This window comes from Leptospira kirschneri serovar Cynopteri str. 3522 CT (genome assembly GCF_000243695.2).
GTDB lineage: Bacteria > Spirochaetota > Leptospiria > Leptospirales > Leptospiraceae > Leptospira > Leptospira kirschneri.
Genome location: NZ_AHMN02000007.1, coordinates 325,001 through 380,622 on the forward strand (window position 1 = coordinate 325,001; position 55,622 = coordinate 380,622).

At 36.5% G+C, this 55,622-nt stretch carries 45 protein-coding genes and 1 tRNA gene (1 of these 46 cut by a window edge); 28 read left to right on the forward strand and 18 right to left on the reverse strand.

Going from position 1 to position 55,622, the window contains the following annotated elements; all coding sequences use genetic code 11:
- From speE to LEP1GSC049_RS215940, 3 genes are all read left to right on the forward strand, one after another.
- Positions 1 to 519 carry the 3' portion of a polyamine aminopropyltransferase gene (speE, locus tag LEP1GSC049_RS215950; RefSeq protein ID WP_016560695.1) on the forward strand. It extends 324 nt beyond the left edge of the window, so the window shows 519 of its 843 coding nt (coding positions 325-843); the start codon falls outside the window, past its left edge; the stop codon is at positions 517 to 519.
- 26 nt (positions 520 to 545) lie between these two features.
- Entirely contained in the window at positions 546 to 1,364 is an 819-nt protein-coding gene (gene pyrF, locus LEP1GSC049_RS215945; protein WP_004750084.1) for an orotidine-5'-phosphate decarboxylase, read from the forward strand.
- 124 nt (positions 1,365 to 1,488) lie between these two features.
- Positions 1,489 to 1,941, forward strand: a complete 453-nt coding sequence (locus LEP1GSC049_RS215940; RefSeq protein ID WP_004750094.1) for a hypothetical protein — start codon at positions 1,489 to 1,491, stop codon at positions 1,939 to 1,941.
- A gap of 442 nt (positions 1,942 to 2,383) precedes the next feature.
- Here LEP1GSC049_RS215940 and LEP1GSC049_RS215935 read toward each other — a convergent pair whose 3' ends face one another.
- A complete protein-coding gene (locus tag LEP1GSC049_RS215935; protein ID WP_004759912.1) occupies positions 2,384 to 3,583 on the reverse strand; it encodes an Lcl C-terminal domain-containing protein in 1,200 nt (399 codons plus the stop codon).
- 577 nt (positions 3,584 to 4,160) lie between these two features.
- On the opposite strand from LEP1GSC049_RS215935, the gene LEP1GSC049_RS215930 reads away from it, so the two are divergent.
- Positions 4,161 to 4,625, forward strand: a complete 465-nt coding sequence (locus LEP1GSC049_RS215930) for a YqaA family protein (protein WP_004750184.1) — start codon at positions 4,161 to 4,163, stop codon at positions 4,623 to 4,625.
- 338 nt (positions 4,626 to 4,963) lie between these two features.
- The gene (locus LEP1GSC049_RS215925) at positions 4,964 to 5,485 is read left to right on the forward strand and encodes a DUF2062 domain-containing protein (RefSeq protein WP_004762779.1); all 522 of its coding nucleotides are present in this window, start codon (positions 4,964 to 4,966) and stop codon (positions 5,483 to 5,485) included.
- 291 nt (positions 5,486 to 5,776) lie between these two features.
- Here LEP1GSC049_RS215925 and LEP1GSC049_RS215920 read toward each other — a convergent pair whose 3' ends face one another.
- The 9 genes from LEP1GSC049_RS215920 to LEP1GSC049_RS215880 all read right to left on the reverse strand — a co-directional run bounded on the left by LEP1GSC049_RS215920 (position 5,777) and on the right by LEP1GSC049_RS215880 (position 15,990).
- Positions 5,777 to 6,121, reverse strand: a complete 345-nt coding sequence (locus LEP1GSC049_RS215920) for a nucleotide pyrophosphohydrolase (RefSeq protein WP_004762704.1) — start codon at positions 6,119 to 6,121, stop codon at positions 5,777 to 5,779.
- 2 nt (positions 6,122 to 6,123) lie between these two features.
- Entirely contained in the window at positions 6,124 to 7,185 is a 1,062-nt protein-coding gene (locus LEP1GSC049_RS215915) for a DUF1574 domain-containing protein (protein WP_004762733.1), read from the reverse strand.
- 9 nt (positions 7,186 to 7,194) lie between these two features.
- The gene (locus tag LEP1GSC049_RS215910; RefSeq protein ID WP_004759832.1) at positions 7,195 to 8,592 is read right to left on the reverse strand and encodes an MBOAT family O-acyltransferase; all 1,398 of its coding nucleotides are present in this window, start codon (positions 8,590 to 8,592) and stop codon (positions 7,195 to 7,197) included.
- Complete coding sequence (locus LEP1GSC049_RS215905; RefSeq protein ID WP_004750144.1) at positions 8,589 to 9,749, reverse strand: SGNH/GDSL hydrolase family protein; 1,161 nt, start codon at positions 9,747 to 9,749, stop codon at positions 8,589 to 8,591. The genes LEP1GSC049_RS215910 and LEP1GSC049_RS215905 overlap by 4 nt, the downstream gene beginning before the upstream one ends.
- A 14-nt stretch (positions 9,750 to 9,763) precedes the next feature.
- Entirely contained in the window at positions 9,764 to 11,176 is a 1,413-nt protein-coding gene (locus LEP1GSC049_RS215900) for an MBOAT family O-acyltransferase (protein ID WP_004750220.1), read from the reverse strand.
- Positions 11,177 to 11,247: 71 nt separating this feature from the next.
- Complete coding sequence (locus LEP1GSC049_RS215895) at positions 11,248 to 12,633, reverse strand: hypothetical protein (protein WP_004750226.1); 1,386 nt, start codon at positions 12,631 to 12,633, stop codon at positions 11,248 to 11,250.
- Positions 12,634 to 12,823: 190 nt separating this feature from the next.
- Positions 12,824 to 13,414, reverse strand: a complete 591-nt coding sequence (locus LEP1GSC049_RS215890; RefSeq protein WP_004750108.1) for an LIC20162 family protein — start codon at positions 13,412 to 13,414, stop codon at positions 12,824 to 12,826.
- Positions 13,415 to 13,418: 4 nt separating this feature from the next.
- On the reverse strand, positions 13,419 to 14,561 hold the full coding sequence (locus tag LEP1GSC049_RS215885; RefSeq protein ID WP_004762709.1) for a glycosyltransferase family 4 protein: 1,143 nt from the start codon (positions 14,559 to 14,561) through the stop codon (positions 13,419 to 13,421).
- A gap of 19 nt (positions 14,562 to 14,580) precedes the next feature.
- Complete coding sequence (locus LEP1GSC049_RS215880) at positions 14,581 to 15,990, reverse strand: glycosyltransferase family 87 protein (protein WP_016560728.1); 1,410 nt, start codon at positions 15,988 to 15,990, stop codon at positions 14,581 to 14,583.
- Between the two features lie 228 nt (positions 15,991 to 16,218).
- Here LEP1GSC049_RS215880 and queA point away from each other — a divergent pair, with 228 nt between their 5' ends.
- The 5 genes from queA (at position 16,219) to LEP1GSC049_RS215855 (ending at position 21,846) form a co-directional block, all read left to right on the forward strand.
- On the forward strand, positions 16,219 to 17,271 hold the full coding sequence (queA, locus tag LEP1GSC049_RS215875) for a tRNA preQ1(34) S-adenosylmethionine ribosyltransferase-isomerase QueA (protein WP_004750237.1): 1,053 nt from the start codon (positions 16,219 to 16,221) through the stop codon (positions 17,269 to 17,271).
- A gap of 25 nt (positions 17,272 to 17,296) precedes the next feature.
- Positions 17,297 to 18,919 (forward strand): AAA family ATPase, encoded by a 1,623-nt coding sequence (locus LEP1GSC049_RS215870; RefSeq protein WP_004757476.1) that lies wholly within the window; start codon positions 17,297 to 17,299, stop codon positions 18,917 to 18,919.
- A gap of 253 nt (positions 18,920 to 19,172) precedes the next feature.
- Positions 19,173 to 20,528, forward strand: a complete 1,356-nt coding sequence (locus LEP1GSC049_RS215865) for a hypothetical protein (RefSeq protein ID WP_004750130.1) — start codon at positions 19,173 to 19,175, stop codon at positions 20,526 to 20,528.
- A 116-nt stretch (positions 20,529 to 20,644) separates the two neighbouring features.
- Positions 20,645 to 20,950, forward strand: coding sequence for a YbaB/EbfC family nucleoid-associated protein (locus LEP1GSC049_RS215860; protein WP_004750098.1), 306 nt, complete (start codon positions 20,645 to 20,647; stop codon positions 20,948 to 20,950).
- 152 nt (positions 20,951 to 21,102) lie between these two features.
- Positions 21,103 to 21,846, forward strand: a complete 744-nt coding sequence (locus tag LEP1GSC049_RS215855; RefSeq protein WP_004759974.1) for a hypothetical protein — start codon at positions 21,103 to 21,105, stop codon at positions 21,844 to 21,846.
- Between the two features lie 12 nt (positions 21,847 to 21,858).
- Here the strand turns inward: LEP1GSC049_RS215855 and LEP1GSC049_RS215850 are convergent, their stop codons facing one another.
- The gene (locus LEP1GSC049_RS215850; protein WP_004750104.1) at positions 21,859 to 22,584 is read right to left on the reverse strand and encodes a leucine-rich repeat domain-containing protein; all 726 of its coding nucleotides are present in this window, start codon (positions 22,582 to 22,584) and stop codon (positions 21,859 to 21,861) included.
- Between the two features lie 397 nt (positions 22,585 to 22,981).
- On the opposite strand from LEP1GSC049_RS215850, the gene LEP1GSC049_RS215845 reads away from it, so the two are divergent.
- The 5 genes from LEP1GSC049_RS215845 (at position 22,982) to ispH (ending at position 28,671) form a co-directional block, all read left to right on the forward strand.
- On the forward strand, positions 22,982 to 23,560 hold the full coding sequence (locus LEP1GSC049_RS215845; protein WP_004750153.1) for an LIC20153 family lipoprotein: 579 nt from the start codon (positions 22,982 to 22,984) through the stop codon (positions 23,558 to 23,560).
- A 22-nt stretch (positions 23,561 to 23,582) separates the two neighbouring features.
- A complete protein-coding gene (locus LEP1GSC049_RS215840; protein WP_004750124.1) occupies positions 23,583 to 24,284 on the forward strand; it encodes an HmuY family protein in 702 nt (233 codons plus the stop codon).
- Positions 24,263 to 26,407: a TonB-dependent receptor plug domain-containing protein gene (locus tag LEP1GSC049_RS215835; RefSeq protein ID WP_004750139.1), complete on the forward strand. Its 2,145-nt coding sequence runs from the start codon at positions 24,263 to 24,265 to the stop codon at positions 26,405 to 26,407. The genes LEP1GSC049_RS215840 and LEP1GSC049_RS215835 overlap by 22 nt, the downstream gene beginning before the upstream one ends.
- 615 nt (positions 26,408 to 27,022) lie before the next feature.
- The gene (locus tag LEP1GSC049_RS215830; RefSeq protein WP_004762519.1) at positions 27,023 to 27,553 is read left to right on the forward strand and encodes a DUF1564 domain-containing protein; all 531 of its coding nucleotides are present in this window, start codon (positions 27,023 to 27,025) and stop codon (positions 27,551 to 27,553) included.
- Between the two features lie 179 nt (positions 27,554 to 27,732).
- Positions 27,733 to 28,671: a 4-hydroxy-3-methylbut-2-enyl diphosphate reductase gene (gene ispH / locus LEP1GSC049_RS215825; RefSeq protein WP_020779398.1), complete on the forward strand. Its 939-nt coding sequence runs from the start codon at positions 27,733 to 27,735 to the stop codon at positions 28,669 to 28,671.
- A gap of 266 nt (positions 28,672 to 28,937) precedes the next feature.
- Here the strand turns inward: ispH and LEP1GSC049_RS2000000229060 are convergent, their stop codons facing one another.
- Positions 28,938 to 29,165 (reverse strand): hypothetical protein, encoded by a 228-nt coding sequence (locus tag LEP1GSC049_RS2000000229060; protein ID WP_004758850.1) that lies wholly within the window; start codon positions 29,163 to 29,165, stop codon positions 28,938 to 28,940.
- Here LEP1GSC049_RS2000000229060 and LEP1GSC049_RS215815 point away from each other — a divergent pair.
- From LEP1GSC049_RS215815 to LEP1GSC049_RS215775, 9 genes are read left to right on the forward strand one after another with little or no spacing between them, the layout of a single operon-like run.
- Positions 29,136 to 31,331, forward strand: a complete 2,196-nt coding sequence (locus tag LEP1GSC049_RS215815) for a PAS domain-containing sensor histidine kinase (protein WP_004758933.1) — start codon at positions 29,136 to 29,138, stop codon at positions 31,329 to 31,331. The two genes, LEP1GSC049_RS2000000229060 and LEP1GSC049_RS215815, sit on opposite strands and share 30 nt — an antisense overlap.
- On the forward strand, positions 31,294 to 32,556 hold the full coding sequence (locus LEP1GSC049_RS215810) for a response regulator (protein WP_004762524.1): 1,263 nt from the start codon (positions 31,294 to 31,296) through the stop codon (positions 32,554 to 32,556). Before LEP1GSC049_RS215815 ends, LEP1GSC049_RS215810 begins: the two co-directional genes overlap by 38 nt.
- 12 nt (positions 32,557 to 32,568) lie before the next feature.
- Positions 32,569 to 32,931 carry a response regulator gene (locus LEP1GSC049_RS215805; protein ID WP_000821665.1) on the forward strand — a complete coding sequence of 121 codons (363 nt, stop codon included), beginning with the start codon at positions 32,569 to 32,571 and terminating at the stop codon, positions 32,929 to 32,931.
- Positions 32,932 to 32,938: 7 nt separating this feature from the next.
- Entirely contained in the window at positions 32,939 to 33,295 is a 357-nt protein-coding gene (locus LEP1GSC049_RS215800; RefSeq protein ID WP_004752535.1) for an STAS domain-containing protein, read from the forward strand.
- A 10-nt stretch (positions 33,296 to 33,305) separates the two neighbouring features.
- The gene (locus LEP1GSC049_RS215795) at positions 33,306 to 35,444 is read left to right on the forward strand and encodes a chemotaxis protein CheA (RefSeq protein ID WP_004762523.1); all 2,139 of its coding nucleotides are present in this window, start codon (positions 33,306 to 33,308) and stop codon (positions 35,442 to 35,444) included.
- A 44-nt stretch (positions 35,445 to 35,488) separates the two neighbouring features.
- Positions 35,489 to 38,419, forward strand: a complete 2,931-nt coding sequence (locus LEP1GSC049_RS215790; protein ID WP_004758689.1) for a methyl-accepting chemotaxis protein — start codon at positions 35,489 to 35,491, stop codon at positions 38,417 to 38,419.
- A 12-nt stretch (positions 38,420 to 38,431) separates the two neighbouring features.
- Entirely contained in the window at positions 38,432 to 38,947 is a 516-nt protein-coding gene (locus LEP1GSC049_RS215785) for a chemotaxis protein CheW (RefSeq protein ID WP_016560692.1), read from the forward strand.
- A complete protein-coding gene (locus LEP1GSC049_RS215780) occupies positions 38,944 to 39,444 on the forward strand; it encodes a chemotaxis protein CheD (RefSeq protein ID WP_004752451.1) in 501 nt (166 codons plus the stop codon). The genes LEP1GSC049_RS215785 and LEP1GSC049_RS215780 overlap by 4 nt, the downstream gene beginning before the upstream one ends.
- Positions 39,441 to 40,484: a protein-glutamate methylesterase/protein-glutamine glutaminase gene (locus LEP1GSC049_RS215775; RefSeq protein WP_016560758.1), complete on the forward strand. Its 1,044-nt coding sequence runs from the start codon at positions 39,441 to 39,443 to the stop codon at positions 40,482 to 40,484. The genes LEP1GSC049_RS215780 and LEP1GSC049_RS215775 overlap by 4 nt, the downstream gene beginning before the upstream one ends.
- A 207-nt stretch (positions 40,485 to 40,691) precedes the next feature.
- On the opposite strand, the gene LEP1GSC049_RS215770 is transcribed toward LEP1GSC049_RS215775, so the two are convergent.
- From LEP1GSC049_RS215770 to LEP1GSC049_RS215750, 5 genes are all read right to left on the reverse strand, one after another.
- Positions 40,692 to 43,439, reverse strand: coding sequence for an ATP-binding protein (locus tag LEP1GSC049_RS215770; protein ID WP_016560710.1), 2,748 nt, complete (start codon positions 43,437 to 43,439; stop codon positions 40,692 to 40,694).
- A 6-nt stretch (positions 43,440 to 43,445) separates the two neighbouring features.
- The gene (locus LEP1GSC049_RS215765) at positions 43,446 to 45,098 is read right to left on the reverse strand and encodes an acyl-CoA carboxylase subunit beta (RefSeq protein ID WP_004766178.1); all 1,653 of its coding nucleotides are present in this window, start codon (positions 45,096 to 45,098) and stop codon (positions 43,446 to 43,448) included.
- 91 nt (positions 45,099 to 45,189) lie between these two features.
- Positions 45,190 to 45,519: an STAS domain-containing protein gene (locus LEP1GSC049_RS215760; RefSeq protein ID WP_004751963.1), complete on the reverse strand. Its 330-nt coding sequence runs from the start codon at positions 45,517 to 45,519 to the stop codon at positions 45,190 to 45,192.
- The gene (locus LEP1GSC049_RS215755) at positions 45,503 to 48,319 is read right to left on the reverse strand and encodes a SpoIIE family protein phosphatase (protein WP_004758817.1); all 2,817 of its coding nucleotides are present in this window, start codon (positions 48,317 to 48,319) and stop codon (positions 45,503 to 45,505) included. Before LEP1GSC049_RS215755 ends, LEP1GSC049_RS215760 begins: the two co-directional genes overlap by 17 nt.
- A 17-nt stretch (positions 48,320 to 48,336) precedes the next feature.
- The gene (locus tag LEP1GSC049_RS215750; protein ID WP_004752717.1) at positions 48,337 to 48,645 is read right to left on the reverse strand and encodes a hypothetical protein; all 309 of its coding nucleotides are present in this window, start codon (positions 48,643 to 48,645) and stop codon (positions 48,337 to 48,339) included.
- 62 nt (positions 48,646 to 48,707) lie between these two features.
- Here LEP1GSC049_RS215750 and LEP1GSC049_RS215745 point away from each other — a divergent pair.
- The 4 genes from LEP1GSC049_RS215745 to LEP1GSC049_RS215730 all read left to right on the forward strand — a co-directional run bounded on the left by LEP1GSC049_RS215745 (position 48,708) and on the right by LEP1GSC049_RS215730 (position 53,415).
- A tRNA-Ala gene (locus LEP1GSC049_RS215745) sits at positions 48,708 to 48,780 on the forward strand.
- A 153-nt stretch (positions 48,781 to 48,933) separates the two neighbouring features.
- Positions 48,934 to 49,614 (forward strand): hypothetical protein, encoded by a 681-nt coding sequence (locus LEP1GSC049_RS215740; protein ID WP_004752620.1) that lies wholly within the window; start codon positions 48,934 to 48,936, stop codon positions 49,612 to 49,614.
- Between the two features lie 2 nt (positions 49,615 to 49,616).
- Positions 49,617 to 50,153, forward strand: coding sequence for a peptide deformylase (gene def, locus LEP1GSC049_RS215735; protein ID WP_004752483.1), 537 nt, complete (start codon positions 49,617 to 49,619; stop codon positions 50,151 to 50,153).
- Between the two features lie 19 nt (positions 50,154 to 50,172).
- Positions 50,173 to 53,415, forward strand: a complete 3,243-nt coding sequence (locus LEP1GSC049_RS215730; RefSeq protein WP_016560754.1) for an efflux RND transporter permease subunit — start codon at positions 50,173 to 50,175, stop codon at positions 53,413 to 53,415.
- A gap of 78 nt (positions 53,416 to 53,493) precedes the next feature.
- Here LEP1GSC049_RS215730 and LEP1GSC049_RS215725 read toward each other — a convergent pair whose 3' ends face one another.
- Complete coding sequence (locus LEP1GSC049_RS215725; RefSeq protein WP_004752492.1) at positions 53,494 to 54,576, reverse strand: PepSY-associated TM helix domain-containing protein; 1,083 nt, start codon at positions 54,574 to 54,576, stop codon at positions 53,494 to 53,496.
- Between the last annotated feature and the right edge of the window lie 1,046 nt (positions 54,577 to 55,622).

The following is a 55,622-nucleotide window of genomic DNA, read 5'->3' on the forward strand; positions in this document are numbered from 1 at the left end:
ATCGATAAAGGTGTCATCGACGTTTGTTATGAGTATTTTCCGGAAATCGCAAACGCGATGAAAGATCCTAGAGTAAAACACGCCTATGAAGATGGAGCCAAATACGTAAAAGATTATCAGAACTATTTCGATTGTATCATGGTGGATTCTTCTGATCCGGTTGGTCCTGCAGAAGTTCTTTTTAAAAGACCGTTCTATGAAACCATGGCCAACTGTTTAAAGGAAGGCGGAATCTGTACGACTCAAGGAGAAAGTTTTTACTATCACGGATCGATTATTCGCGAACTATTCAACTTTATTCCAGAGATTTTCAAACATTGTGGTTACTATTACACAGTAGTTCCGACCTATCCCTCTGGAATCATTGGATTTACTTACTGTTCCAAAGGGCCTGATCCGTACACGGTGACTCCCGATCGCCAAAGAGTTCCGCAAGGATTGAAATATTATTCTACAGAAATACACAAAGCGGCGTTTGTACTTCCACAGTTTGCGCAAAAACATATCGTTCGAAAATAAAATTTTTGTATCTGGGGGGAGGGAAAATGAATTTCCAAAGTAAATTCCTAACCCGAAGTCAAGCTTTAAGGTCTCTTCTTTGTGTTGGACTGGATCCTGACTTTGACAAACTTCCTGAAATTGTTAAACGAAGTCCGGAACCACTGTTACAGTTTTGTAGAGAAATTATAGACGCAACCGCTTCTTACGCGGTCGCGTATAAACCGAATATAGCGTTTTTTGAAATGTTTGGCTCTTCCGGAATCAGACAATTTGAAAAAGTGATCGGACATCTCAAAAGTAATTATCCTCAGATTCCGATCGTAGCCGACGTCAAACGGGGAGATCTGGATAATACAGCCAAACAATACGCGAAATATTATTTTGGAGATTTACAGGTGGATAGCCTGACACTTTCTCCTTATATGGGTTTGGATTCGATTCGTCCTTTTTTAGAATATCAAGATTATCTTATATTCTGGCTTTGTTTAACCTCCAATCCGGACTCGGCTCAGTTTCAAAAGAAAAAATTTTCCGAAACGGGACGAACTCTTTACGAAGAGGTCGTTTATGTAGCTAACTCGGTTTCCACATCAAATTTAGGGTTTGTTGTAGGCGCAACCAGTCCTTCCGAATTGCAAACACTTCGAAAACAAAACCCGGATCGAATTTTTTTAATACCTGGTTTTGGCGCTCAGGGTGCAAAACTGGAGAATCTTTTGCCGGTTTGTGGACGTAATTCGTTGATTAATTCTTCGAGAGGAATTCATTTTGCATCCAACGGATCGGACTTTGCAGTACGTGCAGGCCAAGAAGCTGAGAAAATTCATAAAAAGATGCAGACTCAACTCGCCAATCTTTCCTAATTTGGAAACCGTTTCTTCAAGATCGGTCTTTCCATCACATTCAATAATTTTACAATTCCGCCCGAAAGAGTTGGATTTCATTCGATCGATGATATGATACATTGAATCCTGCGGCTAGGTTGGAATGATAAGAACTTCTTCTTTTCGAAGACGATCGATTCTTTTTCTTTTATCGTTCGCTCTTTGTTTTATTATTATATATCAGAATGGACCTCTCGTTGCGGAAGATTCAAGGGAGAATCCAAGTTGTTCTCCGGCGGATCGCGGGAATCTTGTTTTGAACCTGCATCTGTTTTGTAAATGGAGGAAGATCGAAATTCTTACTGCAAATTTGAACAAGGACAAGATTCGAATTTTAGGAATCGAAAAAGAATCGAAGCGTTCCACAACCGTTAAGATCGAAATCTCCGAGAAAGAATTCGGAAGAATCTTTTCCGGTTCTATGGAGTATCGACTTGTCGAGCGTTCTTCCGGTCCGGGGTTGTATTGTCAGTCGTATGTAAAAACGTATCGAATTCCGAAACGGTATCGGCGCTGTGTTCGTACGATCGAGATCCCTGATCCTCAACTGGAATAAGTCGATCGTGTTTTTCCGATTCAACGATCATAGAATATCGTGAGAAGAAATCGTTTGCGATCACGATCTCTTTCGATTTAACCGAAGGGTTCTTTTTAAAATAAAGACAAACTCGCAGTCGATTCCTCTTTTTTGGGAGGCTCGGTTGTTTCATCTCCGCCGCCGAAATGAAAACCGATTCCAATCATCCCTGAATAATCGTTGTAATGCAACCTTAGGTCTTGGTTGTAAACGTGAGTTCGACATAACAAATGCGAAAGCGTTTATTATTCGCCACAATTTTCTTACGTCGAACTCATGTTAAAATACCACTTAGTTATCGAAAATACATTCAAGAAATACGAACCTCAAATAGAATGACGAAAGTCAAGTTTGTTTGATTTTGTAAAAACGGGTCTTGATGATCAAAACAAATCTTTCTTAATTTATGAACCATAACCAATCAAAACGTAGTTACACAACGGGTTACCATATTGCCGGATTTATCATTTGCTAGGACGGCTCCAGTTGAAAACAAAATACCAATTGCGAAACTTTTATTACTATCATATGTAGTAGAAGTCCAATATAAACCATTGGCTGTAAGTGGAAAAAAAGCTGAATCAATAGCGGGTAACATAAAAATAGCATTACTATAATCTACAATACTTAAAAGTTCGTTTATGTTTGGTAATCTCCAGACCCTTCCCGGCCCCGCTAAAACTTTACCATTACAATTACCACGTGCAGTATTCCAATCCATAGAAGTTGGCGGAGTCAAACCACATCCTGCCCCCTGCCCTTCCGTGCATTGAGACCAAAGAAGTCCAGTATTTAGATCTCGAATGGTCCCGTCCGCTTGATCTACAAAAGAAGGCGCAGGCATCGTGTTTCCGGAAACACAACGCAAATAGATAGAGGTTGCTTGTGATATACTAGAAATTCTTACATCCATAGGTGGTGTAACTGCAAAGTCTATTGTCCAATTATTTCCTGCTACCTTAGCATCTATTGTACTAGTCATGTAAGACCTTCCGGTAAATGTCCTAGAAGGAAAAAAAGCATTCTCAATATGAGGATTGTTTGTATAGTGAACGATAGAAGCAAGTTCTCTTACCGTAGGAAGTCTCCAATTAGTTCTGCCAGCATATCCTTCTCCACTGTTGAGAGTATTCAATTCGGTACAACTTCCAGGAAGTCCTCCATTTGTGTCTGCCCAGTTCATTGAAATTGGAATACTACCAGAACAGTCTGAACCAGTCTGGCCTTGCGCACATGCCTTCCAAGTAAGTCCATGCAGAGGATCGAATATAGTATAATCGGAAGTAAATTTACAGTGTTGGGTTGGTCCTATAAAATTACGAGCATTTGGAACATTATTAAAATCTCCATCAGCTCCGGGTAACCACAGTGAACAAGTTTGAACGGTCCCAGCTCCATTCCAGCAAAGTGTCTGGCCAGTATCAAAGATTGAGCCTGGATTAAAAGGACCAGCGGGTGCGGGGCATTGGGAATTATTGTTATTAGAGTTGTTTTCCTGATTCTCAGTAGAATCTACATTTTGTAAATACTGCAATACAAAATAGGGTGGATCAAGATCGGCCGGTGACTTTATGCAGAAACTAAAAAAAAGTAAGGCTATAAAAATAAAATACTTATACATAACTTTGTTTGGTTTGCCTATTTATTAAAGCTCAAAGAGTTCGAAAAATAGGACTCATTTTATAACGTAACCTATTTTTTTGTTCATTTGGTTTTAATTAGAGGTATTCTAGAATGAATATTTTCTTTTTGGGTTTATATGATACGAAATTTAAAATTCAAAATTTCCAGATTATATTTTGGCTCAAATTTCTTTCGGTTTGCAATAAACGGATTTTTGAAAGTTAGAAGGGTATTGTAATCAAACATTTTAAAGTATTCTTTATGATATGTCTCAAAACTTAATTTTAATATAAGTTTGTATAATAGAGTTGTTGAAAAATTAATTCTCCATCTGTTTCTATTTTATGCAAATCGGCAATTGAAGCAGTTTTGTTAATCGCCACTATGGAATTTTTCAACAACTCTAATCAATATCAAAGCAATTATGTTGTGTCTTACAGAACGGTCTAAAAGTTATAATTGTTTTGCTTGAGTTCAGGAAAAAATATTGAATCTTTAACTCGTCCAGATTTTTTTACATCAAACTCACATTAAATTACGAAATATTTAACTGTCAGGAAAAGGGAATAACTGTTTTGGAGTTCGAAGAAAATATTGGGAGAATTTTTTCTGAACTAATTTCCATGTACGGAGGGATTGGTCTTGCGTTCGTTTCTTTTGCGGCGGCCACAATTCTTCCGTTCAGTTCTGAAGCCGCTTTGGTTCTTGCACTTATTTCAGGGCTTTCTACTTATGAGGCCATTGTTTGGGCTTCATTTGGAAATTGTACCGCTTGTATCGTGAATTATTTTCTAGGTTATAGTTCAGAAACTTTTGTTCATAAAAAGCTAGAATCCTCGCCAACATTTCTAAATTTGTATCAAAAGATAAAAACTTTTGGTTGGCCAGTCTTATTGTTATCTTTTTTACCCATCATAGGTGATCCTATCACCATTCTTTCCGGTTTTTTTAAGCAAAAATTATGGTTATTTGTAAGTATTGTATTTACTTTACGGATTGTTCGTTATGTTCTTTTAGCATTTGTTTTGAATAGATCATAAAAGTCTGAACTTGGTGTAAGAAATCTGTTTCTTAAAAATTTATTTTACAGTCAAAAAATAAAAAAGAATATGGAGTTCTTACAAATCGTGATTTTACAAAAATTTTTTGTGATTATTCTAAATTCACGTTGTTTTAAACCGACTTGTGTATGTATGGTTTTATGAATTTTTGATCCGTAAATGAAGAATTATTTTTCCTGTATGTGCTTGCAGCTTTGATCTTATATACTATGTGATTCGTTTTATTAATTATTAATCTCTATATAATAGAACCTTAAATTTTGAAACGAACAGTTATTTAGCGTTCTATTATATAATTCTAAGTAAGAGGCGAACCTTTGAATTTTAAATTTTTAAAAAAGAATTTTCGGATCCTAAAAGTTTTTTCTCCAAAAAATATAATAGAAGTTCTTAAAAAAGAACTGAAGTCCGGAATTACTCCAGAAAAAATTTCATTGAGTATCGTTGTCGGTGCGGGAATGGGTGTGTTCCCTTTAATCGGTACGACTATGGCTCTTTGTGGAATTTTAGGTGTGTTGTTTCGGCTCAATCCGGTTGCGATTCAGTTGGCAAATTATCTCGTTTATCCTTTACAAATTATTTTGATTTTTCCGTTTTTAAAAACAGGTTCTATCGTTACCTCTACTCCTTTGGATTTAAGTTGGGCGGAACGTATTTCCTCGGACAACGTTTCCGTAGTTGCCAAAGGAATATTTGATGTCGCCGCCTTTGCCGTGTTAGGTTGGTTAATTTGGGTTCCAATCATTTCTATCGTTTTTTATTTTCTTCTTTTGCCGTTTTTGAAAAGGATGAGTAAATTATTTCATTCTAAAAAAGATCAAGGGGCTTCTGGCGGATAAATTTTTTATTAAATTTTAGTATTTGTTGAAGTCTCGATTTATGCAGAAATTTGATTTGAAGGTTGCGGTTTTAGATGAATTTATATTTTTAAATATATTATATTAACGTGAGTTTGGTTTGAAAAATTGCTCAAAACTACAAACAAAGTATCCAATTCAATAGTCTACATTTCAATCATATGAAATTTTGTGTAAAAAATTCGAACCAATCCGGCTGCCTGTGAAGCCAGATTTACCCCGGTTTTCTTACGCCCTGCTCACGTTAATTTAACTATATCGAATAGACGTTGTTTAAGTTTGAAGTTTTGGATTTTCCTTGTGGCGGTTTTTATCTCTTTCCGTGTTTTTATTTAAAGTGGCGCGTAACGCGTCTTCTAAAGAAATCCCCATCTGATTGGCAAGACAAATCAATACAAATAAAATGTCCCCCATTTCCTTAGAAATTTCTTCTGGATCTTCCCCTTTTTTAAAAGATTGATCTCCATATTTTCTGGCAATTAGCCTTGAAAATTCTCCCACTTCTTCCATGAGAATTGCAAGATTGGTGAGTTCTGAAAAATACCGAACTCCAAATTCCGAAATCCATTGATCTATTTTTTTTTGAGCCTGATTGAAAGTGAGTTCGTTTTCGTTCATTTTTATATATCCAGTCGATCCACTAAGATTTCAGTCGGTTCTAAGTAACATCCCCCGCTCAAATGATGAGGATCTATGTATTTCCTACATTTTACTTGGGCGCGAAACTCATTCATATCGAGAGGAACTACATTCTTAAATTCTAATGTTCGTCTGCGAATGTTTTCCCAAGTAGGATAAAACTCTGCAGATTTTACTCTACTTTCCAAACCCTCATACAATAAGGGGGACCAAAGGATCACTTTGATTCCGTTTTTTTCCGCGGTCTCTAAAAATTGAAACAGAAATTTTTTCTGAATTAGAGATAAACTGATATAACGATAGGTTTCGTTGTAGTATTTTATCGCTTCTTCTTCTAATTTTTCCGGAGGAGTATTGGTCAATAATACGTTCGGAATTCCTCCGTTGAACTTATCCGATTCCGTCATAAGAAGATTTCGGACCGCAAGAATCGTTTCTTTGGAACTAGGGTCCTTGATTCTTCCCATCGCTTCTTTAAATCTAGGTGGGAACACAGTGGTTCTAAAAACCTTGGATCTTAAAAACGTATCCCAGTCGTTTGTGGAAAACCAATTCGCATAACGTAGAAAATACGGAAGATCATAAGAATAACGTAATGGATAACGGTTGCAGAAATCCGTCATTGAATCCGGATAAAATTCTAAAATTGCGTAATCCGGTTTGATTCCGGAGGAAAGTATTTTTTCCAGGTTGTAGTTGTGATACGAAAAAGGCGCGGAAGGCGCAGAAAAATTATACACGATTAAATCCGATCTTTTTTTACGCATCACATCGAGCGAAAATTCCCCCATGTGTGAAGTTCCAAAAAAGATCAACGTTTTTTGATCTTTTTTAGAGACGGACTTTTCTTTGATTAAAGCGGAAAGCACTCTATCTTTCATTTCATAAAAGTAATATTCCGCTCCCGCTTCGGTATAAGGGCGAATTAACTGAGAGGATAAAAGACGATCCAAAAAAATCGCAAAAATAAAAAATAAGATAGGAACCGTTAATAGTTTTTTACGAAACAAAGGAATTAGGTTTGATCGTTTTAGGATATTCATCATTCCTCCTTAAAACTGAAAATAGATAAAGTCCTGACTTTTACCCGCGTAATTGGAAAGAAGTAGAACTAATAAAATTAGAAAAATGGAAATTAGAATTTTTCGATATTTAAAATAAAACCGAGACCACTTTTCGAAATATTCTAATGTATGAAGTAGAATTCCCCCAATTAAAAACGGAATTAACAGAGAACTTTTTAATATTGATTTTGTAGGTTCGGAAATCCACTGAAACCCGTAATAAAGAACGTGCCAGGCATCCGAAACAGATTGAGAGCGAAAAAAAACGGCTCCTATCATAAAAATTGAATATACGAAAAAAGCGCGTACGAGCCACCATATAAATCCTTTTTCGGGTAATTTTGGAACGCCGATCTTTTCCATCAATCGATCAATTACCAACCAGAAACCGTGCCAAAATCCCCACACCACATAAGTCCAGCTGGCCCCGTGCCAAAAGCCGCCTAACGTGAACGTAATGATTAAATTCAAATAAACTCTAGGTTCTGAAGTTCTGGAACCGCCTAACGGAATATAAATATAATCTCTAAGCCAAGTTGCGAGTGTTATGTGCCATCTTCTCCATAGATCCTGAACGTTTTGTCCGAAAAAAGGCGCGCGAAAATTTACTGGAATATTAAAACCTAAAAGAAAAGCACAACCTCTGGCTATATCCGTATAACCGCTAAAATCGCAATAAACTTGCCAGGTAAATCCTTGTGCCGCCCAAAAAAGAGAATTGCCGTCATACTCGGAAGGATTTCTATATACTGGATCTATCAAAGCGGCGATATTATCCGCGACTAAAATTTTTTTTGCAACTCCAAGCCCTAAAAGATATAAACCGGCATAAACATAAGAAGGTTTGATTTTTACTTTATCCAAGATTGGAAAAAAATCTTGGTGCCTCATGATCGGACCGGCCACCAACTGTGGAAAAAATAAAATAAAAAGTACAAATCGAAAAAAACCACAATTTTCGATAATCTTTCCGCGATAAACATCCACTACAAACGCGATAATTTGGAACGTATAAAAACTGATTGCAAGCGGTAGAATAATTTGAAAGCCGAAGGTTTTTTGGTCTAAAAATTTCCAGCTGGTCCAAGTATAAAAGTTATCTGTAAAAAAATAAAAATATTTAAATATTCCCAGATTGATCAGATCTAAAATTACGATCGTTCTTAGAACGAACAGACTTTTCTTTTTAAATAGACTTTGAATTGCTAAATAATTAATATAAAGAATTCCTAATAAATGAAAAAGAAAAGGAATGCTCCAGGTAGCGTAAAAAATTAAGGATGCGATTACAATCACCCATTCCCTGTAGCTTTTCCCGTTGTAACTCCAATAAATAATATAAACACAAAGAAAGAATAGAAGAAATAAAGTGGAAGTAAAGATCATTTGGTTTCCTTTTCCAGAATTGCTTTCAAATCTTTTGCAAATGCGAGCGTTAGTTTTTTCATTCCTATCGAATTGAGATGAATCAGATCGTAATAGTAATTCCCGTTATCCGGACCGTCCAACATATCCTGATAATCAAGTAACGGAACCGGATTAGAAGGATGGATTCTTTTTAGTTCTCTTTTCCAAACTTCGTTTCTTTCCGTAAGTCTCCATTTTTGTATGAGTTGACTATAAGGTGCGACTACTCCGATTATTTGTATGTCTTGACCGTTTTCTTTTCCGATTTTTCTGATTTCGTCGTGTAAAATCTTAAGACGATCGAAGTACTGTTTTGTGACTTCGTCTTCTTTTGCATGTGTAACTATATGATTTGCGATAATGCAGGTATCAAAGATCGCCTTTTTATGAAATCGATCCGAACCTTTTGGAATCGGTAGACCGTTAGCAGGATCTGTCTTTTCGATACAGTTAGAAATGTCTTGAATAGGATACATGCTGATTCTTTCTAGATAAGAATTCTCATAGTCCCAAGGATTCAGATTTTCTATTTTAAAACGTTTCCCTATATCTTTGATCCTTTTAGAAGGACTTAAAATCAGATCTTGAATGTCTCTCCTATAAGCGATGGACTTCAAAGTAATGTAGATAAGATCGTTCACATTCACTTGATAACCGAAATCATAAATTCTGGAATACACTTCCAGACGATTGAATTCGGAAATCATCGCAAGAGTAGGTAGATTTAGAATTTTTTGACCAACCCAAGGAGTTGTCACTTCAAATACGTGAACTACCGTTTTTACGTTTTTAAAATGAGGAAGAGTTTTTAAAACGGCCAGATCTTGTACGATCAACTCGGTTCCTGGAATTGCAATGGACTGAACTTTTTTTCTTAAAGAAGAAAGTTCCTGATTCAAAATAGGAATGGACAAACCTTGATATGCGACCGATGTTCCTACGACCAAAACGTCTGGATCAAATTCTTTTTGTTTTTCAAGAACGTGATCCGTAATTCTAGAAACGTTAGCCGCGTATGAATTCTTTTTTAAAAAAGGTTTATAACAACCGAACTGCATTACGGTTTCGAGCCCAACTAGGATCAAAACCGGAATCCAAAACTTGGAATCTTTGATAAACGCAATATATTCTTTCATATTGGATTTTTATCCTAAAACGCAAAGTAAAGAAAACTCTGACTTTCTGTAATTCCGAAAATCAAAAGCATAAATACGTTTGCCAGAAAGAAAAGTATGAATTTCCATCTACTTTGAACGATTCTTTCTATATTATTTTTTGCGAATAGATAAGATGCTATAAAACAAATCAATAATAGAATCCCATATGTATAATTAGAATATCCTTTGATTCTTACAAATCCATTCGGTCCTAAAAAGAGTAGAGACTTCATCATAGGAATCGCCTTTTCCATTGTCTCCGCTCTAAACATGATAAATCCAAACGTTAGGCAAAACATCGTAAAAATTCTAGCACAAATATCGTATACGATGCCTCCTTTCTCGTTTAAAAAGGTGGCAATTCTTGTTTTAGAATATTCTCTATGTGCAAGAATCATAATTCCCTGCCAGAGTCCCCAACTGATAAAATGATACGCGGCTCCGTGCCAAACTCCCGCAAAAAACCAAGTGATAAATATGTTTCTATACGTGAAGAGTGCACTTCCTCTAGATCCACCGAGAGGAATGAAAATATAATCCCGAATCCAAGTAGAAAATGATATATGCCAACGAGACCAGTGATCCGTTATGTTTCTTGCGACCATTGGAAAATTGAAATTAGGATCAAACTTATATCCAAAAAGACGAGCCACACCGATGGCGATGTCGGTATAACCTGCAAAGTCAAAATAGATCTGCCAACCAAACGCAAGCGCCCCTGTCCAAATTTCAATGGGATTGAGAGTTGTATAGTTTGCAAAAGTAGAATCTACCACTTTTGCTAGATTGTCTGCAAAAACAATCTTACGAGTAAATCCAATCAGAATCTGACAGAACGCGATTTGTATATCTTCTTTTTGAATTGGAAGAGGAAGTTCTAAATCTCGAAAGAACGTTTGCGCACGGACGATCGGTCCAGCTACCAGTTGAGGAAAAAAGGAAACATAAAGAGCAAAATCTAAAAAAGATCTTTTGGCTTTTATTTGTCCTCGATATACGTCAATCGTATAACTCAACGATTGAAACGTATAAAATGAAATTCCAACCGGAAGTACTATATCATAATATGCGAATTTAAATCCTGCCGTAGGAGTGAGATCGTTTACTACTCCTAAAAGAAAGTTCGTATATTTAAAGTAGGCGAGTAGTCCTAAATTGGTGATAAGAGATAACAAAAGCCAAAGTTTTCTTTTTTTAGCATCTACGGTATCTTGAATTTTGAGAGAAACGAAATAATCGATGACAATTGAATAGAGTAAAAGAAGGATGAATTCTTTTCTCCAAGACATATAAAAATAAAAACTTGCGCCTAAAAGAAAAATTCTTTGTATTTTTCCTTTTAATAGATGATTGAGAATGAGTACGATCGGAAAGAAAAATAGAAAATGAAGAGAGTTAAAAAGCATTTTCGTCTAAATCAAGCTTTGGAATATCTGAAGAGCAGTTTTTCAAAATAGAATATACTTACAACTTCAATTTACAGGCTTGGAGCTTTAGAATCCATATCAAAAATGTTGGTTTTTTCCGATTCAGCGGGATAAATTTTTTCTGGAAGAATCGATTCTAGTTTGAATTCAATTCCCTGTATATAACTTACAGTTTTTTTCTTAGAACGGGGGAATGTAGAAAAAGAGAAATTGATCAGAAATAAAAGAAGACACCAAACAAAGAGTATCGAATGATAAATCGCTCTAGTCCCAAATGCAAACGTCCGAAACTCGATGGATTTTAAAGTCAAACCTGCAAGAAGAATCATGCCTATCGAAGTCCCCACCCAAAATTCGAAGAAATAACCTTCCCACCATGTATAAAATAAAATGGAAGGTACAAGCCAAAACAAAAGTAGAATTGTCTCGATTGGAAACCGTTTCCAGATATTTTTAAAATTGAAAAAACACACACAAAGAATAAGAACCCAAAAGGTAAGATTTAGATTGTAAGGTAAGGACTCTCTTTGTTCCCAAGAATGTAGACGGACTCTCAACCCGTTTTTAACTCCTTCAAAATTGAGAAACGCATCTCCGATTCCTCGGTAAAAATTCATTACATAATTTTTTGCCTCTGGAGAATTTCCCCATTTGTCCTTAGTGGCATATAAAAAAAGCCAGTTCGCAAAATTTCTTTCGCTGTCCAAAGGAGAGGAAAGATTTCTATTCAATAAAATAAAACCAACGTAGAGATAAGAAAGAGTCAGAACTCCAATCAGTAAAAAACAGTATAAAAGCGTATAACGTAACTTTTGAGGAGGTTCGAAATTTTTTCCTTTCCAAGTTTGAGAAAATAAAATAGAAATCGGAACCAAAGGTAAAAATAAAATATCCGATTGGTGGAAATAAACTCCAAGAAGTTGAATCGTAAAAAGGGTGATTAAAGAAATCGGAGAATGTCCTTTTTTGGCAAAATAAACACAGAACAGATACAAAGCCGCGGTCAAACAGGAGTGAATCAGCGGAGTATCATTGTGTTGTGAATAGAACCAAAAACCTTGAGAAAAATGGACGGCTAAACCCAATATAATTGCGCCTAACGTGTCCGAATAAATTTTACGATACATATAAATAAAACAAAAAAGAAAAAGTAGTGCGGAAATTAAGATCCGTAGCCGAAGTCCGAACATCACGGAATCTTTTCCAAACCATTCTCTCCAAAGTTTGAGATATAAATAACCGCTACTTTCAAAACCTAAATGATGAGGGTTGTAGAAAATTCTCCATATAAGATCGGAGTTGATATTGTAGGCGTAAACGATTGCGTCCCAATCGTAATGTCTGGAAAGAAAACGAAGATCGAAAAGAAAAACGTAAAATAAAAATAAAATCAGAAAACCGAAAAAAATTTTATTTTGTAAGGTTCGTGTTATCATCAAACATCCATTAAACGTATATATAATAGATCGTTTGATTTCTTTTCAGTTTTTGGGATTAATTTTAAAAGTAATCTCATCGGATTTAAATTTTTGGACAAGTTGTAGTTTTCACTAAATTAAAAATTTATTTAATATAGATTGTCGATAGAAATTTCCGAATGACTCAATTCAAATAAATTCCCATATTCTAATATTCAAATAGTCCTCGGATCAGGTTTCCGTTTTGGCTCGGAAAAAAAAATGGAGAATAAAGTCCTGAAACTTTGCCTTCCGATTTTAGATCGGGAACAAAAATCACAATTCTTTCTAAACCTAAAAATCCTCTTAACAAACCGGTTTTATGTATAACTTGAATTCCGTTTTGTTTTCGATTCCACTGAAAGACATTCTTGTCGAAAAAGAACTTCCTTTCTAAAAAAAGTAAATCCCCTCTCAGAAATAAAGAAGTGAAACAAGTCCTACCGATAAAACGCGCCCAATCTAAGATAAAACCAAGTCCTATATAACCGAAAATGATAACGCCGACCGCCAGATACAATCTTGGATCCTGTAAGATCGGAAGATTTAAAACTTTCGGAATCAATAGAAAATCGGTAAATTTTTGAAGATAAAAAGCGGAAAGTTGCGCCGCAAAATAACAACCGTATAACACTCCAAAGACGACTAAAGTAATAAATATCGGAGGAATGGGATTGATCTTCAGACGAATCTGACTTCCCGTTTGATTTGAATTCAGGGATTCCCAGCCGGAGTAAATTTTTTTTTCATTCTGTTTCATGTTTCTAACGATGTAATTCCTTTCTATGTTTCCAGAGATCGATCAAACCTTCTTCGATTTTTTTTGCAGTCTGATCCCAAGTCCACTGAGACGCATCCCAAACGGAAGGTCTTTCTAATTTTTTATTAGGTAATTGTAATAAAGAAGAAATCCAAGAATCTACATTCAAAGGTTCCGCAAATAAATCCACGTCTCTTTCTAAAATCTCATGGAACACAGGAATATCGGAAGCGACGCAGATTTTTCCTTCCCTAAGGGCTTCTGTCAAAGGAAGTCCAAAACCTTCATGGGTCGAAGGAAATAAAAACGCAGAACATTTTTGATACAACCAAGCAAGAACTTCGTCTTCCGGATTCTCTACAAAAAAAATCCCTTCGGATTCTAGATCACCTTCTTTTAAAAGTTTTGTCAGACCCTCTGACTTCCAACCTAAACGACCGGCGATTACAAACGAAAAAGGGTAAGAAGGATTTTGTTCTTTTAGTTTTAGATAAGCGTCGATCAGAGTGTTTAGATTTTTTCTAGGTTCTAACGTTCCAATGGTAAATAAAAAATTTTCAGGAAGTTTTTGAAGCGGTTCTTGAAAGGTAGGAAAAGATTCTACTCCGGGATAAACTACTTTCAATTTTTGATTTAGGTTCGATTTAAATTTTAAAATATCCTGACGTGTGTTTTCGGAAAGACAGAATATAAGATCGGCGCGATTTAACGTTTTAGGAGAAAGAATTCTATGTTGCCAAAAGTTTGCGGTTGTCATCGTCTTAGGAGCGGCGCGAAAGTTGAGATCATGATAATTGACCGCGGTCAACGCGCCACCGCAGATTAGAGGGAGCAACTGAAGAGTTCCCCAAAAAATATCCAATCGATCTTTTCTGATTCTTCTTGGAACCGTGCAGTTAAGCCAAACGATCCCAGGAAATTTCCCAGTCATAAAAAATTTGGAATTTGAATTCGAAAGAATATCATAAAATACTGTATGAATCGGTTTATTGGAATAGAGGTAGTATTCCAAAGGAGAATCGTTTCGAATCAATCTTCTTAAAACTTCGGCAAGGTATCTGGAGTTCCCAGTAATTCCGTAGGCCAGAGGACGAACATCCACTCCTACCCTAGGTTTGTATTTAAGTTCATTGGTTTGAATCGGCATCGTAAATTGGTTATCAATTTTAATTCTTTTCCGAAGTTGTATACTTCAAAGAGAATAAAAGTAAAACATATTGAAAAATCGCAAAATATAAAAGATAAGAAGCCATCATTAGTTTCTCTTCTACGCCGTTACCTAAAATCGAACGGTTAAAAAGGAGAATCAAAACCGAGCCGACTATAAAATAAAAAGACACTTTATCTTTTTCAAATATAAGTTTTATAGAATATACAATTCTTTTTGGAAAAGGACTGGAGCTTGTTTTCCAAAAAGGAAGAACCGAACGTTCCGCAAAAGACCAAGTCTGATCGAGTAGAATTCCCGAAGGATACAAAAGAAAAACGAAAGAATGTATCCAGGAAATTCCGCTGAATACAATCGAAAAAACGAACAGACAACCCAGAGTCAATTCTATATTACGTTTTACAAATACTTTCCAAAAGAACGGAATCACAAGGGCTAAAGAAAGAATAGAATACATCCATTTCACAACCAATTCGTTCAATTCTTGAAGAGGATAACCAAGTCGAGATTGATTTAGGACGTCTGCATAATTTAAGAAGTATTTTGCAAGAGTAGCGTTTAAACTCTGGTTGTTTTTCCAGGCCCTAAACAGAGGCGATTTTAAATAATTATCTAAAATCAATTGTTTCCAAGTTAAAGTCATCTCGATCGTAAACGAAGGCGCATATAAACAAGGAAGTAAAATCCAAAACAGAACAAATACAAACGTATAAAAAATCGCTCGGTAACGTTTCTGCATTAGAAAAAAAAGTAAAAAAGCTCCCGGAGTCAGTTTGATTACGATCGCAAGAGAAAGTAAAAAACCGGATAACCAGTCTTTGTTAGTATGAACGGAAGTCAAAATCAAAAAGATTAGAATCAAACTGACTTGATTGTTGTTCTGATGATTTTCCAAAAATCTCAGGTTGAGGATACAAAGAACAATGACAAAAAGTAAATTTCCTTTTCGATGAAAACGAACGGAAAGAATATACAGAGAGCCTAACAAAGCCAGAAAATTCAACGTAAGAAAAATTGCAGATGCAACCTCGTACGGAAACAGAGAAATCGGAATGAGTAAAAAAGCGAACGTAGGCGGATAGATATAAGAACCGACCCCTTCCATCATATCTTTTAGTTGTAGAAAAACTTTTGGAGTAAAAATCTCTTCGATTTTAATTTCTCCCGATCTAAGTTTTGTAAGAATTTCTTCTATCTGATCTAAGTTGTATAAATTATTTCCTTGAGTAAATCGAATCGAAGCATTATAATAATCCCGAAAATCGGATCTGTTTTCGGATTTTAATATACCGTTAATAAAGAAGAGAGAAAAAAATAAGACGGTTCCTCCAACAATCCAGTTTCTCAATTGCATTCTGAAACACTTTTCAATTCCTTTAGAAAAGCCAACCAATAAAAAATCATACATATTCTTTTCTGCTTTGTTTCTAAGAGGGAGCGTCCAACAATGGGACGGATTTGTGAAGTAGGCTCATCTCATTTCTGTATACAAAATCTATCAAATTGTTTTTTATTAAAACGGGTCTCAAAAATAAAATTTAACTTAAAATGATTTTGAGCCATATTTGAAAAAAGTTTCTTGAGATAACTTTTAATCTAAAAAATTTAGCAACGTTACGCCCTCTCATTCAAAAAAATGTTATTTAAAGACCTCAAAGAATTTGAGTTTGTATTGTCCGAAGAAAGGATTGCACGTTATCCGGTAGCCAATCGGGATGAGAGTAGGCTGATGGTCCTGGATGTAAATACGGGGGAAATTTCGAGCGAACCTTCTTTTAAAAATGTGATTTCTTATTTAAAAGAAGGAGATCTATTAGTCGCCAATCATACCAAAGTAAGTAAACGTAGGGTTTATCTTAGATCTAAAACTAGAATTCACGAAGCCATGTTTCTGGAAGAAAAAGAATCACTCTGGAAATGTAAAATTAGAAATTCTAAAAAATTAAAGATGGGAGAACGACTCTGCGATGAAAAAACAAAACAGGTTCTATTTACGATAGAAAAGAAAAAAGAGGAATTTGTATTTCTAAAACCCGAACGCCCGCTTCAAGAAGAGGATTTTCAACAGATCGGAGAGATTCCAATTCCTCCCTATCTCAAAAGAAATGCGGATTCTGAAGACGAAATCAGATATCAAACACTATTTGCAAAAACACCAGGTTCGGTGGCCGCGCCAACGGCGGGTTTACATTTTTCGGAAAACATATTCAAAATTTTGAAAGAGAAAAAAATACAATTCTGTACTTTAGAACTCAAGGTAGGGTATGGAACTTTTCAACCACTTACGGAAGAAAATTTTCAAAATCAAAAATTACATCGGGAGGAATTTTTTTTAGAAGAATCGGGCGCACAAATGTTGAATCTCGCCAAAAAAGAAAGAAGAAGAATTTTTTCGATTGGAACCACTACTTTAAGAGCGCTCGAATCCGCTTACGATCCGGTTACCGATACCTTTCGTTCCGGTCCGGGAGTTACGGAACTTTTTATTCTTCCAGAAGATAGATTACAAAGTTGCCAAGGTCTCATCACAAACTTTCATCTTCCGGGTTCTAGTTTACTTTTATTAGTTTCCGCATTTGCGGGAAAAGAATTGATTTTAAAAGCGTATCAAAAAGCGATCCAAGAAAAATTTAGATTTTACTCTTATGGAGATGCAATGTTGATTTTAGGAATAGAATTGATTCCTTAAGGAACTCGACGGAGAATCGTTTTTAGTGATTAAAAGAATAACTTCCAATCAATCGGCGATCAAACTTCATGCAGGAAAACAGAAACCTAAAAACGGCCTTCCCGATTTTTTAGCTTTTCACAGAGAAGAACTCAGTTCCTTACCGAAGGCACTGGAAAATCCTGGAATTTTTTCCAACATTCTGATTACGGGACCGGGATTAGAATCCAATCTTACCTTATTACAAGAATACGTTTCCGGTTTAAAAAAAAATATCAAAGTCATCTGCGATCCTCATCCTGGATTTTTGACTCTTGCAGGATTTCCGGGAAATACGGAATATCGACCTGGTAAAATGGCCGAAGCGGACGGAGGTTATCTTTTATTACCGATGCGAGCTCTCACGGAAGATTCTAATTTGTATTTTCTAGTCAAAGAAGTATTACAAACTGGTAAAATAGATTTTTTAACGTTACCCGAAATGACAGGTTCCAAAGAGATGAATCGTTTTCATCCTTCGGTTGATACTCGGTTTCGACTCATCCTAGCGGGAGAAGAAGGAGAAGTAGATTTTATTTCCGGAATCGATCCTGATTTTTACGACAGTTTTTCTTTTAAGATTCATCTACCATACGAAGCAGTGATGAAGACTAAAAAAAATCTTCAACTTTTTGGCGGATTGATTCATTCCTGGGAAAAACCAGGGTATCCGGAATTTGATTCGTCCGCCGTGGATGCGTTACTCGAAATTGGACTAAGATGGAATGACAGTAGAACAAGACTTTCTCTTTCTTTTGCGGAGCTTAGGACATTTGTAGGAGAACTTTTAGTACTCTATCGAAAAGAAAAAAAGCCAATTACTAGAATTCAGGTAGAATCTGCGATCGAATCCGTAGAAAAAAGAATCGCCGTCTATAAAAGAAGATATTTAGAAAGTGTAAGAGAAGGTTTGAATACGATTCAACTCAAAGGAAAAAAGACTGGGAGGATCAACGGTCTTTCTGTGATATTACTCCATTCTTCTTTAGCGGATTTTGGTCAGGTAAATCAGGTTTCGGCAAGAGTTGCACTTGGTTCTGGAAATTTTATCAATATCGAAAGAGAAGTAAATCTTTCCGGAGACTTGCACGATAAGGGAGTTTTTATATTACAATCTTATATTAAAGGAATGTTCTCTCATATACAATCTTTTGGTTTGGATGCTTCCATTTTATTCGAACAAAACTATTCTCCAATCGATGGAGATTCTGCAAGTTGTGCTGAACTTCTTGCGATCCTTTCCGCGCTTGCTGGTCTTGAAATCCCTTGTAATATTGCAGTGACTGGTGCGCTTTCTCAATATGGAGAAATCCTTCCGGTAGGTTCGGTAAATACAAAAATCTCAGCTTGGTACGAAATAATTCAGATTGTAGGAAATTCGAGGGATAAATATTCGGTTTATATACCCACTGCCAATTTGCGGGATTTGAACTTACCTTCTCCTATTCGTAAGGCTATGGACAAGGGAAAATTTCAGATTTTTACCTGTTCACACGTAGAGGAATTGATTCCGGAAGTTTTTGGAATCCCAGCCGGAAAATTTGGCAAAAATGGAAAATATCCGTCCGGAAGTTTGTTCCATTTAATAGAGGAGAGAATCGACCGGAAAAAAGAAGAAGAACATATATAGAAACCGTAATCTACTTTGTAATAATGCGACAAAATCTTGAAAAAATTTCTTTCCTAAACATGGAAAAAATTCCAAACTGTAGAAAAAAAGACTTATTTTTGAAATATTATTATTTGTTTTTATACAGTCCAAATTGAACAGATTTTGAGAGGAGATTTTTTTTATCCGAATGACTTTTCGGGATTATTCATAGAACGGGATCTATATTTGAGACTGGTCCTTCGATTCTGATTACCGATAATAAATTAAGAGCATGAAAATCATCGGGGTCATTAATATTCAATCCTCTTTGTTTATCAGCAGCCTTTCCGCGGTTGGATTAGGGGTTCTTTTATCCATTACTCAGGTCAAAACCCCGGAGAATTTTCAAGAAATAGAGTTTTCCCCTTTAAAAGAAAAAAACGAATTCAGCCCTACCTTCAAAGGGAAAAGAGAACCAAAAGAAATTCAGACATTTGAAATTTTAGGTTCTAAAGAAATCTATAAAATAGAAAAAGATTTAGAACTCACTGAAAACAGTGGTTTCAACTTTACGGGAATGGGGAATGTTTGGAGAAGTTTTTCTCACAATTTAAACTGGAAACAACCGGATATTCTATTGAACGATTCGAATTTAGTTTGGTCGGGAGCTCGTTTTTTAGGAGTAAAACAAGATAAATTTCAAATGATGGCTTCCGTTCTTCCTACCTTGCCTTTTTCGGAATTGTCTCCTTCTTTCAAAGGAAGAAAGTCGGACCCTTTTGGAGCCGCGACAGGAATGAATCAAGCTAAGTTAGACTCCTTTGAATTGAGTTATGCAGTTTTACCGGGAGTAAACGCAATTTTGAAAACCGGAAATTCTCTTCCTTATACTGCGGATCAAAGGGATCAGGGTTATTCAATGGCTGGATTTTCTTTTCAACCAAACGAATATCTCAGTACAAAAATTGTCTCTGGGAGTTCTTTCGGAAATTCAAGTTTAACAGCAAACAGACTTTCTTATTCTAATTATTCTGCCAATTCTCAATTTACAAACATAGATCCGAATATTGGAAACAATCCGGTTCTTAGAAGTCAGGCAATGGGAAATACAGGAGGCAGGGTAATCGAATGGCAGGCAAACATTCAGCCCGTTAGACGCCTTTCATTTCAAACTTCTGTTTTGAATAAAGAAAAAGACAAAGGGTTTTATAATCCGGAAGCGGCTCGTTTTTCTATGTTTATTGATTTTTCTAAAATCATTTTGAATGTAAGATACAGTTATTCTGCAGATCCAAATACTAGAAATAACGGACTTTATATCACTCCCGAATCCGATGCAACTACTCTCGGATTTACGATGCTTTTAGATCCGGCAGGAAGATATTCTTTATTCTTCGGGAACAATTACTACAATTTACTCTCTCAAAAAAATTCCGGAATCAATACTCAGGTCGACGAACCACTACGTTCTTTTTCAGCCAGTTTCCGAGGAAAAACTAGTTTTCAGAATGCGATTTTTTTCATGAACTTCAGAAACAATCTTTCCAAAGGTGTAATTTATACAGACGTGGGGCCGTATAGACTTCCTGCCTTTTCTCAATATTACACTGAGTATTTTACTTCCTTAGGAATGGAACTCTCCTTCTAACTTCTTTTCTAGTTGTTTGTTTTAACGTTTTTGAAATTGAATCGAAAAAAATTTCGATCGATCGTTTGGGTTTGTAAAAAAACCATAGCTAAAAGTTTTTTGAGAGGGAATATAAAATGTTCGGTAACAAGTTAGAATCCATCAAACAAATGAATCAAATGCGCGTGAGAATAAAAAAAGCGGAAAAGGATCTTATGGCGCTTTCTTTTGAAGGGAAATCTAAAAACGATCTAGTCACTTGTATCTCCGACGGTAAGCTCAATATCAAAGACATATTGATCGAAGACGAACTTCTCGCAAAAAACGATAAAAAACTTCTACAGAAAAGTATCAAACAAGCAGTGTCTCGTTCTTTGGAATTGGCGCAAGATGCCGCAGAAGAAAGAATGGCGGAGTTTCGTGGAATTATGGGAATGGAATGAACGCAATTATATGCGTAATTAAGAATGTAACGAGATTAGAACTACTCGAAAGTTGACAAATGTGACCTAAATTGTAGGAACTACTGCATTTTATTAAAAATTTCTAAAGAATTATCGCATAAAATTCTTTTAGGTTTTGGGGCAAGCTTTTAATGTTTAGTTTAAAAAAGAAACAGTATTATTTGTTATCTTTTACGATTTACATTTCTTTGATTGAGTTTTGTTCGTTGAGCCATTCAAAAACGGAAAACTTGCCTGCTTTCAAGATCACCTTGCCATTGTTATCTGGAGAATATTATTCTAATATTCAAAAATTAGAAGAAGGTTATTTTGTAAGACAATTATTTTTGGACATGACTCGAAAGCAGAATCAGTTTGTTTTTACACAATTGAGCGTGACACTCAGTAAAAACCGAGAAGAAACTAGAATTGAAGGAATTGTAAAAACTACGGCCCGAGGAGCTGAGTTGATTCCTGAATCTTGTAGGGTTTTTACGAATAAGGAATCTGGAAACAGATGGGCTTTAGTAAGGGTTTACGATTGTGATCATCTTTCTTTTCACATCGAATCTAATCGGCCTAATTTCATTTCTATCGAGCCGGATTTTATACCTGGAAATTTAATCGGAGTTTATAGAAAATCTGCGTCTTCCAATCCAAGTAAAATCAGCGCTCTCGTTTTGGAAAGTAAGGGAAAAATTTTAGAGGTTTGGGGACTTAGACTTTCAAGAGTGAGGAAAAACGCAAGCGTTGTATTAGAAAAACAAAACGGACAAAAATATTCAGTCCGAGCTTTAGAAACCGTTGGGCAGGTTATGGTGGAAAAAGTCTCTGTCGAAAAAGGAGATATTCTTTTATACGACAATCACACTAATTTCGGTTCATTCATAGATTAAAAAATTAGAATATTATAATCCTGGATGTATTGGAACTAGTTTGAGATAGGGGAGTCGTTTTCGGATTTGATCCAATTCTTCCTTGGATAAGTTTAATTCCGACCATTCTAAATAACGTAGATGATTCATTTCATAGACTGGATGTATTTCTTTGATTTTAGTATGTCCAATTCGGAGTTCTAGTAAATTTTTACAATTTGAGATCGGTTCTAAGGTTGAAATTTCAGTGTTTCGAATGTCTAGTTGTTGTAATTTACATTCTGAGCCGATAAAAGATAAGTCTTTGACTTTTGTTTTATACAAACCTAATTTAGTTAATTTTCCAATTTCGGAATATTGTTTTAGATCTTTCTCATCCACAGAAGTTTCTCCTAGATATAAACTGTGTAGGACGGTTAGTTGGGACAAAGGAGAAAGTTCTTTTACTTTGGTTCCGCTTACGTTTAGAAAACCGATCGTTTTTAAAGAACTGAGTTCTTCTAAATTCTGAAATTCGGGATGTAAAATTTCCAATGAAACTAAATTTCTAAAATCTATTAGCCTAGTTGTATCTGGGAATTCACTTTTATCAAATCCGATCCAACGAATTTGATACGGATAATATCTGAGAATTTTACCTTCTTTAGAAAATACCGGAATTCCACCTGGAATGGATTCTTTTTTGAATAAAGAACAAGAAAAGATCCAAAAACAAAAAATTAAAATCTTGAGTAAGGTAAAAAAACGGATTTGGATCATCTAAGTTATCAACCAATCAAAAATAAAATGTCGTGTATAAGTTTAAATTTCAAAACTTCACTGCCAAATTTGTGGGATTCTAGGAACTCCTACTTTTTTAGAATAGAATATTCTAATTTTGATAACTTAAGATCTTCTACAAAATTAGAGTTCCACAAATTTTTACCTAAAACCTTTTCTAATAAGGTTTGATTCTACAAAATAACTTGGATTCTGTGTAAGAAACTAAGTTTTTATATAAAAAATGTGGGAACTACCACTTTAGAAAACGATCTCTCATTTTCTTTGGTATAAATTCACGTTAAAAATTCAAATTTGTTTTACTTTATTCTGATTTTGAGTTTGACTCTCATCTTCACGTTTTCAAGATAATCCAAAATTAGGAAAGGAGTTCAATATGAGAAAAATTCAAAAATATACAAATACAGCAGTCATTTTCAGTTTGATTCTTAGTGTATTCTTAAATTGTAAAGACGACAAAAAAGACGATATAGATCCGTTATTAATTTTGGTCGGTTTAGTTTCGGGTTCATCTAGTTATAACTGTTCGGCAACCGTAAAGGGAAAAGTCGCTTCTTTGCCTGCGATGACCGCAACTACTTCCGTTCAAACTCTTGTTTACGGTAAGGTTCCGTTTGTAAATCATTCTATTGCAGCCGTAAAAGTGACAGGCGCTGTCAATGGAACTAGAATCGTTTTTACCGGACGAAATGTTGCTGATTTTGATGAAGGAACTTCCAATAATGAAAACGCACCTTTGATTTATAATACTTCTTCTTGTCCACTTGCCGATTCTAGCCAAGATACTACAAGATCGACTTACACAACAAATAGCGAAGGTCAATATGGTTCTACAGTTGGAGATGGTCCTTACACTTATACTTTAAATGCTACAAAAGGCGGGGATTACTACTTCGTTTTTTATCTTGCAAGTAGAACCGCAGAACCTCCTACGACCACATTTCAATTACAGTAAAATTTAGATTTTTATCGATAAAATGAACCAATTCCCGATCCTTAAACAGTTTTTAAAATATACCTGTTTTTGGTTCGGGATTTTCATTCTATTTCATTGTGCAAGACAACATCCCGCCGTCGATCAAAACGAGGTCGCGTTCAAACAAGCGCTTCTCGATCTACAAAAACAAATCGAAGAATCTACTCGGTCCAAAATCATTTCTACAGAACCAAATGGAGATGGTTCTTTCACTACAAACATCCGGTCCGTTTCGTATGACGTTTGGATCAAATATAATTTTGCCGACAAATCCCAAGCTTTTGTTCCGGATGTGTCTGGAGGTTGGGACGTAGGTTTTCAAAGATTTAAGCTTCAAACCAATAGCGGGCTCACACATTCCGAAGGACAAGGTGGGGCTTGTATGGCCAATCCCGTAGTTACCAATTTTGAGATTGCAGCGTCGTCTACTTCTACCGCTTTGGGTTGTGCAAATGTTTCTTTTTCTCCCGATACAAACGTATCCGAACTTGCAAGTGGAGGAATTCAAACAAATTACGTAGGCAATGATGTACTTAATAAATGGTTCAACTACAGTCTCGCTTTTTTACAACCTAATTATAAGGTTTTTGTAATCCGTTCCAACACGGGGAATGAATACTATTTGTTTCAAATTACTGGTTATTATAACTCCGAAGGCACTTCGGCCCATCCAACCATTCGATGGAAACAAATACAATATTAAATAAATTGAATATGTTTTTCCCCCACTTGAGCCGTTCTTTTTCGTTCGTTTTATTTTTGTTTCTTTTTTATGTTTCTATCCAAGCCCAAGATGAAAATACAAAGATAGAAAATAAAGTTACCCAAAAAAAATCGCCAAACACAATTACTACGAAGGAGAACCCGATCACTGACGATTCTAAAAAGGACAGCGGGAATGGTCAAAACGGACAAATCGTTCCGGAAGAATCACAGATCGTGGTCACAGGTTCTAGAGGAGAAAGAAGACTTAAGGATTCTACGGTCGCTACCGAAGTCATTTCCCGTAAAAAGATAGAAGCAAGCGGCGCTAGAAATGCGGCGGAAGTTTTAGAAACCCAGTTGGGAATTGACGTGGTACCTTTCTTCGGAGGTTCTAGGGTTCGAATGCTCGGTTTAGATTCCCAGTATGTTTTGATCCTTATTGATGGCGAAAGAATTTCCGGACGTTTAAATAATGCTGTGGATCTTAGTAGATTTAAAGTTCAGAATATTGAAAGAATCGAAATTGTAAAAGGGGCCTCATCGGCGTTATACGGAGCAGACGCAATCGGAGGAGTAATTAATTTAATTACGAGAGAAGCGGATAAAAAACTAAGCTATGAAATGCGAACCACTTACGGTAATGGAAGCAGAAAAAATTTCAACACCGAAGGAGAATTTAATACCACTGCCAACATGGGTTTTAGAAACGAGTATGTGAGTGGTGCGGTTTCCGCGGGTTACAATAAAAACCCCGGTTATCGATTAGTTCCGAATTCTCAGGCGACTACTGGGAACGCATATCAAGACTTAAACACAGGCATCAATCTTACCTTCAATCCAGACGGAAAATTCAAAGGTAAAACTAGAATTCTTTATCAACATAGAGATCAAAACGGAGTGGATGTAACTCAATCCAAAGCGGTCTTTGATCGTAACAATAAGACTCACGACTTTTTAGCTACTGGCTCTTTAGAATACGGATTTGGAAAAAGAAATCTAATTTCTTTTCGAGGAAATATTTCCAAATGGGAAAACAAGTACTATAACAATCAAAGAGGTTCGGACGAATTAGATGTAAAACAATTGAACTCCGAATTGACTTCCCAGGGAACCGTTCAATTAGACATGGAAGCTTCCGAAAGACATTTTATCACAGTAGGTGCAGAATCCTTTGCGAATGAATTAGAATCAGATCGATTACAAAGTAGGTATGTATATAGAACTAGAAAGGCGGTATTTTTTCAAGACGAGTGGACCGTTTCTCGTTCTCCTAGGATTCGAGTAGTACCAGGAGTAAGATACGACGATGATTCTCAATTTGGAAATCAAACAACTCCTAAACTTGCAGCCCGTTATGATATTTTTCAGAACTTAGTTTGGAGAGCGAGTTATGGAAGAGGCTTTCGCCCTCCCAGTTTTCAGGAATTATATCTTCGTTTTGAAAATCCAGCCGTAGGTTATGTTGTAGAAGGAAATCCAAATTTGAAACCAGAACGATCAATTACAATCAACTCGGATTTGGAATATAGTCCTTTTAGTTTTTTGACTTTTTCTTTGAGTGTATATCGAAACGATATTATCAATCTAATTCAGTATAAATTCGATTCGAACAAAGGAAGAGAGTTTGCGGAATTTCAATTACAGAACATCGCAAAGGCTTATACAAGAGGAGGGGAATTTGGAGTTCAATATAGATTCTTAAAATATTTCACTCTTGAATTAGGATACAATCATACAGATACTAGAGATCTAAGTTCGAATAGACCTTTGGAAGGAAGAGCGCTTCATCAGGCATCCGCAAACTTCATCTACAATTCCCCCGGAGGATTTCAATTTAACCTGAGAGGAAAACATCTAGACAAAAGACCGTTTTATAGTTCGACTAACAATCTTTCAGCGGCAGGACAGGATTATATTCCCAGCGAAGTTAAATTGAATGAAAATCCTCCCGTGATTTACGGAAAACCGTTTACAATTTTAAACGTAAGAATTGAACAGAAATTTTTCAACAAACACTTTGCCCTTTTTTTGGGAATAGATAACTTACTCAATCAATACGAACTAGCTTATAACCCCACTCGACCTAGATTTTATTACGGTGGATTTTCCGCGCAGTTTTAATTTCTTTTTCAAAGTTTGGTTCATTAATTTGCATTCGATAAATTAAAAAAATACTTTTGAAATATTCCTCGCGAACCTTAGTTTAACGTGAGTTCGACGTAAGAAAATCTGGCGAATCCGGACCACGCTTTCAGTTCCAGTCAATAAATTGTATGAAAGAAATCTAATATTTTGTCTTTAGTTTCAATTTAGAACGCGACCTTTAGGAAAGTGTTCTGTTGAGCTTTTCTACACCTCAATCGCTTTCACGTTGGATTTTATCGAAATTACGTTAACCTACACTTTATCATAATATTTATGAATACATCCAAGTAGTACAATGTGGGAGCTGTTACAAGTTATTTTATTATAAAACTTTAAAAATATGTGAACTACTTTTTAAGAGATTCTCTCCAGAGTTCATGTTAAACTATAGTGAGTTCGGTATAAGATAGAATTTTCTAAAAGTATGAGTTCCTACATTTTTAGAAATGATTTATAAATTTCAGATTTCAACTTTTTTCAGAAAAGTGAATTGTAGATTTTTCTACAAACTCACGTTAAAATATTTTGTTTCTTTTAAATTTTTTTCTATAAATCGTTCCGGTTGGAAAGTTCGAAGAACCGTTTTCTAGTATGGATATTCTTTTGTTGGATGACGGTCAAAAAATTGAATCTGCTTTGGTAGAAGATTCGTTTGGAACGGATTCTCTTTTGGTTCCAGATGTTTATTGGAATCGTTTGAATTTTCAAGAAAGAAAAGCTCTTCGGGGTAAACTTCCTTTTTTATTGAGGAAATATTCGAAGCAGATCGCTTCTATGAAACGCCTTCATGATCGGGCGGGTAAAATCAAATACAATCGGTGCGTTGGTAAAATGAAAAAGTTTAGTATTCGGGTTCATACTGGTGTTTGGGCGACTTTAGGTGTTTTAGCGGCGGCTCATGGTGTTTCGAGATGTTATCTTTTTAATTATATGCTTTGGTTGGAGGACCTGGGTGGAAAGGAGGATTTTTTTGTGAAAAGTTTAAACCCAGGAGTTCCTAGCTTTCACTGGACTTACAAAATGATCTGGAAAATTGACAGGAGACAAAATCTCATTTCGAGAGAATTACAATTTGAACCAAACCCAATGACGAATAAATATCCATACTATCTAAAAGAATAAGAAGCATCCAGATCCAATATCAAAAAACTCTAATTTATCCCAAAAAAAGCTAGGTCGAAAATTCTAAAACAAAAATGAAATATCAAAATTTTAGAAAACGAAAAGCCCAAGAAACAAATGATTTTTTGATTCTTTGTCTGAAGCAAAGAATTAGAATGGTATTGAAAACGGAGCTAAAAATGTTAGAAAAGATCTATTTAGCCAACCCAAGAGGGTTTTGTGCCGGCGTAAAATACGCAATCTCTTATGTAGAACAAGTACAGGCGAATTCCGAAGAAAAAATCTATGTCCGTAAGGAGATAGTACACAATCGTCGAGTTGTGGAAGATATGAAAAAAAAGGGAATTCGTTTTATCAACGATCTGGATGAGGCGCCCGACGGAGCCACAGTCGTTTTTTCAGCACATGGAGTAGCACCTTCCGTTGTGGAAGCTGCCAAACACAGAGGAATGAAAATTGGAGACGCTACCTGCCCTCTTGTTACAAGAGTACATCGCAAAGCCAGAAAAATTAAAGATACACACCAAATCATCTATATAGGACACGAAGGACACGATGAAGCGATTGGTACCATGGGAGAAGCGGAAATGTTTCTTGTAGAATCTCCGGAAGACGTAGTTTCGCTTCAAAATAAAATTGATCCGAACAAACCCCTGACGTATTTAATGCAAACCACACTTTCAGTAGCAGATACTAAAAATATAATAGATCAAATATCAAAGACATTTCCGTTCGTAGAACACCCCGCTAAAGATGATATTTGTTACGCTACAACGGAAAGACAAGAAGCGGTTTCCTTGATGATGGATCAAATTGATGCCATGCTTGTAATCGGAGCCGACAACAGTTCTAATTCATTGCGACTTTTACAACTTGCACAAAAATCCAAACCTCATTCGTTTAAAGTGTCTGCAGCGGATGACCTTTCCAAAGAATACATTCAAAATAATAAAATTAAAATTCTAGGATTGACCGCAGGCGCGTCCACTCCCCAGGTTCTCGTAGACGAAATCATTTCTAAGTTAAAGGTATTTTATCCAAATGCTGATGTTGAATTATTTCCGGGTTCTAGGGATGACTCTATGAGTTTTAAACTTCCCGGAATTTTACTCAGTTAAAAAAAGTTCGTTTGTATTGTATAAACTCCCACATTTTACTTTTCCGGAAAAAAGAATCTATAAAATAGATTTCTTTTACCAAACTTACAAAAACCTATTTTTACAATCGGTTTATTTGAAAGTGATTCAGAATTATATAATAAAATATCCAATACGTTGTTTTAGAATCAGTTTACGGTAAAAATTTAAGACATTTAATTTTATAGGGTTAGTAAGAAAATTAGAGCGAATTTTCTAAAAGCAAGAATTCCATACATTTTCAGAATTTATCCGTAAAATCGTAGTTTGTGATAGTTCCTACATTCAACTAAACCGATAAAACAACCTCTTCCCGTTTTTATAGAAGCAAATTCGATCGAATTACCTAGTATCATTTTATAATTTTTTACTTTTTTAATATTTAAAACCTTCCGAAATAATAAAATTATTGATCTTTTTATAGAATTCAGGATTTTACATTCGCCGTGGAACCGAACCGAACTAATTTCGAACATTCACAAGAAATTTATGAAATTCTGGTAAATCAAATTTCGGATTCTATGTTAGTCACAGACACACAATTGGAATCTCCCGGACCGAAGATACTTTTCGTAAACCCAGCTTTTTGTAAGATGACAGGTTATACAAAAGAAGATTTAATCGGCAAAACTCCTAGAATCTTACAAGGCCCTTTGACAAATCGAAAAATTATGAGGGACTTAAAACAGTCCCTAACTCAAGGAAAGGATTTTTCGGGAGAAACGATCAACTATAAAAAAGACGGAAGTCCCTATCATGTGGAATGGCGTATATCCGCAATTCGAGACTTTTCCGGAAATATACTATGTTTTATCTCCATACAAAGAGACATCACTGAAAAAGTAAAAAAAGGAGAATCCGTTACGAGACACCTCCGTCTGGAAATGGGAATCACCTCGGCTACACAAATTCTTCTCTCTACTTCAGTAGAACTTAAAATTCTAAAATACGCAATGGAACAATTTTTAGTCTTTTTAGATTCTGAAAGACTTTATCTTTTCAAAAATTCCGAAAACGCAGATTCGGCGGAACTTTATCTGGAAGTGAACGATCCTTCCTTAGAAACCTCCGAAATTCCGGCGTTAGAATCCATCGTTTACAATCAAAATTACTCCCGTTGGAAAAAAGTTTTTTCATCAGGAGGTTATCTGCAGGGAAGTTTATCAGAGTTTCCCGAAAACGAAAAAAAATTTTTCGATCAAAGGGAAATCTGTTCCGTAACTTTAATCCCTCTATTTGTTTCCGACGAATGGTTTGGATTTGCAGGATTCGAGAATTTTAAGACTACAAATATAATCAAAGAAGAAATATTTACGATTCGAACCTTCGTGGATTTGATCAGCGTTTTTTTAGAAAGAAAAAACATATTAGAAGAATTGAAAGTTCATAGAGAAAAATTAGAAGTCTTAGTAAATCAAAGAACGGAAGAATTGAATCTTCAAAAAGAAATGGCGGAAAAAGCAAACAAAACCAAATCGGAATTTCTGGCAAATATGAGTCACGAACTCAGAACTCCTCTTAATTCTATCATTGGATTTTCCAGATTGATACAATTTCCGGAAGGAATGGAAAGAGAAAACCGTTACTTAGATCTGATCTTTCATTCAGGGGTTCATTTACTAAACATCATAAATGATATACTGGACCTTTCCCGCATCGAAGCGGACAAACTAATACTCAACGAATCCGATTTCGATCTCAAAGAACTGATTTCTACTTCGGTAGAAATGATTTTAGGAGAAGCGATCACAAAAAAAATCGAAATGACTTTCGAGTTTTTTCCTAAAGACTCCAACTTCGAAACTAGAGCGGATCCGAAACGAATTCGACAAGTGATTCTCAATCTTCTTGGAAACGCGATCAAGTTTACAAACTCTACCGGTGAGATTTTAATCACTCTACATAAACTCGAAAATAATTTCCAACTTACAGTTCAGGATTCTGGAATCGGAATTCCTAAAGAAGAAATCTCTAAAATCTTTGAAACATTCTACCAAGTAAAAGGAGAAGACCGCGCCGCCTATGAAGGAAGTGGGCTCGGCCTGCCCATTGTTAAAAAAATCGTGGAGGCCCATCATGGCTCCATCGAAGTGGAAAGCGAACTCGGTAAAGGTAGTAAATTGATTGTTTTTCTTCCGTTTTTCACTCGTTTAGAAAATCCGAATATTTCCAGTTTCTTTTCTCAAGAAACGGAAGAATCCCCCTATCCTTTCCATCTTAAATCCATTCCAATTCTGTTATCTATCCAAGATAGGATTTATGATAGAGCAATTGAAAAATATTTCATACATAACTCACAAGAATTCATTTCTTTCCGTACCATGAAAGATTTTTCCAAAATACCACAAAAAAGCCTCGATCCACATAGAATATTGCTATATGATACACGTTTGCTTTTGGAAGAAACGGAAGTTGTTAAATTCTTAAGATCGCTTCTAAATGAGGATTCCAATTTTAGACATTTGATTCTTTTGGAAACCGCGGATATTCCGCTTCCTTTTCAGGAAGATCTGCTTCCTTTCTTTCCAAACTATACGATCCAAAACCCGTTCTCTTTAGATAAATTGAAATCGATTTTAATCGAAATTGAAAAGGAGATATATCTTGGAAATCGAACTGAAAAAGAAGAATATTCTTCGTAAAATTCCGAATGATCCTATTTTGATCGTCGAAGACAAAAAAGAAAACTGCATTCTTCTGGAAAGTTTATGCGATGAACTTGGTGTTAAACACGAGGTTGCGCCTAACGGAGCCGAGGCTCTAAAACGAATCGAAGATAAGAAATACTCCATTTTTATTCTGGACTTGATGATGCCTGTAATGGATGGACGTTCCTTTTTAGTTAAACTCAAAGAGATTTATCCTAACGCGATTGTACTCGTTCAAACGGCCATCGACAGCAACGAAAAAATCATAGAGATCATGAAACTAGGAGTTTTCGATTATATTCTAAAACCAATTTATCCAGAAATTTTTCTCAAGATTCTACAAAAAGCACTAAACTATTATTTTCTAAAAAACATGGAGGAGAATCTCGCCGAGATAGAAAATCAAAAACTAAAAAATCAGCTCGAATGGCTTACCTATAAGGAAACGATTCGTAAATCGGACAGTGAATCTCTTGAAAAAAACTCGATTCATAGTTTAAAAACTTCTCTTTCCCAAGGTAGCGGCATCGGTTCCATGACTAGTCTTTTGGATATGATTGATTCCGTTAAAATCCAAGAAGGAAACTTTTATAAAGTTGATAAGGAAATTTTAGATCTTCTTCTTACCAACAATCGAGTGACTAAGAATATGCTCCTTGGTCTTGAAAAACTGTTAAATCTAATCGATCAAAACTTCGAATTTAATACAATTTCTACTAAAGAAATTTTAGAAAAAACCAAAGATCTTCCCGAAAGTATAGATTCGTTTCTTTTATCTAAAAAGGTTTCAGTCAAACTTCCGGTTTTTAAAAAAGAACATAAGATAAACGTAAACCTTTCTCTTTTATACCTTGCGATGGAAGAACTGTTTCTAAACGCGTTCAAATACTGTTCTTTCAATTCAACGATCGATATTTTTACGAACATCAATCAGAGTTATTTCTGTATTACTTTTAAAAATAGAGTGGATGAAAAACCGTACGGAGGAATTCCAGAAAAGTTCGAACAACTAGTAATCCAACCTTTTTTTAGAATTTATCCCCCCGTCGAAAACGTAAGCCATTTAGAAAAATTCGGCTTAGGTTTAGGTCTGACCGCGGTGGATCATATCGTTCGTAAACATCACGGTTTATTTTTTATCCACAACGCAAACGATCATACTTCCGAAAACGTAAGTCTTTGTGTTCTCGCTGAAATTTTTATACCTTTGGTTTCCTAAGGAGATGTTTACATGAAACGAATTCTAATCGTAGACGATTCGGCGGTTTTTAGAAAAATTCTCAGCCTACACCTAAGTAATTCCAGCTTCGATATTTTAGAAGCGGTCGACGGCCAAGATGGTTTGGATAAATTACAAAATGATAAAGTAGATCTGATTGTAAGTGACATGAACATGCCTAATATGGACGGGATCACATTCGTAAAAGAAATTAAAAAAGATCCTAAGAATAAATTCACTCCGATCATCATGCTTACTACCGAATCTCAATCGGAAGTCAAAAACGAAGGAATCGCCGCAGGCGCGAGGGCCTGGCTTACAAAACCATTCTCTCCCGAAGAACTGGTCCAGACGATCCATAAATTATTACCTTAAATTGTATATGCCATTTTCTTTATATACAGATTTTCAGGAGTCCGATGTTCCGACATTAAAGGTCAGAATAGAAGACGAACTTACGATTTACGAAGCGTCCGAATTTAAAGAGAAAATAAATCTCATCCTTAAAAATTCCGCAGCAGTTTTAGAAATCGATCTTTTCAAAATCCAAAAGATAGATACTTCCTGTCTACAGATTCTTCTCTCTTTTAAAAAAGTAGCTCTGACAAAATACGAACAAGTCCGGTTTGTCAATTTCAGTAATAACGTTTTAAGTCTGATCGACCTCTATAATCTCTCCGACTTTTTTAGAGATTCGATCCTGCCTTCCAAAGAAGAAATCCCGGAACAAAAAGGTTAAATACTAAACTATGGATCTTTCAGAAGTTAGAGATACGTTTATATCTGAGTCAGAAGAATTGCTTTCTTCTATGGAATCTAACCTTTTAATTTTGGAAAAAGATTCTAAAAACAACGAAGGGATTCATTCCGTATTTCGTGCGATCCATACAATCAAAGGAACTTCGGGAATGTTCGGTTACGAACCGATCGAAAAGTTCACCCACGAAGTGGAATCTTTTTTAGATAAAATTCGTTCTAACAAACAAAATCTTACAAAAGAAGGAATTGAATTTTTATTTTTAGCCTGTGATCATATTCGTAATCTTTTGCAAGGTGTTGGAGAAACTTTGATCGTAGATTCTCAAACTTCGCGTAATCAAGTTAATTTACTTTCTTTGGCTAAAAAACTGATCTTAGACGATACTTCTAATCCACAAAAGTACGAAGTAATACAAAACCAACCTACATCTTCAAATCAGCTTGACTTTCATTCTAACTCTACTTTTTGGCAAATTACATTGATTCCTAATATTCATCTTTTTGAATCCGGACTGGATCCTTCCACGTTTATAAAATATCTATCTCAATCAGGAAAGGTGAAACATATTTTTATTTATCCGGATTCGATTCCCAATTGGTCTGAATTCAATCCGGAACATTCTCATCTGGGTTTCGAAATTTCGTATGAATCCCCTTCCAAAGGAGAAGAGATCCATTCTACGTTCCAATTTTTAAAAGAAGGAAGTTATCTTAAAATTCTGGCTCCAGGATGTAGTCTGAATCTTTTTATGGAGAACTACAACGATTTTCCTTTCGGGAAAAAAGCATATTTAAACGCTCTCGAAATCCAAAAAATACTCACACCGGAAGAGATTCAAAAATTATCATATACTTCCGAAAACTTAAATATCCCACATACCACTCAAACGGAACAACTTTCCACCTCCATCGAAAATCAAAAAGAATCCGATTCTATCAAGTTACAAACAAAAACGCTGAGAGTGGATTCTTCCAAAATAGACACGTTAATCGCTCTTGTTGGAGAGTTGATCACTCAAGAAGCGAATCTCAGTCGAAAAATATCAGATTCTGAAAATCTACAATTGATCGAAAGTTCAGAATCTCTTTACAGACTCGTGACAGAAATTCGCGAATTTGCTCTCAGCCTTAGAATGATTCCTATCTCTGATCTGTTTGAGAAGTATAAACGTGTAGTAAGAGATCTTTCCAAGGAACTGAACAAACAAGTTGAATTAGAAATTATTGGCGGCGAAACGGAATTGGATCGTTCCGTAATCGAAAAGATTTCGGACCCTATCGTTCACATTCTAAGAAACGCTTTAGATCACGGTATAGAAACTTCGGAAGAAAGAATTAGAAAAGGAAAACCCGCAACCGGACAATTGAAGATACAAGCGAGTCATGGTACTGGTAGTATCCTAATCGAAATCAATGACGACGGCAAAGGTCTGGACTGCGATAAGATCTTAGAAAAAGCGATTTCCAAAGGATTGATTACTCGTGATCAAAACTTATCCGAATCCGAAATTTATTCTCTGATTTTTCAACCCGGTTTTTCCACCGCGGATCAAGTCACCAACCTTTCCGGAAGAGGTGTAGGAATGGACGTTGTTTTGAGAAACATTGAATCTCTCCGTGGAACCGTTCAGATCCAAACTCTAAAAGATCAAGGAAGTTCGTTTCTGATCCGCCTGCCTCTGACCCTCGCAATCATCGACGGTTTTTTAGTAAAAGCTTATAGTCTTTACTTTATTGTACCAATGCAGATGGTTCGTGAAACCGTAGAATCTAAGGTAATCTTAAACGGTTCGTCTTCTGGCACCATGAACCTTCGAGGAGAACTCCTTCCTGTACTTCATCTTTCTGAGTTTCTTTGTTTAGAATCAAATTCTTTCGAAAAAGAGAATATTCTAATTTTAGAATATGAAGATAAGTCTTTCGGAATTATAGTCAACGACCTTCATGGAGAAGTTCAATCCGTGATCCGTCCTATGGCGGAAATCTTCAAAAACATCAAATGTTTCAGCGGCACTTCAATTTTAGGAAGCGGAGAAATCGCTTTTATACTAGACGTTCCCGGTTTATACAATTCCATCCGGGATCAAGAACTAAATAAAAACAAGGATTTGACGGCTAAAACGGGTTAAAAATTCAGGAATGATTTTAGAGATTTTGAATATGGAGCAATCAGATGTTTAGAAAAAATTTAGGTATTTGGATCGGGTTAGCTATCACAATAAACGGATTTGTGTTTTTATCCATTCAAAACTTTCGAGGTTCCAATCCTTCAACGGAAACGAACTTCGGAGAACAACTACAGTCAGTTCAACGTTCTAGCGAATCCTTTTTAAAAACGGAAGAATCCATTTCCGAATTTTCACTCTATTTGTCCCTCGGTAAAGAAAAAGAAACCTTAATTTCCAGCCTAGAAGAAATTGAAAAAAATCTTAAAAACTTACGTTCTTATTTTTCCGAGTCCGATCGCAAAAAAAATCCTGAGATTCTAAAATTCGATAAAAAGATAAGAACTCTTTTTTCTTCTATCGAAGAACTGAAAGAAAAGATTTCACGTTCTAAAGATCTTAAAAAAGATACGTCCTTATTTTTAAAGTCCGATTTTTTTGCAGATCTTTCTTCCTTTAGACAGACAAGATCGGAAATTGCAAAGGAACTTTTAAATTCCGCAGAAACCGCATCGGCCGCCGTTGTTCCGTCCACTCCAACTGAAATTCAATTTTTAATTACAATTTTAGAATATTCTGGAATATCAATCCTTCTCATCTCTTTTTTATGGTGGTCCAATCGCTCTAATCAAAGAATAATCTTCAACTTAGAAATGGAATTCCTAAGAATGAGAACCGCAGTGGATAACGTAACCACGAATATCATGATGGCAGATCGAAATTTCAACATAGTTTACATGAACAAGGCCATCCAGATGATGTTTAACAAGGCGGAAACGGATATTAAAAAACAACTCTCTAATTTCAATCCATCTAATTTGTTGGGAACCAACATCGATTCGTTCCATAAAAATCCGGCTCATCAAAGAGGTCTTTTAAATAAACTTTCGGATACGTTCCGTTCCTCGATTACGATAGGAGGCAGAGAATTTGATCTGATTGCAAATCCGATCGTAGACGTAAATGGTAACAAACTCGGAACCGTCGTAGAATGGAGCGACGTTACCGAACAGAATAAAATCCAAAAACAAAGAAAATTAGAAAATGAGGAGTTAACACGCGTTAAAGTAGCTTTAGATAACGTAACTACGAACATTATGATGGCAGATCGAAATTTAAATATAGTCTACATGAACAAATCCATTCGTGTCATGTTTCACTCCGCAGAAGAAGACATTAAAAAACAGTTTAACAACTTCGATCCGTCTAATTTGATCGGAATCAATATAGATACATTTCACAAAAATCCAGCCTATCAACGAGGACTTCTAGACAAACTAACGGATACGTTTAGTTCTTCTATCAACATTGGAGGGAGAACCTTTAATCTAATTGCAAATCCGATCATAGACGATGCCGGAGATCGTTTGGGTTCCGTTGTAGAATGGAGCGACGTTACCGAGCAGAATAAGATCGCAGAACAAAGAAAAATTGAAAACGAGGAACTGATTCGGGTAAAGGTAGCATTGGACAATACTTCCACAAACATCATGATCGCGGATAACGAATTCAATATTCGTTATATGAATCAGGCGGTGGTTCGGATGTTCGAAATAGGAGAAGAAGACATTAAAAAACAATTCGCTCATTTTAATCTCAAAAGTTTGGTAGGATCGAACATAGATCAATTCCATAAAAACCCGGCACACCAAAGAGGTGTATTGAGCAGTTTCACCGGAATTCATAAAGCTACGATTAAAATCGGCGGTAGAACCTTTGACCTTATTGCCAATCCAATTTTAGATACAAACGGCAAACGACTCGGTTCGGTCGTTGAATGGTCGGATGTTACAAATGAACTCGCAGTTCAAGAAGAAGTGGAGGGAATCGTAAGCGCCGCTGCAAAAGGAAATTTTACGACTCGAATTTCTCTGGATTCTAAAACCGGTTTTTTTCTAAATTTAAGTCGGTCCCTAAATCAATTGTTGGAAGTGAGCAATCGAGGTTTGAACGAAGTAGTAGAAGCTTTAGAAAGAATTTCCTCTGGGGACCTGACTCAAAAAATTACGAACGAATATCACGGCACCTTTGGAAAGTTAAAGGAATATTCCAATGTTACGATGGACAAATTAAGCGAGATCATTGGGGATATTATCATTCGTTCCTCTAGTTTAGTTACTTCTGCGAGCGAAGTTTCTTCTACTGCCAATTCCTTAAGCCAAGGCGCATCTGAGCAAGCTGCAAGCGTTGAAGAAACTACTTCTTCTTTGGAAGAAATGACTGCGTCCATCGATCAAAACGCTCAGAATTCACGTCAGACGGAACAGATCTCTTCTAAATCTTCTCAAGACGCAGAAGAAGGCGGCGTGTCTGTGATCGAAACCGTTAAGGCGATGAAACAGATTGCGGAAAAAATTAGTATCATCGAAGACATAGCGTATCAAACCAACTTACTCGCGTTAAACGCCGCGATAGAAGCGGCAAGAGCCGGAGACCACGGAAAAGGTTTCGCAGTAGTAGCTTCTGAAGTTCGTAAACTCGCAGAAAGAAGTCAAAAATCCGCAAATGAAATTAGTAGTTTAGCAGGAAACAGCGTGGCCATCGCGGAAAGGGCCGGAGATTTGATTTCTCAGATCGTTCCTTCCATCCGAAAAACTGCAGATCTTGTTCAAGAAATTACGGCTGCAAGCGACGAACAATCTTCAGGAGTTTCCGAAATCAACAAGGCTATGGGACAACTCGATCAGGTTTCTCAGCAAAACGCTTCCGCATCCGAAGAATTAGCCGCAATCTCGGAAGAGATGAATGCACAAGCAGAACAACTCAAAGAGTCAGTTCTATTCTTTAAGATTTCGGACGGGGATAAACGCTTAACCAACGGGGGAGGATTGCTTCATCGAGATCTTTCTGGAACCGGTATCATCAAAGCAACTCCCACAACTAGAAAAGATCTTCCCAAGGGAATATCTCCCATTACCGAAAAATTTGAAAGGTATTAAGAGGGTTTAAAGATGAGCGTTTTAGAGGACAATCAGTTTCTTACGTTTTATCTCGGAAGGGAATATTACGGAATTAGAATATTAAATATTAAAGAAATTATAGAATATTCTGGTTTGACGAACGTTCCTTTAATGCCGGAATTCATTCCTGGAGTGATCAACCTTCGAGGAAATGTAGTTCCGGTCATAGATTTGAAACATAAATTTTTTAGAAGTAAAATCAAACCGGACCGTAAAACCTGCGTGATCATAGTAGAATTACATTCTCAAAAAGAAGGTGACCGAAAGGAAAAAACCGACTTGGGTATTCTTGTCGAATCTGTGGACGAAGTTGTTTCCATTCCGAACGATGATATAGAACCTCCTCCCACTTTTGGCTCTAAAATCAAAGTAGATTTTATTTTAGGAATGGCGAGACAGGAAAATGGTTTTATCATCATTCTGAATACTGAAAAAATTCTAAATCTGGAAGAACTCACTTCTTTAGAAGAAAATCAGCCCACCGAAGTCGTTTTAGAAACTACATGATATTAGAACCAGATTCGGTCAGAGATTTATTTTTACAACCCGGCGGCTTTTATTGGGGAAAAGGAAATATCAGAATTAGAACTTTGCTCGGCTCTTGCATTTCAATCTGTTTTTGGCATCCTTCCCTTCTCTCCGGAGGAATGGCGCACGTTATGCTACCTTTTAGACCTTCTTCGATTCATTTCGATGATAGTCTAAATGCGAAGTATGTAGAAGACGCGTTTCAGTTATTCTTTGAAAAGTTAGTAGGATCGAAAAGGCAGTATCAAATTAAACTATTCGGAGGAGCGTCCATGTTCTCTACGGAAGAGGAAAAACTTCTAGAACTCAAATCGGTTCGAGATATAGGAATGAAAAACATACTTTCCGTCAAAGAACATTTAAACAAGAACCAACTTCCAATTACCTCCGAAGACTTAGGAGGTTTTTCCCATCGAAGAATTTTTTTTTCACTTTGGGACGGTGAAATTTATGTAGAAAGGCCCGAACATACATGATTCAAGTTTTTATCATCGATGATTCTGCGGTAGTTCGTCAGGTTCTTACTCAAATCCTGAACAAAGATCCGGAAATCGAAATCATTGGTTTTGCTTCCGATCCTATTTTTGCTTTTGAAAAACTTTCCTCAATTTGGCCGGACGTATTTATACTCGATATAGAAATGCCTCGTATGGACGGAATTTCTTTTTTAAAAAAGATCATGTCAGAAAAACCAACTCCGGTCATCATCTGTTCTTCGTTAGCTGAAAAAGAATCCGAAACAGCGGTTCTGGCTATGAAACTAGGAGCGGTAGACGTTCTCGAAAAACCCAAAATTGGTCTAAAAAATTTTTTGGAAGAATCGGAAATTCTTTTTATAGATTCTGTCAGAGCCGCATCAAACGCTCGAATCAAAATTCATTCTTTTCAAAACGACGATTCTAAATTTTTCGAAAATCATAAACAGTCCAAAGCGGATTTCTCTAAAATTAATACGACTGATAAACTCATCGCAATCGGAACTTCCACTGGAGGAACCCAGGCTTTAGAATTTATTCTTACACAATTAAACGTTCATTGTCCCGGAATTGTGATCGTACAACACATGCCCGAAAAATTTACGGAAACGTTTGCCAATCGACTCAATCAGATTTGTAAAATTCAAATAAAGGAAGCAAAAGACGGAGACCGTATTCAGCTGGGATCCGCATATATCGCTCCCGGAAATAAACATATGGAAATTTTTCTAAGTGGAGCTCAGTTTCATATTCGGGTGTTAGACGGTCCTTTAGTAAATAGACATAGACCTTCCGTAGATACTCTTTTTCATTCTGTGGCAAAGATAGCAGGTAAAAACGCTAAAGGAATCATCATGACTGGAATGGGAAACGACGGAGCCAACGGGCTTTTAAAAATGAAACAGTCCGGAGCACATACGATCGCTCAAGACGAAACAAGTTGTGTGGTTTTTGGAATGCCTAAGGAAGCTATTTTAAAAGGTGCGGTTGATTCCATTCTACCTTTATCCAAAATCGTAAGGGAGGTTCAGTATTTTTAAGTTAGAATATAATTAATTTCTAAAAAACATTCCAGTGAAATTGAGTTCAATCCCCGCCTTGTTTCATTTAAACTTACTTTCACTAATATTTACTGAATTTACACAAAATTTCTCCACGAAACCATAACCTAATATTGATTATACGAATTCGATATTTTCGAAAAAACGGACTTAAAAGTCCCGTTCTTTCCTATCGAAATCAAAAATTCAAATCAGACTTAACGTAACTTTCTTTTTTCTTTCCGCGACTTCCGTTTCAGTTTCAATATGAATCACTTCATCCGGAACAATTTTGAAAATAGTCTGACCTTTAGAAATGATTTTTCCGTCGCTGTCGTTTAACAAAATCTCTTTTACGGTTCCGCTAAACGGCGCTGAAATTTTGTTGAACATTTTCATTACTTCTACGATGAACAAAGGTTGTCCCGCCTTAAAATGATCCCCTACTTTTACCATAGGAGGAAGATCAGGAGCTTCTTTCGAATAAAACATTCCTCCCATAGGAGCTACGATTTCGTCCGAACTAGCTTTAGGTGGAGGAGCTAAAAACTTAATCAAAGAATCCCTAGTTTCTGTTTTCCTAAATTCTTCCGGAATGATAGCTTCTAATTTTTCATCCACTTCCAATTTATAAAATCCGGAATTGAGTCCAGCGTAAGGAATAAATTTTAACAGTTCAAGCCCCGCCTGATAACCATTATGCGAAGTAAAAACAGACTGTAACAATCCGGATTCGATTCCATTCAGAGATTTTCCAGAGTTCAAGCTTGTAACGAGTTCTATCGAATCCGCAGAAATCCCAGTTCTTTTTGCAAGTTCTTGGTAAAAAGAAAGCGCCTTTTGAAGAACTTCATCATCGTGATCCCATATTTGTTCTGAAGGAGGAAGATTCGGATCGGCTTCCATATTTAGATAATGATAAAGATCCGCAAGTATAAAGATCGGATTTCTAAGCCATTCAATTTTGGAACCGGAAATTTTCCAGGAACGATTCAGATGAAAACCGATAAATCCGGCGGTTAAGTGAGCGTCTTTAATCAGCTCCCCGATTGGTCTTGTGATCAAAGTCAATTTTCTACTTAGAACTTTTTTAAGATCCGCAGAAGACGCCTCTGAAATCATTTTTTTCCAAGCGATTTCCAGATCCACATCCTTGATGATCTTTTCTAAAGCGCCTACTCCGGCGAGATAAGAAATCATAAAAGAAGTGGAAGGTTTGAACATCGCGTCTTTTCCAAGAATCCAGTGAATCAGACCATAATGAACCAAAAGATTTGTCTGTAGGTCGTAACCTCTTAATTCAGTCTTTCTTAATATATTTCCGAGACGAATTAAATTGTCCTTACGATTTTCTCCGTGAGAAATAAGTAGAGCAATATTGGAATCATACGCTCCAGCTACTTTATAATGTACGAATAGACCCATATCCGGATTTCGGATGCTGATCCCTTGATCGTCCCTGATCTCGTCCGCAAGAGGTTTAGACCAATTCATGATCACACCACCCGCGTGCGGTTGAATCGCTTTGTTAGTAGCGTTGATACGCACTTCCGCTCCGGATGGAAACCTAAAAATTCTTTCCGGTTTTTGAAGTCTTTTTCCATGAAGAGAAAGAAGTGCCATCGCTTCGATCAAACTATCTACGATAAAAAATTCATTCTGATTTTCCGGATTCTTAAACTTCAAAGAATACACCATCTCAGTGACTCTATGTTCTACTTGAATTCTAGTATTCACTTCCATAAAGAAATGATTGGTCCCTTCTACGATGGACTCGAATGTAGAAACACTATTGAGTTTTACTGCGGCTCCGAAACGTTCTGATTGTTCTTCCATTTCTCTCAGAACTTTAAGATCTCCTTTGAGGACTTCCGCCTTTTTAGGATGTGTGGCCACACAAACGGCAATTTCTTTTTCGAGAAGTTCTTGAGTTAAAGAAAGTTCTAGAAGTTTTTGTTCGTGCATTTGGACCGAACAATCCCTTCCACCGAGCGCCAGACACCATTCTCCGTTTCCAATGAGTTGAATTTCGTTGTGTCTTGTATTTTCTATGTTTAATTCTATTAGAAAATTCTTATTGGTTCCAGGAGCCGTGACCTTAGACTCCGAAAGAATTTCCTGAACCGCACCTTTTACTTCTTCCGGTTTGGAAACCACTCTTTGTCCTTTTCCGCCGCCACCACCGATGTATTTAAAACGTATTCTATTTTTGGAATATTTCTCCCAAATTTTTTTACATTCTTTTTCGGCTTCAACTTGAAGATCCGTTATGGATACAAGTTCTATAATTTTAGAATATCCTAATTCTAGCAAGTTCTCCGCGTTCACTTCCAAAGACAAAGAAGGATCAAAAACAAAATCGATTCCTTTTTCTTTTGCGATTTTTTCGAGAGACTTAGCGTCAGGGGCCTTTGCTAACAATGCAAGAGAAGAAATATTATCCACACCAGGAGTTACGGAAACTTCCAACTTTCTTGCGATTTTTTTTGCGGCGTCTTTGGAACCAGCCTGATCGGCTACATACGAAGCAGGTCCCATAAAAATGACTCCGCTTTTTTCGATCGCGGAAATGAATTCAGAATCTTCCGCCATAAATCCGTAACCGGCAAAGATATGAGTATATTTGTTATCTTTTGCGATGGAAATGATCTGTTCGATCCTTTCCATCTTTTCTTCCTTACCCGCTCCCATATAATCTGGAACACGATGGATATTATTAGGAAAACGAAATCCTCTTAGTTCTGGAGCCAAGGCCATCGGATACACGACCGAATCTTTTTCGGAAAGTAAGATTCCGTATTCTCTGATTCCGATCGAATCGAAAATTTCCATTGCTTCTTTTCGGACTGGCCCCCTACAAACGATCAGACATTTGATCGATTCCAAAGAAAAAGAACGGATCCAAGGAGAACTGGATTGATGAAATTGAATACGATTGTTTTGAAAGTCGATCATGTTAGATTACTCAAACTCCCTTTGAGGTCCGGACAACGGAGCCGGTTTATAATGTCGGATTAAATAATCCAGATTTTGGAAAAGAATGTTTCTGGTCGTTCCAGGAAGAACAATTCTAGAAACGGAACCGAGAGAAAGCGCTTCTTTCGGATTCATCAATTCTCTTTCGTATTGAGTAGAAAGTGTCTGAAGTTTTTTATCTCGAATTACGACGGCTTCCTTTTCGGACATTCCTTTCTTTACATTTTCTTGATATTCTTTTTGAATGGAAGAAACCTCGTCCTTATAAACATAGTCTTTTCCAGCGGGGCCCATTACCGCAATTCTAGCAGTCGGAAGCGCAAACACCATGTCCGCTCCGGTGTGATAAGAATTAAAACAAGCGTAAGCACCTCCGAATGCATTTCGAATAATCAGCGTTAGACGAGGCGTACGAATATCTATGATAGAATCTAGAAGTTTCCTTCCTTCGAGTACGATTCCGTTTTGTTCCTGCTCTTTTCCGGGTAAAAATCCCGTCGTATCTTCTAAAAAAACGATCGGAATATTATAGAGGTTGCAGAATCGAATAAATCTAGTTCCTTTTCTGGCCGCACCAATGTCTATCTGTCCGGAAGAAACCGCGGAGTTGTTTGCGACAAATGCGACAACGTGTCCTCCAATTCTTCCGAAAGCAGTCACCAAGTTTCTGGAACGTTGTCCTTGGATTTCAAAATACTGACCGTGGTCGCAAATATTTTGTAGATACAAAGTGATGTCGAAAGGAGTATTCATCCCAGTAGGAGAATTAAACGTTTTCTTAAATAAAATTTCCTCTTCGTAGATAAACCTGTCTGTAGGATCGGAAGTAGCATGAAAAGGAGCCAAAGAATGATTGTTATCCGGAAGATACGAAAGTAAACGAAGAGCGGTTCTTAAAGAACCCAATTCGTCCCCGGTAACAATATCCACTACACCACTTTGTCCGTGAACCTTAGGACCTCCCAAATCGTCCGCGGAAATATCTTCGCCTAATACCGATTTAACGACTCCGGGACCAGTTAAACCAAAGAAGGTATTATCACACTGAATCATAAAAGATCCCTGGCGCGGAAGATAGGCTCCTCCACCCGCGTTGAACCCGAACATAAGCATCAAACTAGGAACCACTCCACTGATCTTACGAAGTGCAGTAAATGCCTCACTATAACCGTCCAGTCCTCCTACTCCGGCAGGAACAAAAGCTCCTGCGGAATCATTCATACCAATCAGAGGAATGCCGTGTTCTCCGGCCATATAAATCAGTCTGGCGAGTTTACTTCCGTTGGTAGCATCCATCGAACCAGCGCGAAGAGTAAAATCGTGACCATAGACGGCCACGTCTCTACCGTTGATATTTAAAATTCCCGTAACTAAAGAAGCTCCGTCTAAACTTTTTCCCCAGTTTTGATAGAGAATATTGGGTTCTTGATCCGTAAGCACCTTAATTCTTTCCCAAACGGTCATCCTGTCTTTGGAATGTTGAACTAAAATCCTATCAACTCCTCCACCTAAAAGAGGTTTGTTGAGTAGTTCTTTTCCCAACTCATTTGCTTCTTCGTAAAGACCACGGGGCTTAAGAATTTCAGGTTCGGAAGTGGATTGAAATGGATTTTCCAGGGAATACTTTGCTTCGGACATGAGAGAACCTTTCAATGGAATAAAATAAATCCAGTTTTTAAAGAAAGGATTCTCGGGAAAGTTAAATTCGAGTCGGATGTAAGAAGAGAAACTATTTTATAGCGGATTCTAGAGTTTCAAAAATGCTAAACATGGAATTCATATCTATGATTTCGAATACCTTTCTCACAGCAGGTTTGATCCCTGCCAATCGGAACTCCACGTCTTTTTCTCTACAAATTCTGAGAGCGGCTACAATGATTCTGAGTCCCGCAGACGAAATGAATTCAACAGAAGAAAGATCTAAAACGATCACACGAGAATTTCCAGTTTTGATCTGTTCCATAAAAGCAGATTCTATCTTATGAGTATTGTGTACGTCTAAGTTCCCAATCAAATGAATGATTTTAGAATGATTTTTAATTTCAGACGTTATTTCCATTGGAAGCCTTGTTTTGAAAATTCTTTTTGAGAACTAAAAAATTCTTTCCACCTTCACTGGAATAATCGACCGAATCCATGAGCTTTTCGATCAGATACACTCCAAAACCACCCTTTCTTTTGCCGCTTAGATTGTCTTCGATGGATGGATCTTGAACGTCTTCTCTATTAAAGACTTTCCCAGAATCAATTAATACAATGGTAATCCAATCCCCTGTAAAGCGTATTTTACATTCGAATTTCGGATTTTTCAAATCTGTATTTTCATAACCGTGCATCACTATATTCGTACCCGCCTCGTCGCAAGCGAGAAGAATATCGTCTCTTTGAGAATCCTCTAAATTTCGAACCTTAATCGTTTGATATACAAATTCTCTAAACAAAGGAATTGCAGAAGTTTTAGCCTCGAAAACCCGAGAAAACTGATAGTTATCGTTAAACTTCAAAATCATCACAGTAAAATCGTCGAATAACTCAGGTGCTCCTGAAAATTCCCGCACAAGTTTGAAAAGTTCTTCAACAATCTGTTCCGAAGGAAGATGTCTTCTAACAATCACTTCTCGGATCATTCTTTCTAAACCAAATTCTTCATCCTTGGAATTTTTTTCTTCAATCGCACCATCGGTATAAAGAATGAACATATCTCCCGGTTCCACGGTCAGACTTCCTCCTTTATAACTCGCAGAAGGAAGAACTCCTAAAGGAGGACCTGAACCTTTGATAATCTCCCAAGAACCGTCTTTTCGAATCAGAACCTGATCGTTATGACCGGCGGACGCATAATCTAAAGTGAATATTGCAGGATTATAATGAATGAAAAACGTAGTCACAAACATTCCGTTATGCGAGTCCTCGTAGATGAGGGCATTTCCCTGTTTCAAAATTTCTTCGGGATCTAAATCGTGATCTCTGGCAAGAGTTCGTATGATGGATGAACTCATGGCCATAAAAATCGCTGCCGGAAGACTTTTTCCGGAAACATCCGATATGAGAAAAGAATACTGGCCATCCTGATACTGATAGTAATCGTAAAAATCCCCCGAAACCTCTTTAGCTGGAACGGATTTAACTCCCAGATCAAAATTAGAATGAAACGCTTTAGATTCTGGTAATATGTTTTTTTGAATCTCCCTAGTGATCTCTATTTCTCTTTCCAAGGAACGTTGCATCGCTTTTCTAGAAATCATCTCATTCTGAAGTTTCAAAGTTTCGTGTCCTCTTGCGACCAAGGACGCGAAGGTCTGCAAAAGTCTAAGATGAGAATAATTGTAAGAAAGTTTATCCACACGATCCGAAACGGTAATCACTCCAAAGGCATTTCTTCCAGGATTTGTCAAAGGAAGAACGATATAAGAACCTTTTAAAAACTCCAAATCCAATTCATGATTAAATTCAAAATTTTGAATATCTTCTTTGATCGTGGTTTTTTCCTCCTCAATCGAACGATAAATAAAACTTCCCTGATAATCCTTGGTTCTAAAAATTTCCACGATCTTTTCAGACGTATAAGAAATAGAAGTAAGAAGACCCATCTTACGGTTGATCAAAAAAATTCCAGTTCTACCAGCATCCATCTCGTTATGAATTACAGGAATCGAATGTTTCATTAAATCCGCTTGACTTTTAGCGGAGGAAACTACTTGCGAAAGTTCGAATAAACTTTCCAACTCCGATACTTTTTTTCGGAGATCCTTGTTTGCATCTTCTAAATTTTGTAGAAGTCCAGTCTTTTGAATCGCAAGTGCAGAGGTTCCGGAAAAACTTAAAAAAAGTTCCAGATCTTCTTCTGTAAAAGAGTTCCGATCAATTGTGTTGATCGTTTCGATAACTCCGATTACCTGACCTTCCACTAAAAGAGGTGCGGCCATGATGTTTCTAGTCACAAAATGGGAAGCCTTATCCACTTCTCTGTAAACACGAGGATCGTTCATCGCATCATTAATGATCATCGGTTTTTTATCTTGAACTACCATCCCGGCGATACCTTTTCCAACCGGAACTTTGACCTTAGTGACCTCGTCTCTTTTCTCTCCTAAAACCGTATGAAAATAGAGGTATTCCTTTGTATCGTCCAAAAGAAGTACACTACACGCCTCGGTTCTAAATACGGATTTGGAAGAAAGCATAATCGCTTCTAAAAGTTGAGAAAGATCCAGAGATTTATTGATCAGTCCTGAAACTCGAATGATTTCAGTTAACAAAAAATCGAAACGATCCGTTTGTTTTCGGATTTGTACAGATTCAAGCGCTACCCTAGATATGGTCATCAAAGAAAGAACGACTAAAGAAGATTCTCCCGAGATAAAAGACTTTTCCAAAAGATCAGATATAACTCGAACCGTCTCTTTTAGATGTGTAAAATCGGATTCCCTAAATTCTCCACCTTCTTGATCGGATCTTCCAAGTAGGATAGTTCCAAATATTTTTTTTTGATCCTCCAAAGCAGAGGTTCCGAGTTCTCCTACGTGTAACACACAGCAGACGGAATTTTGTTCTAACTGGGGAATGATTTTATTCGGACTTATCCCTTTTTTCAGATTGAGATCTTGGCCCGTTTTAAAACAAAACTCGGATACAAGTTTTGCTTCTTCAATCTTATTAGAAGGATGATTTCCGTAAATGGACTTTAAGGTTCCGTCTTCTAAACGAAAACTGAATATTCCAAATTTTGCAGATGTTATATGAATGATTTCAGTAAGAAGAGTTTCAAAAACTACCGCGAGCCCCGGATTGTCTTCCAAATAAAGACTTCCATCAGAGCCTTGTCTGAGAAGGGAATCCTGTTTTTTATTTGAGATCAAAGCGAAAAAGTTAAGTATCAGCCGACTTGAAACTTTAAGGCTTCTTCCCTAAGTTTCTTATTTACACTTTCCAACTCTTTAATACGAGACAGAGCACTCATCAATTCTTCACGGGAAAGATTGGTAACTACGTTTGTAGCGTCAAAAGCTTCCTTAACGTCCTTAAGTTCTTTTCCGGAATATTGAATGATCCCCTCATACATACGAATGATTTCGTCTGCATTCTCTAATTCCTGTTCGTTAAGTCTTAAAACTTTTTCATAACCTTTGATGATGTCGTTTTGGATCTTTAGTTTTTTCTGTAAATCTTCGATCGACTCACTCATCCTAAGACACTCCTGTATTTGTATTGACTTCGAAGAAATCGGTAAAAACCTGCTTCTCAAGCGGGGACGTAGCTCAGTTGGGAGAGCGTTTGAATGGCATTCAAAAGGTCGGGGGTTCGATTCCCCTCGTCTCCAAGTTCGACCTGCCGCCACTTGAGTTTTTAGCCTTTTGACTCGGTGTCAAACTATTTTACAACCGATTCTTAAATCCAAAGATTGAACTTTGTTTTTTATGCTCATTGATACTAAACCAAAAATGTTCTATAAAGAAATGGAAATTCCTATTTTATGTCCGAGGTAATCCAAATTCGTCGATGGAATATCGACAACAAGAACGTTATCATATTTATACCGGATCTTGAATCTAAAGACCGGCAATTGTATTCGAAAAATTTTCATTCTCACTTTTCCGTACGAGAAATAGAACTTTCCACAAAATCGATACGTTTCGATTTTCCAAAAACAGAAGAATGGATCGATCAATTGTCTCGTGAAATTTTAGATTCTAAACGAAAAGTAAAATTAATAGGAGAGGGTTTATGGGGAGGAATCGTATTTGAACTTTTGAAAAAATATCCTCAAATGATAGAAGCCGCTTGTATTCTCAATCCTACTCTCAATCAAAACGAAGAGAACTGGTTTCCTAAAAACGTGGAATGGATTTTAGAAAGATTCCCCTGGAATTTATTTTCGGAAGGGATTTATACTTTTTACCAAACCCTGGAAACTAAACTCCAATTTGGTTTAACAAATTCTAAACTTTTGCCAACGATCGTTTTTACCAAAACTTCGGAAAAAATCACAAAACAAATCCAAACTCTTCAACGATTTCCTGTCTTTAGAATCGAATCTTCAAATTCAAAATCGATACAAAACCTTTTAGAGAATTTGATTTTGAAAATTCTTAAAGAAGTACCAATTTCTTCTGTCCAAAAAAAGTCAAAATTTAAGATAGAACCTGGTTTTTAAAAATGTCAGTCAGAAAAATTTTAAGAATGGGAGATCCGATTCTCCGTAAAATTTCAGAACCGATTACGGAAGACGAAATTCAAACCAAAGAATTCAAAAAGTTGATCCGAGATATGTTCGACACAATGCGTCACGCAGAAGGTGTGGGACTTGCGGCTCCTCAGATCGGAATTTTGAAACAAATCGTAGTCGTAGGTTCCGAAGATAACGAACGTTACCCTGGAACCCCAGACGTTCCAGAAAGAATCATTTTAAATCCGATAATTACACCTCTTACAAAAGATACTTCCGGTTTTTGGGAAGGTTGTCTTTCCGTTCCAGGAATGAGAGGTTATGTGGAAAGACCCAATCGAATCAGAATGCAATGGATGGATGAAAAAGGAAATCAATTTGACGAAACCATAGACGGTTATAAAGCGATCGTCTATCAACACGAATGTGATCACCTACAGGGAATTTTATACGTAGATAGACTAAAAGATACTAAGTTATTCGGTTTTAACGAAACCCTAGACTCTTCTCACAACGTCCTCGACTAAAATTAAAAAAACATAAAGTATGAAATCTCTGGTTGAATTTTTTCTTTCTAAAAGTATATTTGTAAACCTTCTTACCTTTTTAGTCATCCTGATCGGTGGTTTTACCGCAGTAAAAATGAATCGGGAAGCATTTCCCAATATTAACTTTGATATAGTCAGCGTAGTAACCGTTTTTCCAGGAGCATCTCCTTCGGAGATGGAAAAATTAGTCACAAAACCTTTAGAAGAAGCCATCCAAGAAGTGGACGGAATCAAAGAATTTAGATCTGCTTCAATTGAAAACCGCTCCGGTATCGTGATCACTTTAGATCCGGATTCTAAAAATACTCAGAAAGTTGTGGATGATATTAAATCCGCAATCGATCGAGTGGAAGATCTACCAGAAGAAGTCGAGGACCCTATCGTTACGGAAATCACTACTTCCAGACAACCGGTCATTGAAATCAACATCAGCCTGAAATCAAACGATTCGAGTATCGATGCAGAAAAACGTCTTAAAGCTCAGGCAAAAATCGTAGAACAGGCGTTAGAAGATATTCCGGGTGTAGCAAGAATTTCTAAACGAGGTTGGAGAGATACAGAGATGCAAGTGGATATAGATCCGGTTGCGATGTTTTCTAAATATCTCACAAGTCAAGACATCATCCTTGCATTAAAAAATCGTAATATAAATTTTCCCGGAGGAAATATAGCGGGAAATCAGAAAGAGGTCATTTTAAGAACGATAGGAGAATTCAATTCCCCCAAAGAAATAGAAACGGTTCATGTACGTTCCAACGAAGTCGGAAATTCTATCCGGATCGATAACGTCGCAAGAGTCACCGAAGGCCTAAAAGAAGCAGAATATTTAGATAAGGTAAACGGAAAAAAAACGATCGCTTTGACGGTAATCAAACGAGAAAAAGCGGACGCAATTCTTGTAGTAGACGAAGCCAAAAAAATCATAGAAGGGTTCGAAAAGAATTCTAAAAACGAATTTGAATACGCATTCGTCAACGACCTTTCCAAATATATCCGCAGAAGACTAGGAGTTCTACTTTCCAACGCGATTGGTGGATTAATCTTAGTGACCGCTTCCTTATTTTTATTTTTAGGATGGAGAGTCGCTCTGATGACGGCGCTTGGGATTCCAGTTTCTTTCGGGGCCACGTTCGTGATCATGGATTACTTAGGACTTACCTTAAATTTAATTTCCATGTTTGGACTGATTATTGTAGTGGGGATCTTAGTCGATGACGCAATCATCATCTGTGAAAACGTCTATCGTTATATGGAAGAAGGAATGCCCGCTTACGAAGCCGCGTTAAAAGGAACTAGTGAAGTAATCGATCCGGTTACAGCCACGGTAACTACCACCGTAGCAGCATTCGCTCCGATGCTTTTTATGACAGGAATTTTCGGAAAATTCATCTATAGCATTCCATTAGTAGTCATTATTGCGTTACTTGCTTCTCTTTCAGAAGCGTTTTTTATTTTACCTTCTCATTTATACGATATCAATAAACACAAATTTCATTCAGGTGAAATCAAAGAAGAAAGCGGATGGTTTTATAAACTCAAAGTCAATTATTACCTTCCTCTTTTAAAATTTGCGCTTAAACATAGACTTCAGATTTTTATCTATTTGTTTGCTATGCTCGTGGGAAGTTTTGCTCTTTTCGCAGTATTTGGAAAGTTCAAACTTTTTCCCGGATCTGTGGATATATTTCAGATCAAACTTACGAGTCAAACCGGGATGTCTCTTCAAGAGATGGAAAAATTTACCCATGTGATAGAAACCGAACTTGCAAAAATTTCCAAAGAGGAAATAGAAAATTACGTAACTAGAGTAGGAATCATTCAAAAAGATCCAAATGATCCATTCACCAAACGAGGAAAACACTACGCTCAAGTTATGGTATATCTTACACCGGAAGAAAATAGAAAAAGAGGAACCGATACGATTATCTCAGAAGTGAGAGAAAAGACAATTTGGCTTTTAAACGAAAAGTCCGTAAAAATTTTAGAAGAAACCCGTAAGAAGGAAGCAGAAAAGAAAAAAGAAGAATATAAATCATTTAATCTTGAAAAGTTCCCTGTAGAATTTTCCCGGTTTAAAGGACAACTTCTCGCTTTAGATTTTGAAAAAATTTCGGGTGGACCTCCAGTTGGTAAACCTGTAGCAATTGAAATCCGAGGAGATGACTATGATACTTTAATTCGAATCGGAGAAGAATATAAATCGGTTATGGCAAAAGTTCCGGGGGTTACGGATATAGGAGACGATTTTAACGAAGGAAAGGACGAAATCAGAATTAAGGTAAACGAATCTATTGCATCCACTGCGGGCGTTTCCGTTTTTAAGGTAGCACAGGCAATCAATACGGCATTCCAAGGAACTGTGGCCACAAAAATAAAACGAGCCGACGAAGAAGTAGAAGTTAAGGTGCGCTTCCCAGAAGAAGTTAGAAAATCCATTGGATCCTTAAATAATATTTTTGTAAGTAATCAATTAGGAAAACTCATTCCAGTTTCCAGACTGATCAACTACGTAAGAGAGCCCGGCTTTGCAAATATCAATCACCTGGATGGAAAACGTCTACTTACAGTTACGGCTAACTTAGATGAAAGCAAAACAGATACAAGAAGAGCTAACGCAGAAATCGCAAAACTTTCTAAAGGAATCATTGATAAATATCCAGGTTATCGGATGCGCTTTGGTGGAGAAAATAAAGACACTGAAGAATCCCTCTCTAGTTTAGGAAGAGCTTTTCTAGTTGCGTTTATTATCATTTTTATGATCCTCGCCTCCCTCTTTCGTTCTTTAATTCAACCAGTAATTGTAGTGAGTTCCATTCCGTTTTCCTTAATCGGAGTCATTTTAGCATTTGTTCTTCATGGAGAATACTTTGGCTTTCTAGCATTTTTAGGAATCGTTGGACTCGCAGGAGTTGTAGTGAACGATTCAATTGTTCTGGTGGATTTTGCAAATCAACTCAAGTTAGAAAAACCTGGAGAAGATATAGATTCTATTTTAGTGGAAACAGGACTGTTACGACTCAGACCCGTAGTTTTGACAACCGTAACCACTGTGCTCGGTCTACTTCCAACCGCTTATGGAATTGGAGGGAAAGATCCTTTTCTAGTTCCAATGGCTCTTGCTTTCGGTTGGGGACTTGCTTTTTCGTCCTTCTTAACCCTAGTCGCGGTTCCGGTTTTATATAAAACAGTGCATAACGTTCAGTTAAAGATAAATCGAATGTCCTTAAAATCCAAAAGATAAGAACTTTAAAATTATAGTAATTCCCACCGTTTTAGTGTAAATTTTTAACTTAGTGAGAGTTCCTACGTTTTAGAGAAATCAGTTTTTTCTTTTTTCTTGTAAGTTCCGTTTTGAAATCAAAATTCCAATTCCGGAAATATATAAAATCCCAGGACTGACACCTAAGATTACCCAGAGAATTTTAGTGATGATTCCTCCAAAAGTACCATAATGAATTGGTCGAAATGAATCTATAATTGTATAAAACAGATTTTCGTTGGAAAGATTGAAGATTTCTAACAACTTTCCGGATTCTGAATCAAAACGAACATAAGAACCGAACCTACTTCGAAACGGATTGGTTGGTTTTTCAGTTCCGTAAAATTGAATCGGATCATTTTCATGATGATGGGGAAAAGAAACAAACCCAATCTGAAATTCGGGAAGTTGCATTTTAAGTTCTTTCAAAAGTGAATCCACAGAAATGGATTCTTTGAAAAACTTTTCGACTTTTCTTTCTTCTTGCGAAAACGAAAGATTTACTATGGCTTGAACATTCCACCAAGCACCCGTAAACCCCAAAGACATATTAAACACTAAAGAAAACACTCCGACCAATTTATGAAGATCAGAAAAAAAAGTTCTAAGCGATTGTTTTGTTCTCAGTCGCAATAAATTTTGCCAGATACTTCGATAAAGAATCATTCCGCTGATTCCTTGAAAAATGAATATAACTCCGAACAATGTGGTCAAAAAATATCCGAAACTACCCATAAGCAAACTATAATGTAGTTTTAGCATCCAACCGTAAAAAGAGTCAGATCGATTTTCCGAAAGTATTCCTAAAATTTTTCCAGTATAGGGATTTAACAAAATTACAGATTCTTTTCTATCTTTAGAATCTAAAAAATGAAGCCAAACTTGATCCGGTTGATTTTGTTTTTCTGGTAACAACCATCCGGCTAACGTATGGGAAGGAAGTTCCTGTCTTAACTTTGCTCTAAGAACATCTATAGACAAACGTTCTTTATCTACAAATATATACCACCGATTCGGATTCAACAGTTGATCAATTTCCTTTCCAAAAACTAATAAAGAACCGCTAAAACCAATTATAACTAAAAATACTCCAGTAGAAATTCCTAATATAGAATGTAGTTTATACAATTTTTTTCGATTCATATAAAATTTTACTCAATGGGTTCAAAATCGGGCTTCATTTCAAAAATAGTTTAAATGCACAAAGAATCATTTATTGAACACTCTGTATTTCTAAGAATTAAATAACGTGAGCAGGGCGTAAAAAAACCGGGTGAATCCGGCTTCCCGGGCAAGCTAAACCGGGCTATCAGCTCTGGTCAAAAAATTGCATGCAGAAAACATAATACAATATATCGTCTTTAGTTTCAATTTCAAACGCGATCTAAAACGCGATCCATAGAGAGCGTTTTACTGAGTTTCAAACGCGGCCCGAGAAACTAAAGCGAATGCCTCTCTAAGGATCGGCATTCAGGAAAGCGTTTTGCTGAGTTCCCCTACGTTTCAATCCCTTTTGCATTAATTTGCGTTAAATAACGTGAGTTCGACGTAAGAAAATTGGGGCCGCCAATAATAAACTCAGGTGCTGCTCGCAGCATAATAATCGCTTTCGCATTTGTTATGCCCTGCTCACGTTAAATAGAATCTTTGAGAAATTAAGAGTCCTTATTATAAGTCAAATTATGATTCCAGGTCTCAACATCAATAAAAAATTTAAAGATTGAGACTCCTCCAGAAATCCGTTCTTTAAAAGTTTTATTTAACGTGAGTTCGTGGAGAAGTCCGTTTTATCTTAGGTCAATTTTTCGTAAAAAAATAGATGTGGGAACTCTCACAAGTCGTGGATTTACCAGTTAAACTTTGAAAATTGTGGGAAACTACGATATAAGATACAAAAAAAATCATAATTGAATCAGATTTCTGCACAAAACCGCTATTTTGCAGGTGCCATCAAAATTTAAATCCCATTTTAACGTGAGTTCGACGTAAGAAAGAATTTTCTAAAAGTATGAGTTCCTACAATTTTAAAGTTTGTTTGTAAAATCGTGATTTGCAGTAGTTCCTACATCATTCTATAGACAAACCTAAGTTTTGTAATAGTTCCCACATTTAAAGAACCAATCTGTAAAGTTCAGATTTCAATTTTTTTCAGAATCATGGATCCCTTACTCAGAACTCACATTATTTAT

Bases quoted from the DNA above. Each gene is read 5' to 3' on its own strand.
- LEP1GSC049_RS215850 (WP_004750104.1), bottom strand. From the start codon at position 22,584: ATGATCCAAATCCGTTTTTTTACCTTACTCAAGATTTTAATTTTTTGT.
- LEP1GSC049_RS215910 (WP_004759832.1), bottom strand. From the start codon at position 8,592: ATGATCTTTACTTCCACTTTATTTCTTCTATTCTTTCTTTGTGTTTAT.
- LEP1GSC049_RS215785 (WP_016560692.1), top strand. From the start codon at position 38,432: ATGAGCGTTTTAGAGGACAATCAGTTTCTTACGTTTTATCTCGGAAGG.
- LEP1GSC049_RS215775 (WP_016560758.1), top strand. From the start codon at position 39,441: ATGATTCAAGTTTTTATCATCGATGATTCTGCGGTAGTTCGTCAGGTT.
- LEP1GSC049_RS215780 (WP_004752451.1), top strand. From the start codon at position 38,944: ATGATATTAGAACCAGATTCGGTCAGAGATTTATTTTTACAACCCGGC.
- ispH (WP_020779398.1), top strand. From the start codon at position 27,733: ATGTTAGAAAAGATCTATTTAGCCAACCCAAGAGGGTTTTGTGCCGGC.
- LEP1GSC049_RS215795 (WP_004762523.1), top strand. From the start codon at position 33,306: ATGGATCTTTCAGAAGTTAGAGATACGTTTATATCTGAGTCAGAAGAA.
- LEP1GSC049_RS215895 (WP_004750226.1), bottom strand. From the start codon at position 12,633: ATGATAACACGAACCTTACAAAATAAAATTTTTTTCGGTTTTCTGATT.
- LEP1GSC049_RS215800 (WP_004752535.1), top strand. From the start codon at position 32,939: ATGCCATTTTCTTTATATACAGATTTTCAGGAGTCCGATGTTCCGACA.
- LEP1GSC049_RS215760 (WP_004751963.1), bottom strand. From the start codon at position 45,519: ATGGAAATAACGTCTGAAATTAAAAATCATTCTAAAATCATTCATTTG.
- def (WP_004752483.1), top strand. From the start codon at position 49,617: ATGTCAGTCAGAAAAATTTTAAGAATGGGAGATCCGATTCTCCGTAAA.
- LEP1GSC049_RS215770 (WP_016560710.1), bottom strand. From the start codon at position 43,439: ATGATCGACTTTCAAAACAATCGTATTCAATTTCATCAATCCAGTTCT.
- LEP1GSC049_RS215830 (WP_004762519.1), top strand. From the start codon at position 27,023: ATGGATATTCTTTTGTTGGATGACGGTCAAAAAATTGAATCTGCTTTG.
- LEP1GSC049_RS215935 (WP_004759912.1), bottom strand. From the start codon at position 3,583: ATGTATAAGTATTTTATTTTTATAGCCTTACTTTTTTTTAGTTTCTGC.
- LEP1GSC049_RS215835 (WP_004750139.1), top strand. From the start codon at position 24,263: ATGGAAACAAATACAATATTAAATAAATTGAATATGTTTTTCCCCCAC.
- LEP1GSC049_RS215915 (WP_004762733.1), bottom strand. From the start codon at position 7,185: ATGAATATCCTAAAACGATCAAACCTAATTCCTTTGTTTCGTAAAAAA.
- LEP1GSC049_RS215750 (WP_004752717.1), bottom strand. From the start codon at position 48,645: ATGAGTGAGTCGATCGAAGATTTACAGAAAAAACTAAAGATCCAAAAC.
- LEP1GSC049_RS215765 (WP_004766178.1), bottom strand. From the start codon at position 45,098: ATGTCCGAAGCAAAGTATTCCCTGGAAAATCCATTTCAATCCACTTCC.
- LEP1GSC049_RS215845 (WP_004750153.1), top strand. From the start codon at position 22,982: ATGAGAAAAATTCAAAAATATACAAATACAGCAGTCATTTTCAGTTTG.
- LEP1GSC049_RS215740 (WP_004752620.1), top strand. From the start codon at position 48,934: ATGTCCGAGGTAATCCAAATTCGTCGATGGAATATCGACAACAAGAAC.
- LEP1GSC049_RS215880 (WP_016560728.1), bottom strand. From the start codon at position 15,990: ATGTATGATTTTTTATTGGTTGGCTTTTCTAAAGGAATTGAAAAGTGT.
- pyrF (WP_004750084.1), top strand. From the start codon at position 546: ATGAATTTCCAAAGTAAATTCCTAACCCGAAGTCAAGCTTTAAGGTCT.
- LEP1GSC049_RS215805 (WP_000821665.1), top strand. From the start codon at position 32,569: ATGAAACGAATTCTAATCGTAGACGATTCGGCGGTTTTTAGAAAAATT.
- LEP1GSC049_RS215855 (WP_004759974.1), top strand. From the start codon at position 21,103: ATGTTTAGTTTAAAAAAGAAACAGTATTATTTGTTATCTTTTACGATT.
- LEP1GSC049_RS215900 (WP_004750220.1), bottom strand. From the start codon at position 11,176: ATGCTTTTTAACTCTCTTCATTTTCTATTTTTCTTTCCGATCGTACTC.
- LEP1GSC049_RS215840 (WP_004750124.1), top strand. From the start codon at position 23,583: ATGAACCAATTCCCGATCCTTAAACAGTTTTTAAAATATACCTGTTTT.
- LEP1GSC049_RS215905 (WP_004750144.1), bottom strand. From the start codon at position 9,749: ATGAAAGAATATATTGCGTTTATCAAAGATTCCAAGTTTTGGATTCCG.
- LEP1GSC049_RS215730 (WP_016560754.1), top strand. From the start codon at position 50,173: ATGAAATCTCTGGTTGAATTTTTTCTTTCTAAAAGTATATTTGTAAAC.
- LEP1GSC049_RS215725 (WP_004752492.1), bottom strand. From the start codon at position 54,576: ATGAATCGAAAAAAATTGTATAAACTACATTCTATATTAGGAATTTCT.
- LEP1GSC049_RS215940 (WP_004750094.1), top strand. From the start codon at position 1,489: ATGATAAGAACTTCTTCTTTTCGAAGACGATCGATTCTTTTTCTTTTA.
- LEP1GSC049_RS215885 (WP_004762709.1), bottom strand. From the start codon at position 14,561: ATGCCGATTCAAACCAATGAACTTAAATACAAACCTAGGGTAGGAGTG.
- LEP1GSC049_RS215920 (WP_004762704.1), bottom strand. From the start codon at position 6,121: ATGAACGAAAACGAACTCACTTTCAATCAGGCTCAAAAAAAAATAGAT.
- LEP1GSC049_RS215890 (WP_004750108.1), bottom strand. From the start codon at position 13,414: ATGAAACAGAATGAAAAAAAAATTTACTCCGGCTGGGAATCCCTGAAT.
- queA (WP_004750237.1), top strand. From the start codon at position 16,219: ATGTTATTTAAAGACCTCAAAGAATTTGAGTTTGTATTGTCCGAAGAA.
- LEP1GSC049_RS215860 (WP_004750098.1), top strand. From the start codon at position 20,645: ATGTTCGGTAACAAGTTAGAATCCATCAAACAAATGAATCAAATGCGC.
- LEP1GSC049_RS215865 (WP_004750130.1), top strand. From the start codon at position 19,173: ATGAAAATCATCGGGGTCATTAATATTCAATCCTCTTTGTTTATCAGC.
- LEP1GSC049_RS2000000229060 (WP_004758850.1), bottom strand. From the start codon at position 29,165: ATGTTCGAAATTAGTTCGGTTCGGTTCCACGGCGAATGTAAAATCCTG.
- LEP1GSC049_RS215790 (WP_004758689.1), top strand. From the start codon at position 35,489: ATGTTTAGAAAAAATTTAGGTATTTGGATCGGGTTAGCTATCACAATA.